The following is a 56710-nucleotide window of genomic DNA, read 5'->3' as shown; positions in this document are numbered from 1 at the left end:
TGTCGGGCGCCGGATGCCGGAAGCCCTCGATCGGGACGCCGAAGCGCGTCAGCTCATCGCGCTGCGTCACCACTGACGGCATGCCGTCGCGTGCGACGACCAGTCCGACCAGTCGTGATCCGCTCGGGCGGGCGTGCCACCAGTCGTGGTTCTGCTGCAGCTCGGTGAAGCACTTCGGGCACTCGGCCGCCGCGTGCGGCAGGTGGACCGGACTCGTCAGCGCGCCGCCGATGTGCATGGCACCCGTCGTCAGGTCTGTCAGATCGCTCATCGATGCACCTCCGGCTTCCATTCTGCCCTGCCCGCAGGCCGCATCACACCAGACCGAGCGCGCGGACCGCCTCCCGCTCGTCGAAGAGCTCGGCGACGGATGCGTCGATGCGGGCCTGCGCCCAGGCATCCGGCTCCAGCCCTTCCACGATCTGCCACTCGCCGTCGACGGAGCGCACCGGGAACGAGCAGATCAGCCCCTCGGGGACCCCGTATTCGCCGTGCGAGACGACGCCGGCGCTGGTCCAGTCCTCGGTGCCCCGCACCCAGTCCCGTACGTGGTCGATGGTCGCGTTGGCCGCAGAGGCCACGGACGACGACCCACGCACCTCGATGATCTCCGCCCCGCGCTTGGCGACCCGCGGGATGAAACTCGACTCGAGCCACCCGGTCACGTCGTCGAACCGTTCCGTCAGCGCCTCGGATGCCGGTCGGCCGTCGACCGTGGCGTACGAGACGTCGGGGAACTGCGTGGCGGAATGGTTGCCCCAGATCGGCACGCGCCGCACGTCCGAGACGGGGGATCCGAGGGCGAGCGCGAGCTGCGCCCTGGCGCGGTTCTCATCCAGCCGGGTCAGCGCCGTGAAGCGTTCGGCCGGCACGCCATCGGCGGAGGCCGCGGCGATCAGCGCGTTCGTGTTCGCCGGGTTGCCGACCACCGTGACCCGCACGCCCTGCGACGCGTTCTCGGCGATCGCGGCCCCCTGCGGGCCGAAGATCCCGGCGTTCGCCGCGAGCAGGTCGCCGCGCTCCATGCCAGGTCCGCGGGGTCGTGCGCCGACCAGCAGTGCGAGGTCGCATCCCGCGAAGGCGACGTTCGCGGCATCCGTCACCTCGACATCCTCGAGCAGCCCGAACGCACCGTCCTGCAGCTCCAGCGCCGCGCCCTCGGCGGACTTCAACCCCTGCGGGATCTCCAGCAGCCGCAGCCGCACCTTCTCCTCGGGGCCGAGCAGGTCTCCGGCGGCGATGCGGAACAGCAGGGCGTAGCCGATCTGGCCTCCGGCACCCGTGATGGTGATCGTGGTGGTCATGTCCCGAGACTACGCCGCGCGCTACCCTCGTTTCCATGACGTTCAACCCGGATGCCGACATCTCGGGCCACCGCACCAGGCGCCGTGGCCGAACAGCCGCCGTCGCCGGCGGAGGAGTGGTGGGACTCGGCGCGATCGCCGTGCTCGTCGTGAGCCTGCTCTCCGGCGGCGAGATCGACCTGTCACCGTTCCTCGGCGGCGGCACCGGCGACCAGGGGTCGTCGACGTCGGACGGCGCCCTGCTCGAATGCGACTCGGGTGCGGATGCCAACGCGAAGGTCGAGTGCCGGATCGCCGGGTCGCAGGTCGCGCTGGACGAGTACTGGACGGAGAACGTGAGCGGCTACTCCGAGCCGGGCATGATCGTCGTGGACGGTCAGACTTCCACGGCGTGCGGCACGGCATCCAACGCCGTCGGTCCGTTCTACTGCCCGGCGGACGCCACCGTGTACATCGACCCCGCCTTCTTCGCTGTGATGGAGCAGCAGTTCGGCGCCTCGGCGAACGAGCTGGCCCAGCTCTACATCGTCGGGCACGAGTGGGGCCACCATATCCAGAACATCACCGGCACCATGGCGGCGTACCCGAACAACGGCACGGGCCCCGCCAGCAACGGTGTCCGCATGGAACTGCAGGCGGACTGCTACGCCGGCGCGTGGATCGGGGACATGACGGAGGCGACGGATGCCGACGGCGACCCGTACCTGTTGGCGCCGACGGAGACGCAGCTGGAGGATGCCCTCAACGCGGCACTCGTCGTCGGCGACGACCACATCCAGGAGATGTCCGGTTTCTCGAACCCCGAGTCGTTCACGCACGGCTCCAGCGCGCAGCGCCAGTTCTGGTTCGCGAACGGGTACCAGAACGGTCTCGGCGTCTGCGACACGTTCTCCGTGCCGGACAGCCAGCTCGAAGCGGGATAGCGCAGACGGTAGCGTGAAACGCACGGGAAGTTCGAAGACCGGGGGGTCGAAGACGATGAACCTGGATGCGCTGTATCCGCCCATCGAGCCGCACGACAGCGGCATGCTGATCGTCGGCGACGGCCAGCGGATCGCGTGGGAGGTCAGCGGCGACCCCGAGGGCAAGCCGGTCGTCTTCCTGCACGGCGGCCCAGGAGGCGGCACCTCGGACTGGCATCGTCGCTTCTTCGATCCCGAGAAGTACCGCATCGTGCTGTTCGACCAGCGCGGCTGCGGGCGCAGCACGCCGCACGCGAGCACGCCGGACGTCGACATGCGGTTCAACACCACCGCGCATCTCATCGCCGACATCGAACTGCTGCGCAGGAACCTCGGCATCGACCGGTGGCAGGTGTTCGGCGGATCGTGGGGCAGCGCGCTCGCGCTCGCCTACGCACAGGCGCATCCGGATGTCGTGACCGAGCTGATCCTCCGCGGCATCTTCACGCTGCGTCGTGTCGAACTCGAATGGTTCTACGAGGGGGGAGCGGCCGCGCTGTTCCCCGACCTCTGGGAGGACTTCATCGCGCCGATCCCTGTGCTCGAGCGCAACCGCATGATCGAGGCGTACCACCGCAGGCTCGCCGACCCCGATCCGGCGGTGCACGTCCCGGCCGCCGTGGCGTGGAGCACGTGGGAATCCTCGACGATCACCCTGCGCCCGGATGCCGACACCGTCGCGCGCATGACCGAACCGGATGCTGCGGTGGCCTTCGCGCGGATCGAGAACCACTTCTTCGTGAATCGAGGATGGTTCACCGAGGGGCAGTTGATCGACGGCATCGACGCGATCCGGCACATCCCCGCAGTGATCGTGCAGGGACGATACGACGTGTGCACGCCGATGATGACCGCGTGGGATCTGCACAGGGCATGGCCGGAAGCGGAATTCATGATCGTCGAGGACGCCGGGCACGCGGCATCCGAACCGGGCATCCAACAGGCGCTCCGCGACGCGACAGACCTGTTCGCCGACGACTAGGCGCGCAGCGCCTGGAGCAGAGTCTTCACCAGGGAGGCGACCGACCCGGTCGCACGGAAGCGCGTCAGGCCCTCGGAAACGGCAGCTCCGGTGCGCGCCGTGACGAACCACGGCGGCTTCGGCAGGATGGTGAACCGGCCGCCGCCGTTGACCCATGGCAGCGATCGTGGGAACGGGCGGAACGGGCCGCGGACGATCGAGCGCTCCACCCCGTCCAGCAGCAGCGCGTTATGGACGACGCCGATGCCGCTGCCGACGTTCTGGACGGTGCCGCCGGGGAACGGGCCCCAGGTGAGCGTCGGGGTGATGAATCCGAAGGCGGTCCAGGCGTTGACGGCGATCGAGCCGTAGCGCAGGGCCGTGATCGCGCGCTCGAACCCGGAGCCGAGCGCGCGTTCGGTCGCCGGATCGATCAGGAGGTTGGCTCCGAGCCTGCCCTGCAGCTTCTCGTTGGCGTGCTGCACCGCGGCATCCACGAACTCCTGTCCACGGCCGTCGACCTCGACGACTCCGAGGACGGGGGCGAAGTACTCCGTGGTCTCGAGCGCTTCGGCGTGCTCGGCCGAGCCGATCTCCACGAGGAGTCGGTCGCCGAGGGCGAAAGCGTCGGGGTAATCCCGGCCGGCCTGCTCCATCCGGGAACTCGACCCGGGATACCAGGTCGGACGCTCCGGGGCCTTCGCGTACGCATGCCGGAGAGCGGTCAGGAACTGCTCGCGCTGCGCCCAGTCGCGCGACAGGATCACCACCTGGCCGGCGATGCAGTTGTGTCCGCTGTTCTGCAGACGCATGGTGGCGACGTGCTCCGCGTGGAACGTGATGTCGGCATCCGTCCACTCGCCGGGAACGACGATGATGGGGGAGACCCCGCCGAGCTCTGCGGTGATGGGCTTCTTGAGCAGCGGTCGGTTTTCGCGCCGGCGTCGCTTGGCCGCGGCATCCCGACCCCACACGATCGCGTCGAAGGTCGCAGCCGAACCGGTGATGTGGACGTGCTCCAGGCTCTTGTGCGCGGTGAGGTAGGCGCCGACGGCAGGTCCGCCGCGGACGATCCGGAGGAAGCCGGGCTCGATGAGCGCGGCCAGCGCGTGCTCGAGAACAGGCACGAGGGCGTCCTGCGTCGGGTTCACCTTGAGCAGTGAGACGCGGTTGTGGGCGAGCAGCTCGTAGAGCACGTCCAGCACGGGGATCGACGTGATGTTCCCCGCGCCGAGCACGAGGCCGACGCCGCCCGTCTCGTGCGGCGTGCGCTGCGCCAGGCCGGCGCCCGCGCGCACCTGTCGCGGGGTGATCCCCGGCTCGAGCCAGACCTCTCCGGTGAATCCGGAGAGCAGCAGCTTGTCGGTGGCGGTCAGCGGGAACGCGTGCACGCGGGTCCGACCGCCCGGCGCGCGATCGACGCGGACATCCTGGAGCGCGTTGCGCCCGTCGGCGATGCGGGTGAGCGTCTCGGTGTAGGCATCCAGAGCGCCGAGCGTGCTGTACGGACCGCTCAGCCACTCCTCGCCGCGCAGTGGATGGCCGCCGGGGAGGCCCTTGGAATCGGCCGCGGTGTTCGCCCACTCGTCGGCGGATGCTGCGACGGCGGCCCGCACCGCGCGCAGCAGGGTGACGCGCTGCGCGACCGCCAGATGCGACCAGGTGCGCGCTCCTTCGGAGAGCTCATCGATCGCGGCATCGAGCGCGGTGCGCTCGTCGTCATCGATCTCGGTCGCGGTCGCCTGCGTCGCTGAAGTCATCGTCGCCTCCCTGTCGCGGTGGTCTCAGCCTATGCCGCGCGGGTGCTGCTGCCGGCCGTCAGATCAGTGACAGCTCGCGCAGCTTCGATTCGACGTCCGCGTTCGACGGCTCGACGTGGTGCGACGCATCCGGGTAGACGACGACCGGGATGTTCGTGCGTCCCGAGATCTCCTTGGCGACGTCGGCGGCGGACGGGTCCGCCACGAGATCGATGTAGGTGTAGCCGATGCCGAGTTCGTCGAGCTGCCTCTTGGTGCGGATGCAGTCGCGGCACCAGTCGGCGCCGAACAGGGTGATCGAGTCAGTCGCGGGGGTGGTCATGTATCCAGGATATGGCGCTCCGGCTGAGTGGGCTCCGGAGGCCGCCGCGCTATCGTTGCGCGGCCAGCGCTGGCACGGCACCGGCGGTGAGCGCATCCAGTGCTCGGCGCAGTGCGGTGCTGGACGTATGCGCCGTGTAGGGGAAGTACACGACTTCCACGCCGACGGCGTCGAACTCGCGCTCCAGCCGGAGGCCCTTCTCGGTGCCGCGCCAATCGTCGCCCTTGAAGAAGTGCGTGAACCCGACGTCGCGCCAGGCATCCATCTTCGACGGCGTCGTCTCGACGTGCACGTCGTCGACGAAGGCGATGTGCCGCACGATCTCCGCGCGTTCCGCGGTCGGGATCAGTGCTTCGATGCCCTTCACCTCGCGGAGCATCTCATCGCTCACCACTCCGGCGACGAGCACGTCGCAGTGCTGTTTCGCATGGCGGAGCAGATTCAGATGTCCCACATGGAACAGGTCGAAAGCCCCGGCGGCATAGCCGATACGCGTCCCCATGATCTCCCCAGATCAGATTCCCCAGAAGGACGGCCCCCACGGCCGTCAACGACTCCCATAGCCGTATCCGCTCAGTGTAGCCATCGGGGAGCGAACGCGCACCACTTTTCCGACGCGGCGCGAAGCCGCAGCGGGACGTGAAACGATGGATGCCGACATCCGGAGTGCGGGGAGGGGGACACGTGGCACTCGACGTCACCGTGATCGTCCCGACCTTCAACGAGCGGGACAACATCGTCGAACTCGTCGCGCGCGTCAGCGCCGCGCTCGAGGGGCGTCGAGCCGAGATCCTCGTCGTCGATGACAGCACGGACTCCACCGCCGCCGAGGTCGAGCGGGTCGCGGCATCCGCATCTCTCCCGGTTCGGGTGATCCATCGCGAGCACAACACCGGAGGCCTCGGCGGGGCCGTGGTGCTCGGCCTGGCCGAGGCCGACGCGGACATCTGCGTCGTCATGGACGGCGACCTGCAGCATCCGCCCGAACTCATCCCCGCGATGCTCGACCGGCACGCGCACGGGGATGCCGACGTCGTGGCGGCGTCCCGGTACATCGGCGGCGGGGACTCGCAGGGCCTCGGCACGGCCATGCGCTTCGGCGTCTCGCGCGCGGCGACCTGGCTGACGAAGGCGATGTTCCCGAGGCGGCTCTCGCGCAGCACCGACCCGATGACCGGTTACTTCCTGGTGGACCGTCGGCGGATCGATGTCGCCGAGCTCAAACCGCAGGGATTCAAGATCCTGCTGGAGATCCTCGCCCGCTCCGACGTGCGCATCGCCGAGGTGCCGATGGAGTTCGCCGAGCGCCGTCACGGCGCTTCGAAGGCGAGCCTGCGCCAGGGGGCGACGTTCGTCGCGCACCTGACCCGTCTGCGATTCGGCAAGATGTCGCTGTTCGCCCTGATCGGCCTGTTCGGTGCGGTCGCGAACCTGGCGATCATGTGGCTGCTGACCTCGGCCGGCATGCCGTACGTCTGGGCGGCGATCATCGGCGCCGAGGCGACCATCGTCGGCAATTTCCTGCTGCAGGAGCGCTTCGTCTTCGCCGACATGCGTTCGGATGCCCGCGGGCTGGGTGCGCGGTTCGCCGCGTCGTTCGCCTTCAACAACGTCGAGGCCGCGCTGCGGATCCCGGTGATGGCGCTCATGGTGGAGTCCTGGCACATCTCCAGCGTGCTCGCGACCGCGATCTCTCTCGTCGTGGCGTTCTTCGCCCGGTTCCTGTTCCACTCGCTGGTCGTCTACGCGCCCCGACGCGCGCGTGCGGGTCGTGAGGAAGCCGAGTCGGCGGGTGCCGAGCCGAAGCCGGACACCGCCGCACTGCGGATCATCCGGGCGATCGACGCCGAGGCGATGAAGCCGGGGGAGCTCTAGGAGGCCTGAGCGGCGCGCTCAGGACACGACGTCGCTGATCACGTACTTCACCTTGCCGCCGGTGTACGGAAGTGCATCGACGTACGCGATCGACACGGGCACTTCGTGGCGGATCCGCTCGCGCAGGGCCGCCACGGCGGCTTCCACGTGGATCATGGCATCCGTCTGCGCCCCTAGAACGACGCGGATGACGATGGAATGGTCGGACAGCTGATGGATCTGGAACAGCCGGACCGCTTCCGGGTGCGCGCCGAACATCCCCATCAGGCGGTGCGCGAGCACAGCTCCGCTCGGCAGTCGGATCAGGTCGGTCGTGCGGCCCTGGGGCTGCTCCATCATCGGCAGCGATCGGCCGCACGCGCACCGGGGGTTGTCGCGCAGAATGCCGCGGTCCCCGGTGCGGTACCGGATCATCGGGAACACCCTGTTGCGCAGATCCGTGATGACGAGGTCTCCGACCTCACCAGGGGGAACCGGCAGTCCATCGTCGCCGATCGCCTCGATCCGTCGCACATCGGAGAACACATGCAGGCCGTCGCGGAGCTCGCACTCGCCGGCCATCCATCCGAACTCGGAGCCGCGGTACTCGTCGTACACGGGCGCTCCGAAAGCCTGCTCGAGGCGAGCGCGGGCGGGGCCGGTCAAGGGTGCGGCCGTCGTCGCGACGGCGAGCGGTGCCGGCACGGACAGGCCCCGGCGCTCCAGGAAGTCCGCAAACTCGAGCATGGCGCCCACGTAGCCCTCGATGAGCCGTGGGCGGGTGCGCTGCAGGTCGCGATGGAACGCCACCATCGTCTCGTCCGAGATGAGACCGGCATCCAAGTACACCTGCCGGGTGGGCCACCACGCGATGTCGTTCTTGAGCGTCGCGAGCCTACTGAAATTCCATCGCCCGATCCGTGCCAGGTCGTCATGGGCGTCGATGCCCCACCACGCGTACATGCGCCAGCTCAATGCCAGCGCAGGCACGCGTGCGTCGTGCATCGTACGCAGCGGCTCACCCGTGCTGCCGCCCGTGAGAGCGGGGCGCACGTTCGCGCCGGTGGCCTCCGGCGTCGGGAAACGCTCCGCGTGCTCTTTGATCGTCGCGCGATCGAGGATCGGAAGGCGGGTCCATGCCTCCGGATCCCGCAGAGTGTTCGGATCGACTCCCAAGGCGCCGTAGGTCGCTGCGTAATAGGGCGACGACCGCATCGCGAACGCCACGACCTCGGTCGCCAACCGATCCTGCTCCTGCTGGAGCTGCTCGGGGTCGAGACGTTCGTTGCGCAGCAGTTCTGCGTGGAACGCTCCGGTCCTCCTGCGAACGGTCGCGGCCTTCGCACGGAACAGTGCTCGCTTCAGTGACATGTCCTGCCTCAGCTCGTCTCGGCGCCGTCGCGGGCGTATTCCGGCGTGATGCGTCCTATGGCGCCGAGGATACGCCCCTGGGCGAACCAGGTGCGCCGGCGCAGCGTCGCATTGCGGGGAAGATCGGAGAGCGCGCGCGCCACGAGGGCGGCCGTGCCGAAGAGGAGGAACCGAGCGACGCCGCCGGCGAGGTGCACAGCGCGGCCGACGATTCGCCGCGGCAGCGACCCGCCTCTGGTGAGCAGCAGCACCCGCGCCTGCCCCTGAGAGATCGTGCGGCGACGGACGAACGGCCTGGTCGTCCGCTCGACAGGCACGTCGTCACGGGCGACGGACTTGGCGGCGGCGACGATGAGGCCGCCCTGCGCGCGCAATTCCCTGCCGAAGAGCAGATCCTCCCCGCCCATCAATCCCAGCGAGACATCGAAGCGCACCCCGAGGTCCCGCACCTGGGCGACATCGAACAGGACATTGCCGGTGGAGATGCTCTGCAGCACTGTGCCCGTCGGCGGGTGATCGCGGCGCATAAACCCGCCAGCGCGGATCCATGGGTCGGTGCCGTCGGGCCAGACGTACCGGACATACCCGACCACGACCGCCGCGTGCGTGTCCGACCAGGTGCCGACCAGCGCGTCCAGCCAGCCCGGTTCGGGGACGACATCGTCGTCGATCATGATCAGCAGCTCATCGGAAGCCGCGGCATCCAACGCATGTTGCCGCACGGCGGCGATCCCCGGGGTCGCCTCGTGGAGGTAGCCGACGCCGGATCGTGCCGCTTCCTCCTCCGCCGAGCGTTCGGGATCGTTGTCGATCACCACGACCCGCGTGGGTGCCTCGGAGCCCGCGCACTGGGCGAGAATTTCCGCGATCAACGGCGCGAGCAGAGCGGTGCGCCGGTACGTCGGCACCACGATCAGGACCGACGGCCAGGTCTGCGTCGGCGTCATCGCCCGGCACCCCGGCGGTGCATCACACCGCGCCGGAACGCTTCCAGATGAGCGGTCCCCGCACGATCCCAGTCTCGCGCCGACAGATCCGGTGGCGTGGAGGGGGAGGAGCGGATGCCGTCGGCGAAGCCGCGCAGATCTGTGGCGTCGAGATCGTCGTCGAACATCGTGATCCAACCAGGGCCGACCTCGACGGCCAACGCCTCGTTGACAGGAGTGCGCGGCACGAGAACCGGTCGCCCCAGGGAGAGCACGGCCAGAACCGTGCCCGAGTTGTGCATGAAACGGTAGGGCAGCACGATGCCCCCACTGCGCATGACGGCCCGTGCGAAGTCGTCCTCCGAGAGGTAGCGCAGGTCCAGCCGGATACGTGTGTCGGCCGCCGCATCCGTCCGGATCTCGTCGGCCAGCTCCGAGCTCGTCGGGTTCCCGGCGATATGCAGCCGCAGGTGCGGCGCATCCGAGGCCGTCAGGCGGAAGACCCGGACGAGGTCTTCGACGCCCTTGTACCGTCGGATCAGACCGACGAAACCAAATGTGTCGGGTGACGCGTGCTCCAGCGCGACACTCGCGAACCAGTCGCGGTAGTGGCCGTGCGGGATGAGCGTTGCCTCGGTGCGCGGTGGAAGCTCGGTCTGCTCGTTGAGAACGATGCGGTGATCCGTGCGCCGCTCGATCCACTCGAGGTATCGGCGCTGCCAGGGCGTCACGTCCTTGGGCAATTCGACATTGTGCACAGTGCGGATGATCGCGATGCGACTCGTCGACAGGCGCAGGCGCAGGGCGACGGCGTACAGGCGACGGGCCAGACCGCGCGCACCGCGTCCGGTTCCGAACAGCGTCTCCGGCCAGTGGAACTGCAGTGCGTCCAGCCTGCCGAACAGGGCGGCGCGACGGTCGAATCGCCGGTGCTCGAGCCCGTCTGTCCCCTCGAGTGCGGCATCCAGCATGTGGATGTACGGATTCGACGTCGACCGTGGTGCGCCGAACGATTGCATCACCCGCAGCGGTCGTGTTCCCCCAGAACTGGTCCCCATGGCGTCAAGTGTGCCAGCAAGCGCCGCATCCCGTCGCCCCCGGACGCGTGATGGCAGTGCGCGCGAGCTGTCGACCCTCTACACTGTTCGCATACGGCGGCCGGGGTTCTGGGGAGAGCCCGCTGTCTTCGACTTGTGGGGAGTCAATCATGTCAACATCCTTTGCGGGTGCCTATCGCCAGCTTGCCGACGCGCAGAAAGGACATGCGCGCGGCGCACCTGCGTACTCGGTCTACGTCAACCGACGGATCGGTCGCACGCTCGCGGCCTGGGCATACCGTGCGGGGCTGACACCCAATCAGGTCACGGCGATCAGCGCCGTGAACACCTTCGCGGCCCTTGCGCTTCTCATGCTGCTGCCAGCACACGGGTGGACCGGAGTGCTGGTTGCCGTCCTGCTCACCCTCGGCTATGCCTGGGACTCGGCTGACGGGCAGCTCGCACGTCTGCGCGGCGCCGGGAGCCTCGCCGGCGAATGGCTGGACCACTTCGTCGACGCCGTGAAGATCGCCTCGCTGCACCTTGCCGTTCTCGTCGCGCTGCAGCTGCACACGCCCCTCGCGGGCACGCCCTGGCTGCTCGTGCCGCTGGGCTTCTCCGTCGTCGCGGTGGTGACCTTCTTCGGGATGCTGCTGAACGACCTGCTCAAGAGCAAGAAGGGCGTCTCATCGACGCACGCCCGCGGCGGAGGGACCCTCCTACGATCGGCAGTCCTGCTTCCCACGGACTTCGGGATGGTGTGCCTGGTGTTCGTGCTCTGGGGATGGACTGCGGGTTTCCTCGTCGCCTACACGGCGCTCGCGATCGCCGGCGCAGCGTTCCTCGCCCTCGCGGCCGTACGGTGGTTCCACGAGATCGCCGCGCTCGACCGGGAAGAGGCCTGAGGATGCGGATACTGCTCAACTTTCCGTATGCGCTGGGCCGGGTGGGAGTCGGGCGCACCGCGCTCGAGCAGGTCGAGGGGCTCAGGGACCGAGGGCATGATGTCCTCGTATCGGCTCCTCTGCTCGCTCCAGGGCTCCCGTCGCCTGTGGGCGTCAAGATCCTCGAAACGCGCCGCGTCGCAGGTTCCCTCATCCCGTCGAGGATGCTGCGGACGGCCGCTCTGCGACTCGCACTGCATGACCGCCGGACGATGGCGTGGCTGCGGCGGGAGAACCGCAGTGCGCCGATCGATGTGCTCCACAGTTGGCCGCTCTCTGGTGTACGCACCATGCGCGAGGCCCGCTCGCTCGGTGTGACCGTGCTGCGCGAGGCTCCGAACACGCATACGGCGCATGCCTATGACGTCGTGGAGCGCGAGGCTGCGTCGCTCGGGCTGCACATCCCCGTCGGGAATTCGCACCACCGCGATCCTGCGCATCTGCGCGCAGAGGAATTGGAATGGGCGCTGGCGAACGTGATACTCGCCCCGTCGGACGCCGTAGCCGAGTCCTTCCGCGAACAGGGTTTCTCTGCCGACCGAGTTCTGCGGCATCGCTACGGCTGCACGCTCGGAGAGCAGGTGGCAGAACGTGCGGATGGGCCGTTGCGCGTCCTTTTCCTGGGGGCCGCGGAACCGCGCAAGGGACTGCATCACGGACTCGAGGCCTGGAGACGGTCGATCGCGTCTCGGGAGGGGACGCTGCAGATCGCCGGAACCTTCATGCCCGGCTACCGGGAGGCCATCCACGACCTGCTGGATTCCCCGTCCGTGTGCGTGCTCGGTTTCGTGGCGGAGCCGGCGGCTCTGCTGGCGCGGGCCGACGTGCTGCTGCTGCCATCCGTCGAGGAGGGGAGCGCGATCGTCACATACGAAGCGCAGGCGGCCGGCTGCATCCCGCTGGTGTCGCGTGCTGCAGGCGCGCACCTCGAACCGGGCGTGCACGGATTCGTGCACGAGACCGGAGACGTCGCGGAACTGACACGACAGTTGGACCGCCTGGCGACGGATCCAGGACAGCGTCGGCGCATGCGGGAGGCATGCACCGCTGACCGTTCTCGACTGGGCTGGGACGCGGCGGCGCTCGCGCTCGAACAGGCCTACCTGACCGCGGCGGGCCGCAACAGGGTGCACGCATGACTCCCTTCGCGATCATCACGGTCAACTTCGGGTCGAGCGCACTCATCGAACGAAACGCGGGAACCTTGAGCCTGCCGGACGGCGGTCGGCTCGTGATCGTCGACTGCTTCGCGGGGGACGACGAGCGGACGCGCATCATCGCGGTTGCCGAACGCCTGGGCGCCGAATGCGTTCTTCTCGACGACAATCGTGGCTACGGCGGCGGTACGAACGCCGGGGCGCGCCGCGCACTTGAACTCGGTGCTCAGGTGCTGGTGCCGCTGAATCCGGACGCGCGCATCAGCGAGGACGATCTGATGCTGCTCGTCCAGAACGCGAGTGATTCGCGCGCGCTGATCTCGCCGCGCATCGTGACCGGCACCGGTCGGCCGTGGTTCGCCGGAGCGGATCTGTACCTCGACGACGGCACCACGGCAGGACGCCAGGTACGTCGCAACCGTGAGGGGCGTCCGCGGCGCGAATGGGCGACCGGGGCCTGCTTCGCGATCTCAGCAGCGCTGTGGGAGGCGGTCGGGGGCTTCGACGAGGACTACTTCCTGTACTGGGAGGACATCGATCTGTCGCACCGAGTGCTCGACGCGGGCGGAGTGCTCACGTCATCGGAGGCGCTGGTGATCCACGACGAAGGCGGCACGCACGCCTCCCAGCGCGCCGGGCGCGGCAAATCCGAGACTTACTACTATTACAACATCCGCAATCGGATGCTGTACGCGCAGAAGCACCTCGATGCGGACGCCGTACGGCATTGGTCGGTCAGTGCTCCGCGGGTCGGCTATCAGGTCCTTCTGCAAGGAGGAAGGCGGCAGCTGCTGTCTCCGAAACCGTGGCGAGCTCTTCTTCGCGGCCTGCGCGACGCACGGCGCATCGCCCGCCATCGTCCGGGCGCGGTGGCCCGATGAGTTCGAGCGGAGTTCTCATCGTATGCGAAGCGAATGTCTGCCGCTCCGTCGTCGCACAGCTCGTGATCATCGAGCAACTGCGCGCCCATCGGGGCTTCGAGAGCGTGGCGGTGCGCAGCCGCGGTGTGAATGCCGAGCCCGGACTCGCAGCCTGCCGCCTGGCCGAGCGACTGCGCTCGACGGAGGACTGGGAGCAGCAGGCGGCATCGCATCGCGCGACGCGGCTCGAAGAAGCGGATGTCCGTGACGCGTCACTCGTGCTTACGGCATCCGGCAGCGTACGCGCCGCCGTGACGGCGCTCGTGCCGGAGGCTCGACGACGGGTGTTCACGCTGCGTGAGGCGGTGTGGTTGAGCGACGGATACGCCTCATCCGACTGCCTGGCGGGGGAGGCGGCGCTGGACTCGTACGTCGCCCATCTGGATGATCGGCGTGGACTGCAGCCGATGCCTGCTCAGCGCCGCCGGCTCTGGCACCGCACGACCGATCCGCTCGATGTCCTTGACGGACACCTGATCGGCACGCGCGCCCACGCGACGACCATCCGAGATGTCGAGAGCTTGTCGCGGCAGATCGTGACCGGGATGACGCGCAGCGGCGTGACCTGAAAATCATGGACAAGCTCGCCCGTCGGCGAGTAGGATGCACGCTGTACGGCTTAGGGGAGCCGTGCACTGGGGAAACTGGGGAATAATCGTGAACCGTTATCGGTGCACGCGTCGGACGGGGAGTTCGACGCTGTCAAAGTTCATCGCGAGCACGGCTGCCGTGGGAGCACTGCTTCTCATGGCCGCCTGCGCGCCAACGCCGCCTCAAGCCGAGGTTTCGCCTTCGCCGCGACCATCGCAGGTTCTGCCGCCGGGGGTGGATGAAGCGGACACCACCACGGCGGTCGACGGTCCGACCGAGCCCGTTCCGCTCCCGACGCAGGAGGCGAGCCTCGACGAGGCCGTCGCCTTCGATACCGGCATCACGGTCGAGATCACCTCGGTCGACGCGACGGAGGTCGAGGCCTCGACACCCGGTGAGGTCTCCGGCACTGCGGTGACCGTGACCGTCACCGCGACCAACGCAGGCCCGGAGCCTCAGGAACTGGCCTCCGCCGTCGTCACGCTCGTCGCCGGCGACGGCGAACTCGGCATCGGTACGACCGCCGGCGCTCCGGATCCGTTCGGAGAAGTCGTCGAGCCAGGAGAGACCCGGGAGGGCACGTACGTGTTCATGCTCGCCGAGCCACAAGGGCGCGATGTCACCGTGTCAGTCAACTACGCCGCAGGCGAGCCCGTGGCCGTCTTCACCGGAAAGGTTGTCTGACATGACGAACTCCAGCTCGATTCGCAGCATCCGCTGGCGCGGTTCCGTCGCACTCCTGCTCGCCGGCGTCCTGGGCATCGCGGGTGTGCTCGTCGCGCCTGTGGGCGCGGCGACGGCCGCAGTGCCGACGACGAAGGCGCCGTTCCTCCAGCGCACTGATGACGTCGTCACAGCAGATCCGTTGCCGACTGTGCAGATCGATTCGGGTTACGTCTGGGCCCAGACGACCATCGGCAACACCGTGTACGCCGCCGGCTCGTTCTCGAATGCGCGCGCCGCGCTCGCCGAGCCAGGAACGAACCTGACGCCGCGGACGAACATCCTCGCCTTCGACATCACGACGGGCAACCTGTTGCCCTTCGCCCCTCAGGTGAACGGCGTGATCAAGGCTGTCGCTGCTTCGCCGGACGGATCCCGGATCTACATCGGCGGATCGTTCAACCAGGTCAACGGCCAGACACGATGGGGCATCGCGGCGCTCGATGCTCAGACCGGCGCGCTGGTGCCCGGATTCACGCCGTCGATCGGCGGCAGCGGCGTGTACGGTCTGGCGGTGACGGCCGACACCATCTACGTCGCCGGTTCGTTCACGCAGGCCAACGGGACGGCGCGGGCCAACCTCGCGGCGTTCGCGACGGCGAACGGCGCACTGCGTCCCTGGGCGCCGACCACCGATCAGCAGGCCGACGCGATCGTCGTGGACCCGGGCGGCCAGCACATCATCGCCGCAGGACGGTTCTACCTCGTCAACGGCGTGGTTCAGCGCGGCATGGCGGCTCTCGACCCGTCATCGGGCGCGATCGACACCGGCTGGGCGGCCTCGGACACCGTCGTCAACGGATGGAACACCGGCGCCAGCGCCGGTAAAGCGGGCATCTTCACGCTCGCGACGGATGCGTCGGGCGTGTACGGCACCGGCTGGGTGTTCGCGGACGCGACCGTCGGCAATCTCGAGGGGACCTTCGCCGCCGAGGCCGGGACCGGCGATATCCGCTGGGTCACCGACTGTCATGGCGATCACTACGGGGTCTACTCGACGGGCGAGACCGTCTATTCGACCAGCCACACCCATGCCTGTGAGACGGTCAACCTCTGGCCAGAGCAGAGCCCGCGCGCGTATCGATACATCGAGGCCTTCACGGCGACGGCAGAGGGAACGCTCACGCGCAGTCAGACCGCCGGCGGCCTCTACGCCGACTGGAGCGGCACGCCCTCACCATCGGCTTACGCCTGGTATCCGGACTTCACCGTCGGCACGGCCTCGGGCCTCGGTCAGGCGGGTCTGTCGATCACCGGGACAGGCGACTTCATCGCGGTCGCGGGTGAATTCGGCAGTGTCAACAATCAGCGCTACCAGGGCATCGTCCGTTTCTCCACGAATCCGCCGAGCGGCGCCAAGCAGGGGCCGCGACTCAACTCGACCACATGGGCGGCTCCGACCGCCTCCATTGCTGCGCCGGGGCGCATTCGCGTGTCGATCCCGACCAACTGGGATCGCGACGACCGGGACCTGACGTATCAGCTCCTCCGCTCCGGGACGCAGCAGCCGGTGGACCAGATCACCCTGCCCAGCGGGTGGTGGACGCGTTCCACAGCGGTCCTGAGCGACAGCGGTCTACAGGCCGGCGCCACGCACACGTATACGGTGCGAGCCGTCGACGCGGATGGGAACGCGGTGGTCAGTCGGGCGGTCACCGCGACAGTGGGGAACGGCACGTCGTCGCCCTACGCCGACCTCGTTCTGGATGACCGTGCGCAGGTCTATTACCCGCTCGGCACGATCACCTCGAACTGGGGTGCCGGAGGGGCGCCGGTCATCGGCGGGTCGGTGAGCAGCACCACGCCTGGCGCGGTGGCGGGCAGCACCGGCCTGTCCGCTTCCGCCTTCGCTGGAGGCTCGGGCGGCCGAGTCTCATCGTCGCCGTCGAGTGCCCCCATCGACGACTTCGCCGTCGAGACATGGTTCAAGACCAGCACCAATCGGGGCGGAAAGATCTTCGGCTGGGGAAATCAGCAGACGGGTTCCTCAGGGTCCTATGACCGGCATGTGTACATGCAGAACAACGGGCGACTTACATTCGGCGTGCACCCGGGCAGCGTGAAGACGATCTCTTCGACGGCCGCGTACAACGATGCGAAGTGGCACCATGTCGTCGCCACACTCGGCGACGGCGGGATGGCTCTGTACGTCGATGGGCAGGCCGTCGCGAGTGATCCGGCCGTCACGACCGCTGAGACATACAACGGCTATTGGCGGGTCGGCGGTGACAACCTCGGTGGATGGCCGAATCAGCCGACCAACACCTACTTCGTCGGCAGCATCGACGAATTCGCGGTGTATCCGGCCGCGCTCACCGCGGGTCAGATCATGGACCATTACGCAGCGGGCAAGAACCTGCAGGCGCCGACGGCGGCCTTCACCTCGACCGCCCAGCATCTCGCGGTCGCCTTCGACGCGTCGGCCTCATCAGCGGCCGCCGGTGAGTCGATCGTCGCCTACGCCTGGAACTGGGGCGATGGCACGTCCGCCAGCGGGATCTCGCCGACGCACACCTACGACGAGCCGGGAACCTACGACGTCACGCTGACGGTGACGGACGGCCAGGGGCTGTCCGGCGCCACCACGGAGCAGGTGACCGTACTGGCCGCCAACCAGGCGCCGACCGCCGCGCTCGTGGCGACGACCGATGGGCTGACCGCATCCGTCAGCGGGCTCGGATCGCAGGACCCGGACGGCACGATCGACTCGTACTCCTGGGACTGGGGCGACGGCACGCCAGCCGGTGCCGGTGCCACGAGCGCGCATGCGTACGCGGCAGCGGGCACCTACACGATCACGCTCACCGTCACGGACGATCGCGGTGCGACGGCGACGAGCTCCCAGCCGGTCACGGTCACGCACGAATCACCCACGCCGGCCTTCGAGGCCAGCGCTTCGGTGCTCGACGTCACAGTGGATGCAGGCGCGAGCGCGGCCTCGGACGGCGCGACGATGAGCTATGCGTGGGACTGGGGAGATGGGACGCCGGACGGATCCGGTCTCACCGCGGGCCACGCGTATGCCCAAGCGGGGGAGTACACGATCACGCTCACAGTGACTGACAGCTTCGGCGCGCACGCGACCAAGACGCGTACCGTAGCCGTGGCCGACGTCGACTTCGCGGTGCGCGATGACTTCGAACGGTCCGTGACATCCGGCTGGGGCGCTGCCGAGACCGGTGGCACCTATACGGCGACGTCGGGATCGGCTGCGGCAGGATCCGTCAGCACGGGAACCGGATTGCTGACGCTGGCCCCCGGGCACACGCGCAATATGGCGCTGCCGTCGACGACGCTCCTCGACAGCGTGGCCTCGGTGAAGTACTCGATCGATCAGGCACCCTCCACCGGGGGGTCCTATGTCGGTCTTGCCGCACGGCAGTCCGCCTCCGGCGAGTACCTCACGCGGGTCTGGCTGCGGTCGGACGGCGGAATGTGGCTCGTCGTTCAGCGAGGCAGCACGGTCGTGGCCAGCAAGGCGCTGACGTCGAAATGGGTCGCCACGGACGTCTTCAATCTCGAGGTCGAGGTGACTGGCGCCTCGCCGACCACGATTCGTGCCAAGACGTGGAAGGACGGAACCGCCGAACCCTCCGCGTGGCAGATCTCGACGACCGATTCCACGGCCGCCCAGCAGGTCGCCGGCTGGACCGGCGTGCATGCCGCGCGCGGCGGATCGACGACGTCGACCGCGGCCTTCCGCTTCGATGCGCTGCGTGTCTCCGACCTGAGCGCGCCGCAGAACGCGGCTCCGGTCGCCGCGTTCGCATCGGCGGCGGTGGATCTGGCGGTGACGGTGGATGCCGCCGGTTCCACGGACGAGGATGGCACGATCGCGTCGTACGCGTGGGACTGGGGTGACGGTACTGCGGCGGGGTCCGGTGCGGAGGCTTCGCACACGTACGCGGCAGCGGGGGCGTACACGGTGACGTTGACCGTGACCGACGACAAGGGCGCGACCGCGACGACGACGGGTGAGGTGACGGTGACCGCACCGGTGGATCCGCCGGATCCTGCGGCGACCGCATCTGACGACTTCGAGCGCACCGTGACAGGAGGCTGGGGCAACGCGGACGTCGGGGGCACATGGTCCGTCCTCTACGGCAGCGCCGCGGCCGCGTCGGTCTCGGACGGCGCCGGTCGGCTTGCGCTCGCCGCAGGCAGCACGCGCAACCTGATGCTCAACTCAGCCGCTATCCGTGACGTGGAGCTCTCCGTGGACTTCTCGCTGGACGCCGCACCGGCCGCCGGCTCGACGTATGTCGGCGTCGTGGCGAGGAGCGGGGCCACCGAGAGCTATATCGTGCGTTCGTGGCTGCACGCCAACGGCAGTGTGTGGATCGTCATCCAGCGCGGCAACACGGTGCTCAAGTCCTACCCGGTGCCCGGCATCACACGGGCGGGTGGTGACGCCTTCTCGTTGAAGGTGCGGGTCGCGGGTGCCGATGCCACCACGATCGAGGCCAAGCTCTGGCGAGCAGGGACACCGGAGCCCGCGACGTGGCAGACGACGGCGAGCGATCCGGCCGGTCTCGCAGCCGGCGCTGTCGGTGTGCATGCCAACCGGTCGTCTGCCGCCACGAGCACAGCTCTCGTGACGGTCGACCGCTTCCGCGTCGCAGACCTGGAGTGACCGCGCGGAGGTGCCGTAGGCTCGATCCGATGTCCGAGTCGGCCGGTCGACGATCGCCATGAACGCCAGCATGCTGGTGCTCATGGCGATCGCGGCCTGCGCCGGGGGCATCGCGTTCCTGCTCTTCAAAGCGAGCCCCCGGCTCACGGTCGTCGTGTGGACTGTCGTGCTGTTCTTCGTTCCGGTCTGGATCGGAGGCTCCGCCGGGTTCTTCTGGGCGGCGATCACACTGGTGACGCTGCTCGCGGTCGTGGCCGGCGCCGAGGACATCCGCTTCACGCACGTCGACCTGATCGTCCTCGTGTTCATCGCCATGACGGTCACGATGTTCGGCCTGCGAATGACGACGCTGTCCGCGACGGTGATCGCCCTGCTCGAGTGGGTCCTGCCGTATGCGTGGGGGCGGATCGTCCTCGCGAAGGTCTCGGCATCGTTTCTGACGAAGCTGATCGCGGGAGTGGCGACCGCTGCCGCCGTGATGGCGCTCATCGAGTTCACGTCTGGAACGAACTTCTTCGTCGAGTATCTGCCAGCGCTCAACGGCGGCCTGTTCGCGGAGTGGGGAAGACTGCAGATTCGAGCCGGAAACACGCGGGCCGAGGGCGCCTGGGGGCACTCCATCGCGCTGGGCGCGGCGATGGCGATGTCCTCGGCGTTCGTGATCGCCGCGAAGTGGCCGGTCGTGGTCCGGTTGCTCTGCCTCGCCGCGATCACGGCAGCCACTGTGGTGACGTTCAGCCGCATCGGGTTGCTCACGCTCGTGCTCACGGCGGTGCTGTCGCTCGCACTGCTGCGCGATGTTCCACGGGCTCTGAAGGTGAGCGTTGCGGTGGCAGGCGTCGCTGCGGCGGCCGTCCTCGTTCCGGTGATCGGCGGCGTGTTCCTCGAAGCCGGGGACGAGGCGGGCGGAAGCGCTGACTATCGGGGCGGCCTGTTCGCCCTGGTCTCCCAGGTGCAGTTGTTCGGCGGCGCCGGTGACTGGACCGGACTCACCGTCGGCGGGGAATATCTCGGATCGTACGCGCGGTCCGTCGACAACGCGTTCCTCGTCTTCGCCCTTCGTTTCGGCTGGATTCCGGCGATCCTCCTCCTCCTCGCGATCGTGCTGGCGGCGGCGGCCATATTCCGCCGGCGAGGTGCCTCACCGGCAGCGATCGCGGTCGCCGCACAGTTGCCGGCGCTGTTCGCTGTCGCACTAATCACCCAGTTCGGAATGATGCTGTGGTTCCTGGTCGGACTCGCGGTGGCCTGGGCCGATCAGAACGACGTGTTCCGCGGCGATCTGACCAGCATGAGCCGGATGAACGCCCAGAGGGCGCCGGCATCCCTTCGATAGGCGGGGGCCAGGAGCGCGGCGGATGCGGCGATGAGCCCCAGGACGAACCCGAGCCCGGTCTGCGCCCAGACACCTGCGCCGGAGATCAGCTCTCCGCCGGCCCAGGCGGCGAGGCCGGCAGCCAGCGCGACGACGATGATACGACCCGCTCCCAGGTAGAGCCGGCGTTGGGGCATCGGGGTCACGCGCGAGAGCCATGCGAGCGAGATCGGCCAGGCGATCGCCGGATGCACCGCGAAGGCCACGGCGACTCCGACGAGGCCGAAGAACGAACCTACGGTGATGCACACGATCTTGATAAGCGCGGTGACGATCGTGTAGCGGAACAGTTCCCGTCCCAGCCCGCGCGCGAGATAGACCCAGTAGCCCACGAACGAGACCGTGGTCAGCAGACCGGCGATCGCGAACATGCGCATGATGGGCGCGGCGTCGCTCCAGGCATCGCCGAGCATGATCGACACGATCGGCTCGGCGAGCCCGGCGAGGATGGCGAGCGGGATGCCGATCAGATATCCGAGCGCGAGTTGCGCAGACGTGACGTACGTCTCGAACCGTGGCTGGTCCTGCTGAACGCGGGAGAGCACGGGAAGGGCCACAGCCTGCAGCGGTGAGCGCACCTGGCCGAGCGGAGTCATGACGAGTTGGAAGGACCTGTTGTACAGGCCGAGTGAGGACGTCCCGAAACGGAAGCTGATCAGCACGGTGTCGATCTGCTTGGCTGCGTACCCGATGAGATTGGCGGCCACGATGTTCCACCCGAAAGAAACCATCGCTCGCACGGAGTACCGTCGCGAGTACCAGCCGGGCAGCCATCGGCCGGCGACGACGACGCCGACGAGGATCACCGTACCGGTCACGAGTTGCTGGACGACGAGCGCCCAGTATCCTGCGCCCAGCGACGCTGCGACGATGGCGGCCGCGAGAGCGATCGCGGACGAAGCGACGTCCACGATGGCGAGCGAGCGCAGTTTCATCTCGCGCATGAGGTTCGCGCGGTACTGGGTGGCGAGTCCGCTGAGGATGAAGGTGAGCGCTAGCCATTGCGTAATGCCGAGCACTTCCTCCTGACCTGTCACCGCCGCCATCGGCCACGACGCTGCGAACATGAGGACCGCCAGGGCGGCGCCGATCAGGGCATTGATCCAGAACAGGTTGTCGCGCTGTCCGTCCGAAAACTCCGGCGCCTGGATGGATGCCGAGGTGAGACCGAAGTCCCTGAAGATCTCACCGAGTCCGACTGCCACGAGGACCATGGCGAGCAGGCCGTAGTCGTGCGGAGTCAGAAGTCGGGCGAGGACGACCACCGAGAGCAGTTGCAGCAGGATCCGCGCACCCTGGGCGGACAGCGTGAAGAACGCGCCGCGTGCGGCGGACTGCGCCAATGCGGAAGCCATCATCGCCCCTCGCCCGCGATGCGGCGCTGTTCGCGGACTCGGCGGTACGCACCCATGAGTACCCGCACGGCTGTGCGCGGTGCGCGCGCCGTCAGGCCGAACAGCCCGAATCCGCGATACCGCGGGGTCCCCCGGCCGGCGAGTCGCGCACCGGCCAGGCGTGCGAAGAGGAAACGGCGGCGCGTGACCTGGAGTGGCTGGGCAGAGGCGAGCTGTTCGATGTCAAGTGGGCGGGCGGCGATGACCCCCGCCGCGAGCGCGTCCTGTACGACGGCGAGTCCCCGTGGCGTGCGTGCGATGAGCGCACTGACGCCGTCGCCTTCGACGAACGTGGGATAGCCGCGCTCGTCCGTCGCCCAGGAATCGGCGCAGACGATGTCGGCGGACTCACCCACTCCGTCCGGACAGATCTTGCAGCGCCACTGCGTCGTCGGTCCCAGTGTGCGCCCCCACGACTCGTCGTAGTCCGCAGAGACAGTCCGGCCGGGCGCCGATGCGCTGAAGCGCCCCGGCCATCCGTTTCCCCGATAACGCAACGCGGAGACCGGCTCATCGGCGGCCACGCCGAGATCTTCCAGCAGGCGGTCGGTCGCATGCTGACTCGGGGTGCCGGCGCAGAAAAAAGACAGCAGCAGCGGGGGCTCGCCGTCGATCAGATCAGGGGCGGCGCGGCGTAGCGCGGCGATCTCGCACGGTTTGCCCGTCACGATGCCACCTGCGCGCAGCGCGTCGGAGTTGTCCAACGACCCCACGGGGGCGTAGCGCGAACCAGCGGCAGCCAGCGCGTCTGCTCTGGTCGTGATGGTCACAGGGACGGTGCGTCGAGGGCCGGTCGGGTCGCCAGCCGCGCCCGTCACTGTCGCGGCACGTCCTTGCGAGACCAGCCAGGCGTGGATCGCGGTGAGAACGCCACCGCTGCTGCCAGCCGCGCGGATGTCGTCGTTGGTCGCCCATGCCTGCCAGATCCCCAGGTGCGCGCCCAGAAGACGGTGCGGTGTCGCGTCCTCCGGGCGCTGCGGGGCATCGACTGTGCGTCCGGGGCAGGAACGTTCGAAGATCTGCTCCGCGCCGGCAATCGGAGTGGAGGCGCCCTCGACACGCGGTCGGAGGTACCCCCGGTCATCGAGCTCCATGCGCACGCCGGGGTCGAGGCGCGCGCAGAGGCCGCATCCGGTGCAGGCGTCCTGACGGAGGACGTCGCGGATCTGCGTCTCGAGAGCAGTCACAGCATCTCGGAAAGCCGAGACGTGACCGGGTCGAGCATCGCGCGTCCCCTGTGCTTCGCGGCGATGGCCTGCTCGGCCAGCCCGCCGGCGCGGGTGTGCGTCAGGACGTCACCCGCGACGTCTTCGCTTCCCGAGAGCGAGACGACGCGGTGCCAGCCGACGGACTCCATCAGTGGGGCGAATTTGCGAGAATAGGCCATCGCTACCGCGGGCGTTCCGGTGGACAGGGCGTTCAGACAGGCGTGCATGCGGGCCCCGATCACCAGTTGCGCGGTCGAGATCGCCGAGCGCGCGTCATCCAGGTCTCGGGGGACGTGGATGTCGATGCGCCCCGCATACTCGTGGACGAGGCGATGCGACACCGGCACGTCGTTGTCCGGCCCCGGTGAGTCGAGCAGGTGCGGAAGGAGCGTGACCTCGCGCCCGTCCGCCAGCAACCCGTCGATCACGCGGCGGACGTTTTCGCGATACGTTTCGGCGTCGACATGCGGATTCGGTTCCCACAGCAGACCGGAGATGTTGAGCAGCACGTCACGCGGCAGCCCCGGCTCGGGCTGCGCGATGCCGAAGACGAGATCGCTCGTGGTCGCGTCGACGGGGCGGCCGAGACGTTCAGCTGCTTCTGCGCTGAGGGGGTCCCTGGCGAAGGCGAGGGCGCTGCGACGCAGACTGCGGCGCGCGACGGCGCTGCCCCGGACCGTGCCGAACGGTCCGATCGTCTGCGGAGCGAGGACGATGGGGACATCGGCCTGGGCAGCGAATTCGTGCACCATAGACATGATCGTGTGCCGCGGAAGGCCGTAGATGTCGGCGAAGCTGTCGCCGGAGCGCGTGTCCCACACGAGATCGAAGTCGCGGAACCAGCGCATCATGCCGAGGCGCCCGGTCACGCGCTCGCGCAGCAGTGATCGTGGTCGTCCCCACGGCACCTCCGCGGGACGCTGGCCGTAGTTCATGAAGACGAACTCGGCGTCTGGCCAGAGCGTGCGCAGCAGATCCTCGGACCCCTGTCCGAGGGCGCGCACGCCCAGATTCATCGTGACGTCGTTCGCCCACGCGACGAGAACGCGCATCGTCCCCCCTTCCGCTCATCACGACTTTCCCGAGTCGTGCGAGCGCCCCAGCCGCGTTCGCCGGATCGATGCGGCGGCGTTCGCGGAGACTTCCCCAGTGTGGATGCCATCCATTGGAAAGATGTTCATCCAGAGTAAACAGTACCACCGGCTCCGTTACGATGTACACGACGGCGGGTGTCGCCGCCCTGGGGGGAGGACAAGGCATGTCGCAGCACGGCACGGGGGCCGGTTCGTGAAGGCCGAGGGGTCCGGCTGGACGCTCGCCGCCGCATGGGCGGCCATCCGAAAGTCCTGGTATCTCATCGTCGGGCTGACGATCCTGGGCGGAGTGGTCGGCTACGGGATCTCCGCGACGACCACGCCGTTGTACCAGTCGACCGCGACGCTGTATTTCGCGATGAACCAGGGCACGACCGGCTCGGACCTCAACCAGGGCTCGTCGTACACCCAGAGCCAGATGCTGTCGTTCGCGCAACTGGCGACGTCGTCGAGAGTGCTGTCCGAGGTGATCGACGATCTCGAACTCGATGTCACACCACGGGAGCTCTCGCGCTCCATCTCGATCGCGATCCCGCAGGACACGGCGATCCTCGACGTCCAGGTGACCTGGCCGGATCCGGAACTCGCCGCGGACATCGCCAACGGGGTCTCGGTGGAGCTCACAGAGGTGCTGCAGGACGTCGTGGCGAAGGGGCCGGACGGTGCAGCGACCATCACCGCGGATGTCATCGATGAGGCCGTCGTGCCGCAGTTCCAGGCGTTGCCGAACAAGACCAGGGATGCCGGGCTCGCGGCGATCCTCGGCTTCGTCGTAGGTGTGCTCGCCGCTTTCGTCGTGAGCCTCGCCGACACTCGGATCCGCAACGAGGCCTCGCTGGCGCGAGTCACCGATCTGCCGTACCTGGGATCTATCACGCGGGTGAAATCCGACGGCCCCGCCGGGCTCGTCGTCGCCCGCGATCCGCACAGTCACATCGCTGAGGATTTCCGACGCGTGCAATCCGCGTTGGCCTTCGCCAATGTCGATGGCACCGCTCGACGACTGCTCGTGACGTCCGCCTCCCCGGGAGACGGAAAGTCCACGTTCGCGGCGAATCTCGCCGTGACGCTGGCGGAACTCGGAGAGAACACGCTCCTGATCGATGCGGACCTGCGTCGTCCGCGAGCTGGGGAGCTCTTCGGCCTCGATTCCTCGGTCGGGTTGACCTCGGCAGTCTCCGGCTCGGTCGCCCTGGAGGATGCCGTGATCCGGTGGCGCGAGTCAGGACCCGATCTGCTGCTGTCGGGATCGGTGCCCCCGAACTCGGCGTCCATCCTCACGTCGCGCGCGTTCCAGGAACTCCTCGACAAGGCGACGGACGGATATGGCGTGGTGGTCATCGATTCGCCGCCGGTTCTGACCGTCGCCGACACCAATCTCATCGCGCCGCTGGTGGACGGCGTCCTCATCGTCGTCGACGCGGCGAAGACGAGCCGAGCACAGCTCGCCGCGACGATCCGTACTCTGGAAGGCGCCGGCGCTCGCATCACCGGCATCGTGCTCAACAGGGTGCGTCTGGGCCGCGACCGACAGAGCTATTACACGGAGCCGAGCAAGAAGAAGAACTGACCTTCGCTCACGCGGGTGATGCGTTCATGCTCCGCCGTGCTGCTGGCCGCAGCGGGTCCGGTGCCCCAGGCAGTCCCCATGCGTCCTCCACCGAGACCGAACCCTCTGTAGGTTTCTCGGTCGGAACGCGCAGATCCGAGAGGAACTGGGCCATCTCCACGAAGCTCGAGCCGTGCGGTCCGAGCATCGCCGAGGACGAGGCCAGAAGGTACAGATCGACGATGGCCGCGCGGACGGCGGCCGTCGAGTTGTACACGGCGTCCGCCCGATGCGCCACGGCGGTCGGGAACCGGGCGAGCAGACCGTTCTTCACCTCGGGGACGTCGCAGGAGATGTAGAAGCGCCGATCGGGATCACGATTCAGCACCGCCCGCATGCGATCTGTGAACCAGGTGACGGGCGACGACTGCTTCGTCGCCGCGTGCGACACATGATGTGCGCGTATCTGCACGCCGACGTAGGGCTGCGCGCCGAACTCCGCGGTGTGGATCGCCGTGATCGTCCGGGCGATCTCCTCCACGGGCGCCAGCGCGCGCAGATCATCCGTCCAGTTCCCGGCCGGCGGCGGGAGCAGCAGTTCGGCTCCGGTTCGGACCTGGATGATCGGACGCGGCTGGACGGCCCGCAGATCACTGCCGAGGTATCCCGTCACGACCCCCGCAGTGCGCGAGAGCAACCGAGGGATGCGCACGCCATCGTGCCATTCCCAGAGTTCGGTGAACGCCGGCTGGAATGCTGAGGTCGTCGGCCAGACGTACAGAAAGCGCGCGTCGCGCCATCGGGCGTAGCGGGCTGCGCCGAGGGTCACCCTGAGACGATTGCCGAGTCCGGCGTCCGCGCCGTTGTACGCCACTACCAGTCCGTCGGTCACTGTCCGGCCCTGCCTTCTCAATGTCGCACGTGCTGTGCCACGGCAGCACGATAGATCTTCGGTGCGTGGCGCCGCAGCGCCTCGGCGCGCGATGACATCGCCGCCGAGCTGGCCGTTGCCCAGTCGGCACGCACGCGCTCCAGCGCGTCCGCGATCGCATCCGCCTCGCCAGGGGGCACGAGCTGCGCGGTGGCGTAGCCGTCGACCGCTTCGCGAAGTCCGCTGCTGTCGCTGGCGATCACGGGACGCAATGCCAGGATCCCTTCCACCGCGGTGTTGCCGAACGGTTCGTCGAGCCTCGAGGGGACCACCAGAACGTCGGCACGGGCCAGAAACGGCCACACGTCCGAATGGAACCCTGCGAACTCGACGTCGGCGCCCGAAGCATCCGCCCGTTCGCGCAGTTCCGCTTCGTACCATTCGTAGCCGTCGAACGCCGCACCCAGCAGCGTGACCTCGACGACTTGCCCGCGATCCTGCAGCCGCGACGCAGCCTCGATCACGAGATCCGGACCCTTCCGCGGCGAGAGCCGACCGATGTAGAGCACGCGCAGTGGTTCATCGATCTGCCGCGGTGGAGGCGGGGGAGCGGTCGGCGAATCGACACCGTTGTAGACCACGACGGCGCGGGATGCGAGACGCGGCAGTGCTGTGCGAAGAGTCTCGAGACTGAACCTGCTGTTGACGAGGACCCGGTGCGAGGCCAGATGCGGCAGGTACAGCATCACGTTGACGAGGCGGCTCCCGGAGGCCTCGGCCTCGTGCACGTGGCTCACGGCTTGCACGCCGCGCAGCCGCGCGATGACCGGCCACTGCGGAATGATGATGGTCGACACGTAGACGACGTCCGGGCGCAGGCGACCCATCAGACGCCACGCGGCTCCGAGCCCGCGGAGCATGTCGCGGAACAGGACAGGCAGACCCCGTGCGGTGAGCAGCGTCTTCCGTAGCACGAGCATCGGCACGACGACGACTTCCGCGCCCGCCGCACGCAGTGCGACATCGAGCATCCCCCTGCCGGGCAATGCCACGATGACGCGCGCGCCCGTCTCGATGATCCCGATCGCGCTCTCGAGCAGCATGCGGTCGGAGCCGAACATCTCAGCGCCGGGGTGCACGAGGAGAACAATGCGTCGACTCACGTCCGCACCTCCCCCCTCGGCTCCCACTCCGTCGCGCTTCGCTGCGCGCGCCGCGACGATCCATGGATCGTCGCGCCGGCGGCGAGCCGGTGCGCGAGGTCCTCGTACGCGTCGGCCACGTCTTCCCAGCGGAACGCGTCGCGGGCCCGCTCGCGCAGCATCGAACCGAGTTCGGCCAGCGTCCCGGCATCCGCTTCCGCCGCCAGGAGGTGAGCGGTCACACCGGAAGCGTCCTCGAAGAACCAGCCGCGGTCGTCGAGCACTTCGCGGTTGAAGGCGATGTCGTAGGCGATCACCGCAGTGCCGGCACCCATCGCCCGCAGCAGCGACGGGTTCGTCCCGCCGACGGAGTGTCCGTGCAGGTACGTGGCCGCGTTCGCGTACAGAGCGTCCAGCAGTTGCTGATCGTAGACGCCTCCGACCAGTCGGATCCGCTCGTCGCCGTCGGCTGCACGGTCGATCGCTCGCGTGTATTCGGCGCTGTACGGCGCCGATCCCACCACGACCAGCGGAAGCGTCGCCGCGCTGCGCCGATACCCCTCGACGATCTCGAGCACGTGGTTCTCCGGCTCGAAGCGCGCCACGACGAGGTGGTACCCGCCCGCCTCCAGCTTCAGCTCGGACACCCCGCGAGCAGGCAGCGCATCGAGGATCGGCGCGCCGTAGCGGATCATCTCGGTCGGCACGTCGAACTGATCGCGGTAGTAGTCGGCGATCCCCGGGGCGTCGGCGATCAGAGCATCCGCCGTTCGCACGCCGAACCGCTCCGCCCAGCGGTAGTAGACCCGCCCGCGCGGCCCCCACTTCGACCGACGCCACTCCAGTCCGTCCATGTGCAGCGCCACGGGCGCACCCCGCAGGCGCAGCAGAGGCAGGAACGGCGAGTTCGCCGCGTTGAAGACGAACGTCGCATCCGGACGTGGACGGAACATCAGGTGCAGCGTCGACAGTCCGGTGTGGCTGAGCGTCTCGAGCTGCTTGATCGGCACAGACGGCAGGTGCACGATCCGCATGCCCAGGTACTCGCGTTCGCGACGGTCGGAGCCGCGCGTATAGACGACGACGCGATGTCCGCGTTCCGTGAGCCGCCGGCCGACTTCCTCGACCGCCGTCTCGAACCCGCCGTATGCGGCCGGTATCCCCCTCGTCCCCACCATCGCGATGGTGAGGCCCTCCCCGTCGCCCATGTGCTCAGTACGCTCCGCTCGGCTGCGCCATGACCTTGGCCGTGCGCCACATGATCTGCAGGTCGTTCATGACCGACCAGTTCTCGACGTAGCGCAGATCGAGTCGCACGCTCTCATCCCACGTGAGGTCGCTGCGGCCGGACACCTGCCACAGGCCGGTGATCCCCGGCTTGATGTACAGGCGCCGGTACACGGTGCCGTCGTAGGCGGTGACCTCGCTGGGCAGCGGAGGCCGCGGACCGACGACGCTCATGTCGCCGACCAGCACGTTCCAGAACTGCGGCAGCTCGTCCAGCGACAGCTTGCGCAGCACCCGGCCCACGCGGGTGACGCGCGGATCGTCCTTCATCTTGAACAGCAGTCCCGCTCCCTCGTTCTGCTGCTTCAGGGCGGCGAGGTGCTGCTCGGCATCCGTCCTCATGGAGCGGAACTTCACGATCCGGAAGGTCCTTCCGTCCCTGCCCACCCGCTCCTGACGGAAGAATACCGGCCCGGGGGAGTCCGCCTTGATGATGAGAGCGAGCGCCGGTGCGAGCAGAGCGATCGGGACGAGAGCCACGACCGCGACGGCGATGTCCAGCGCGCGCTTGAGCAGATGGACCCCGCCCTCGTACGTCGGGATCTTCACCTGGATCAGCGGCAGGCCCTCCACCTGCCGCAAGGACACCCGCGGGCCGGCCACGTCCGTGAGCCGGCTCGACAGGATCAGCTCGGATGCCGTGCCCTCCAACTGCCATCCGAGCTGTTTGACGAAGTCCGGATCCCCATCCGGACGACTCGCCACGATGATCGTGTCCGCGCCGAGCTGCATGGCCACCGCAGCGACGGTGTTCACGTTGCCCAGCACCGGATAGCGATCCCCGCCGACCTCCAGTTCCACGGCGTTGCCGTCGAACAGCGTGGCCCCGACCACGTGGTAGGCGGTCTCCCCACCGCGGCGCAGCGAATCGATGACGTACCTGACGTCCTCGGCATCGCCTGCCACGACGGTGCGCGACGAATACTGCCCGTCGCGCCGGCGCTGCAGGAGCCACTTGCGCCACATCCACCGCGCGAGGAGAAGCCCCAGCATCCCCACGGGCAGAGCGATCAGCAGCAGCGGTCGGAGTCCCTCCCACTCCCACAGCACGCCGACGATCGCGAGGAACCCGAATGCGAGCCCGCTGGCATGCGCGACGCGCGTGTATTCGGCAGCCCCAGAGCCGAACACCGCTGCGGCACGCGTGCTCAACGCGCTCAGTATCGGGAACCAGACGGCGACCAGTACCGCCCCGTCGCGCACCACGGCATCGATCGGGGTGCCGAGGACGAGAAGCTGCGCCCCGGCGGTGACCGCGACCGCGAGCACGATGATCGCCGCGTCGGTGGTGCGCAGGCGCATCCGATATCGCCGCTCCCACAGCTGCCGGCGCTCGAGCGTCGGCGTCACGCGCGGCGCGACGACGGTGCGCGAAGCGACCTTGGCGGTGCGCGACGCGGCCACCGGCGCGAAGGCCGGTGCGATGCGCGTGAGCCCGACGGCGTCCTCGACGGACGTCATGCCCGGACTCCCCGAGCGCAGAATGAACGCAGAATTCCCCAGTGCGCCATGACTTCCCCAGTGTTTCCCCAGTACGCGGGCGTTGTGCTCGCGCCGTCGCCTGCTTCCCGACCCTTCGGGATCCTGCTGCTCGTCAAGACCCCACGTCTTGACGGGTGAGAAGTCGTTCCCAGGCGACTTCCGGATGCAGCAGGCACTGCAGACTGCGCTCACTCTAGCGGATGGCGCGCGCGAGCGGAAGATATTTCATCCGACTGGACGAATCCGTTTTCGCGGACCTGCGCCGCACTGCTCTACTCTTCTCCCGTGACCGATCAGAACACCCTCGGCAGACTCCGACTGGGCCGCATGCAGCCCCGCGACCCGCATGAGCCGCACCGCACGGCCAGCACGCTCGAGCTGTTCTTCGATCTCGTCTTCGTCGTCGCGATCAGCGTCGCATCCGCACAGCTGCACCATGCCCTCGCCGAGGGGGACTTCGTGCACGGCCTCACGTCGTACGCGATGATCTTCTTCGCGATCTGGTGGGCGTGGATGAACTTCACCTGGTTCGCCACCTCGTTCGCCACGGACGACTGGCTGTACCGCGTGCTGACGTTCGTGCAGATGGGCGGTGTGCTCACGCTCGCCGCCGGGATCCCCGGTGCGTTCGAGCACGGCGACTTCACGATCCCGGTCCTGGGATACATCGTCATGCGGATCGCCATGATCGCGCAGTGGCTTCGCGCCTCGCGCGGTGACGAAACGCTGCGGTCCGTCACCCGGCGCTACGCGGCGGGCATCGCCGTCGTGCAGCTGCTGTGGGTGGGCTTCCTCTTCATCCCCGCACCTTTCCAGATCGCCGCCTTCGTGCTCTTCGCGCTCGCCGAGATGTCGGTGCCGGTGGTCGCCGAGCGCAGGCATCAGACGCCCTGGCATCCGCACCACATCACTGAGCGCTACGGACTGTTCACCCTGATCGTGCTGGGTGAGAGCCTGCTCGCCTCGGCCAACGCCATCGTCGGCGCGCTGGAGGAGGTCGAGACCCTCGGTCCGCTGATCGCGATCGCCGTGCTGACCCTCGTCGTGACCGCATCGCTGTGGTGGATCTACTTCTGGCCGCCGCACCACCGCGCCATCACGTCGTTCGGCCGGTCGCTGCGCTACGGCTACACGCATTACTTCGTCTTCGCCGCGGCCGCGGCGTTCTCCGCCGGTATCGAAGTCGAGATCGACCTGCTCACGCACCACAGCGAACTGTCGAACATGGCGGCGTCGTTCACCGTGACCGTGCCGATCGCGATCTTCCTGCTCGGAATCTGGTGGATCGCCATCCGCGAGAACGCCGACCGTGTCGTGAACGTCGTCGTGCCCGCTGGCGCGCTGCTCGTGCTGCTGGATCCGGTGCTGCCGATCCCGGTGACGCTGACCGCACTGGTCCTCGTCGCCATCGTCACCGTGCTCGTGATCCGGCCACCCCTGTCGAAGGCATGACCGCCGGTCCCAGCCCGTGTCGGATGCCGCCTGGTAGACTGTTCCTGCAACGTGAGTGACATCGCCGCAGATTCGGCCATCACGTCGCCACTGATCAGGGCCATCACGGACCACGCACACCGACGCGCGCGGCATCCGCTCTGATCGGACGAGAAGCGAGGTGCGCATGCGCGCGCCCGCCACAGAGCAGAGCTATGAGCAGTAACACCATGAGCATCATCCACGAGTCCCTCGACTGGAAGCAGGCCGACGACGACGTGCACGTCGCCACGCGCGACGGCGAATTCGCCGGCTTCGTCGAGTTCGACGGCACCGCGCATCTCGTGCGCGACAACCACGGCACCGAGCTCGGCGCCTTCCCGACCCTGGCCGACGCCCGTCGCGCTCTCGAAGGCGGCGACCGCCCCAACGCCCACCCGCTGCGGCTCAGGCTGCGCCGTCGGATCCGTCGTGCGCGGGCCTGAAAAGCCTCGATGAACCGCCTCGGCGTATTCCCGCTGCCGTATACGGACCGGGTTACGCTGAGGAGAAGTCATCGGCACCCGCTTTGGCTTCCGCAGCTCTAAGGGCTCCCGATCGGCAGGAGAGCATCATCTCCAGTACTCAGCTCGACTCGACCACTTCGACCCTCGGACCAGTGCGCCAGACGTACGCCGGCAACGCCGAGATCCCGCCGATGGCCAGCGCGTACCGCGAGGTCCAGCAGGTGGTCCGCGAGACGGGGTTGATGCAGCGCACTCCGATCTTCTACTCGCTCGTCGCCGGCGCGCTCGCGCTCCTGTTCGGCGGGGCGATCACCGGCTTCATCCTCCTCGGCGACAGCTGGTTCCAGCTGCTGATCGCGGGCGCCCTCGGCATCCTGTTCACGCAGGTCGCCTTCCTGGCGCATGAGGCGGCGCACCGGCAGATCCTGACCTCCGGTCCGGCGAACTTCCGCCTCGCGCGCATCCTCGCCGCCGGCGTCGTCGGGATCAGCTATGCGTGGTGGGACTCCAAGCACACCCGTCACCACGGCAACCCGAACCAGGTCGGCAAGGACCCCGACATCGATGTCGACACGATCTCCTTCCTGGAAGAGGATGCCGCGAAGTCGCGCGGCTTCATCCGCATGATCACCCGCAAGCAGGGGTGGCTGTTCTTCCCGCTGCTGACCCTCGAGGGTCTCAACCTGCACTACCTCGGACTCAAGCACCTGATCACGCGCAAGGGCGTCAAGGGCCGCTGGACCGAGCTCAGCCTGATTGCGGTCCGTTTCTCGATCGTTCTCATCCCGGTGTTCCTGATGCTTCCTCTGGGCATGGCGTTCGCCTTCATGGGCGTGCAGCTCGCGGTCTTCGGCGTCTACATGGGCGCCTCGTTCGCCCCGAACCACAAGGGCATGCCGATCATCGCCCCCAACGCCCGCCTGGACTTCTTCTCCAAGCAGGTGCGCACTTCGCGCAACGTCAACGGCGGCTGGTGGGCCACCTGGTTCATGGGCGGTCTCAACCACCAGGTCGAGCACCACCTCTTCCCGAACATGTCGCGTCTGCACCTGTCGAAGGCCCGCGGCATCGTCCGCGACTACTGCTCGGCCAACGGCGTCCCGTACACCGAGACGAGCCTTCTGCGGTCCTACGCGATCGTCATCGAGTACCTGAACCGGGTCGGCCTCGCGGCGAGCGACCCGTTCGACTGCCCCGCGGCTTCGCAGATGCGGCGCGCCTGACGCGCCGCCCCCACCCGGCTCAGAGGATTCCGAGCTCCAGCGCCAGGGTGACGGCCCTGGTGCGATCGGAGACTCCGAGCTTCTCGAACACGTGCAGCAGGTGGGTCTTCACCGTCGCCTCGCCGATGAACAGTTCGCGCGCGATCGCCGGGTTGCTGCGTCCTGCCGCCACGAGCCGCAGGACCTCGAGCTCACGCGGGCTGAGCTGCGGTCGCTCTGAGGCGTCCTGACGCATCCGCGTCACGAGCGTCGACGCGATCGCAGGGGCCAGCACCGTGTGCCCCTCGGCGACGGCCCTGATGCCCGCGAGGATCTCCTCGTGCGGTGCCGCCTTGAGCAGATAGCCGCTCGCACCGGCCTCGATCGCCCCGAGGATGTCGTCGTCCGACTCGTACGTCGTGAGGACGAGCACGCGGACCTCCGGCATCGCCTGGATGATGCGGGCGGTCGCCTCGGCGCCGGAGAGTCGCGGCATCCGCAGATCCATCAGGACGAGGTCCGGCTTCGTCGTCGAAGCGAGTTCGACGGCCTCGGCTCCATCCGAGGCTTCCGCGACGACCTCGATGCCCTCGTCCAGCGCGATGAGACCCACGATGCCCGCGCGCACCACGGGGTGATCGTCGGCGACGACGACTCGGATCATGACGACTCCTCCTGTGCTCCCCGCGGAATGCGGACGGTCAGCACCGTCCCTGAGGGCTCGGCATCCCGCACATCCAGCATGCCGCCCACGAGCGCGACCCTGTCGCGCATCCCTGCCAGCCCGAAGCCGGTTCCGGCGTCGATCCTCGCCCCGCCTCGTCCGTCGTCGCGGACGCTGAGCGCCGCATCCCTGCCGACCTCCAGCGCCAGCCAGGCGGTGGTCGCCGACGAGTGCTTGCGGACATTCGCCAGTCCCTCCTGCGCGCAGCGCAGCAGCACCACCTGCGCGTCGCGCGGAACGGTGCACTCGGATGCCTCGACGTGCACCGTCATCCCCGTCTCCTGCTCGAAGCGCTCGCCCAGGCGCTGCAGCGCCTGGGCGAGCGAACCGGAGGGGTCGGTCGCCGCGGACTCCACGACCACGAGGGCGCGCGCCTCGCGCAGCGCATCGCGGGCGGCGTCCTCGATCAGCGCGATCGTCTCGGCCGAGCCGTCGCGTCCGGCGCGCTCGGCGAGCATGACGATGCTCGTCAGACTCTGCGCGATCGTGTCGTGCACGTCGCGGGCGAGGCGTTCCCGCTCTGCGGTCGCACCGGCCTCACGGCTCGCGGACTCGAGGCTCGCCTGCGCGGCGGTCAGCTGCGTCAGCAGGCGGTGGCGTTCGACGCCCCAGTCGGCGATGCGGCTGATCCACAGCCCGATCGCGATGGAGAACGCCGCCGAGAGACCCGCCGTGAGAAAGCCGGCGATCGTCGCCTCCGGGGCGAACATCCCCCAGAACGCGTACGCGAGGGCGAGGACGACCGCGTTGATCAGGGTGACGATCACGGACTGCTTCGTCGATCGGGATGTCATCCAGATCAGCGGCAGCGCGATCGTCTGCAGGATGAGCATGTTCGGCTCGATCGCCGTGCCGACGGCGAGCAGAGCGATCAGCGAGATCTGCAGCAGCCCGGAGGCGACGGGAGACGGCTCCGAGTTCTCCTGGATGCTGACGTACCGGCGCGCCCCGAACGCGTAGACCGCGAGGATGCCGGCGGCGACGATGATCAGCATCCAGCGCGATCCGGGGAACTGCTCCGGAAGGATGAACGCGAGCAGCACGATCACCAGGAACAGCGCCCCGGTGGCGATGTCCCAGCCCAGTTGCTCGTTGCGGATCGTTCTCATCGGGACCACTCTGGCAGTTCCGCCCGCCGCGTGCGGCTCATCCGTCTCGACGGATCCATCGGAACGTGACGCGGCTCAGCACGAGGCCGATCACGATCCAGACGACGAGCATGAGGGCGATCATGCCGAGCTCCCACGATCCGGTGACCTCGGCGTTCTTGAACTCGTCGGGGAGGAAGACCGACCGCATGCCCTGTGCGATCCACTTCACCGGCAGGATCCCCGCGGCGTTCTGCAGCCATTCGGGCAGCGCCGCGAAGGCGATGTAGACGCCGGAGACGAACTGGATCAGCAGCACCACGGGGATGACGACGGCGCTCGCGGTCTTCCCCGAGCGCGGGACCGATGACAGGGCGATGCCGAGCAGCGTGCAGGCGATGAGCCCGAGCACGAAGACCCACGCGAACCGGAGCCAGGCCGCAGGGTCCGTCGGCAGGTCGGCGCCGTAGACCCCGGCGGCCACGGCGATGAGCAGCGCGATCTGCAGGATGGCGGTGACGAAGACCTCGCCGGTCTTGCCGAGGAAGTACGTCACCGGTGAGATCGGCGTTCCGCCGAGGCGCTTGAGCGTGCCGTCGCTCTTCTCCGTCGCGATCTCGAGCGCAGGGCCCTGCACGCCGGAGAGCAGGATGCCGCCGGCGACGAGACCGGGGAGGTAGTACGTCGCCATGCTCACCGCGTCCGGACCCTCACCGATGTCACCGGTGAAGATGGTGGCGAAGAGCACGTACATCAGGGTCGGGAACAGGAACGTGAAGAACACCTGATCACCGGCACGGAAGTACTGGCGCAGTTCGAATCCGATGCGGCGGATGCCGAGGCGAACGGTGCGGGGCAGCCCGAAGGACGATGCCGGTGCGGTGATGGTCATGCGCGCTCCTCCACGAGAAGTTCTTCGGTGGTCCCGGCCTGCGCGCTGATCAGGCCCAGGTAGATGTCTTCGAGCGTCGGACGGACGATCTCGAGCCCGTGCGGTTCTCCGCCATCGCGGTACAGCTCGGCGACCACGGCGCCGGGCTCCGGCGTACGCTGCTCGCGGACGGTGCCCGCGGCATCCGTCCAGCGCACCACCGGGATCCGTGCGTCAGCGCCGCCGATCTCGTCGATGTCGCCGATCGCGGCGATCCGGCCCGCCGCGATGACCGCGGCACGGTCGCCGAGCTGCGCGGCCTCGTCGAGGTAGTGGGTCGTCAGCAGGATGCTGGTGCCCTCGGCCTTGAGCGAGCGGATGAGCTCCCAGAACTGTCGCCGTGCCTGCGGGTCGAATCCCGTCGTCGGTTCGTCCAGGAACAGCAGCTCAGGGCGTCCGACGATGCCGAGGGCCACGTCGAGCCGCCGCCGCTGACCGCCGGAGAGCTTCCCGACCCTGACCTTCTGCTTCGCCACGAGGCCGACGGCGCCGATGACCTCGTCGACCGAACGCGGGTGCGGGTAGTAGCCGGCGAACTCGGTCAGCAGTTCGCGGACGGTGACGTTGCCCGTCTCGCCGCTGGACTGCAGCACGATGCCGAGGCGGGCCTTCCAGTCCAGTCCGCCGCGGTGCGGATCCACACCGAGCACGCGAACGTCGCCGGACGTGCGGTGCCGGTACCCCTCCAGGATCTCGATCGTCGTGGACTTGCCGGCGCCGTTCGGGCCGAGCAGGGCGAAGGTCTCGCCGCGGCGGATGTCGAAGCTGATGCCGTCGACGGCGGTGAACGCGCCGTACGTCTTGCGCAGGTCACGCACCTGGATCACAGTGTCGGTCATGGTTCCAGCGTGGCCGCCGGGTACCGATCGCGGTAGCCGTGGACGGATGGATTCCGGCATCCACCGGTCGATGGATGCCGCCAGGGCGGCGGGATGTCCCTAGGCTCGAGCCATGGCCGAGTTGCATGACCTCACCGCGATCGAACAGCTCGCGGCGCTGCGCACCAAGGAGATCGCCCCGGCGGACCTCGTCACGCACTACCTCGAGCGGATCGAGCGGCTCGACGCCGGCATCGGCGCCTTCGTCGAGGTGACGGCGGAGTCCGCGCGCGAACGTGCGGCGGCGCTCGCCGGCGCACGCATCGACGGCGCACTGTGGGGGCTGCCGTTCGCCGACAAGGACCTGGTGGCCCGCGCCGGAGTCCCGACGCGCTTCGGATCGCGCCTGCACGACGGCTTCGTGCCTGACGACACCGCCGACCAGGCCGCGGTCCTCGACGAGGCCGGCGGCATCAGCCTCGGCAAGACCGCGACGCCGGAGTTCGGGATGACCGGGTACACCGAGACGCGGATCGGCCCGCCGACCAGGGACCCGTGGAATCCGGCGAACGGGGCCGGCGGTTCCAGCGGGGGAGCGGCCGCCGCTGTCGCCGCCGGGTTGCTGCCGCTCGCGCCGGGGTCGGATGCCGGCGGATCGATCCGGATCCCGGCGGCCACCGTCGGGCTGGTCGGCATCAAGCCGTCGCGGGGGCGCGTGCCGTTCGCATCCGGACTCGACAACCCCGGGGGGCTGGCGGTCGCGGGTCCGATCGCACGGACGGTCGCGGATGCCGCGCTGCTGCTGGACGTCCAGGCCACCGGCCGCCCCTACACGTATGCGACCGCCGCGCCGGGCGACGGCCCGTTCCGCGAGGCGACCGAGCGGGTGGCCGGCCGCACGCGCATCGGCGTCACGACCGTGTCGCCGTGGGACGACGACGAGGACATCCGCCTGGATGCCGACGCCGCGCGCGCCGTCGAGGTCGCCACCGCACTGCTCGGCGACGGGCACGACGTGGATGCGTTCGACTGGCGCCCGCGCGGATACGCGACGATGTTCACGGCCCTGTGGCGCACGAGCGCGGCACGCATGGCACTGTCGGATGCCGACCTCGATCGCGTCGAACCCATCACGGCGTGGTTGGCACGCGAGGGGCGCCGCCTGTCCGGTCGCGAGGTTCTCGACGCGCTCGCCGCGGCCACCGTGTTCGAGCGCGAGACGATCACGGCGTTCGCGCCGTTCGATGCCGTCCTCACGCCGGCGCTCGCGCAGCCGGCGCGTCCGGTGGGGTGGTTCGACGCCGAGGATGCGAGCGAGAACTTCGCCCAGCAGGTGCGCTACGCCCCGTACTCGAGCTTCGTGAACGTCGCAGGAGTGCCGGCGATCGTCGTGCCGGTGACGACCGATGCCTCCGGCCACCCTGTCTGCATCCAGTTGATCGGGCGTCCGGGTGGTGAGACGACGATCATCGCGATCGCGGCCGAACTCGAGCGTCGGGTCGGGGCCATGCCCCGACCGCCGATCTGGTGAGAGACGGCCGGCTCAGTGCCTGACGCGGGCGCGTGATTTCGCCACCCCGGCGAGCGTCGCGCGCAGCGGAGTGCCCAGGTACAGCCCCAGCGACGCCCCGGCGGCGAGACCGACCCCGATCGACGCGGCCAGCACGAGTGGCGCGATGCTGATGAGCATCGCCTCGGGGGTGCCATCGGAATCGGCCAGCCCCAGCAGCCCGCGGAACACCGTGAGTCCGGGGACGAGCGGCACGATCGCCGCGGTGGTGACCGCGACCGAGGGCACGTGCAGACCGCGCGCGATCAGGATCCCGAGGAAGCTGGCCAGCAGCGCGCCGAACGCGCTGGCGGCACCCTCCTGGACGCCGAGCAGGATCGCGGAGCCGTACCCGAGGATCGCGATCACGCTCAGCACTGCGCTGACGACGATGATCGGCAGACCCGCGCCGTTGAACAGCGCGACGGCCACCGCGATGATGATGGCACCGGCGATCTGAGCGGGCAGCGATCCGAACGGCACGGCGTCGTCAGGCAGCGCCATGCCGAAACCGAGCAGCTGGGCGAGCCCGAGGCCGATCAGGATGCCCAGCACGACGCCGACGGTCTGCATGATCAGGTCGAGGATGCGGCCGCCCGCGGTGAGCGCGAACCCGTCGATCGCGTCCTGCGCGGCGGCGACGACGGACAGCCCCGAGAGCATCAGCACGATCCCGGCCGCGACCATGATCGAGGGGCGCACGTCGTCGAACGGAGGGATCCCCGCCGAGCCCAGCGCGGAGACGATCGTCGCGAAGACGGTGATGACGAATGCCCCGGCGATCTGACCGAAGAAGGACGGTACCTGCAGACGCGCGAGTCCGGCCTGCGCGAAGGCCGCGCTCAGCGCCGCGATGAATGCGAGCGCGATGAGCGCCGGTGTCGCGTCGAACAGGATGGCGACCCCGACCGTGAGCAGCGCGCGGGCGAAGATCACGACCACGGGCCGGTACAGGAACGGCATGCGGCGGATCGCGCGGAAGGTGCTGCGCGCCTCGCCGAGATCCATCCCGTCGCTGATGTCGGCGAGGAGCGCCTGCAGCCGCTGCAGCTTCGCGTGGTCCGGCGAGGACGCGTGCACCACCCGCAGCAGGGTGGTGGGGGCGTCGTCCTCGCCGCGGTGGTACGAGACGGTGATCGAGGTGAACGTCACGTCCACCTGAACGCCCTTGAGGCCGTAGACCTGCGCGACCCTCGTGATCGCGAACGTGACGTCATGGGCCGAGGCGCCGACGGCGAACATCGATGCGCCGAGGTGCAGTGCCAGATCGAGGATCTTCGACACGATCGTCGCGCTCAGCACCGGATGCACTTCGGTGAGCGCGACGCGGGAGGGGTCGCTGCTGATGGCCTTGCGAACGGAGGTCAGGAATCGCCACTGACGTTCAGAGGACATGCTCCCATTCTCGGTCAGTCCCGTACGCTGCGGCGCCCTATGCCTCCGGGATCCGATCGCCGATCAGTGCGAGGTTCTGGATCGCGGCCAGACCGTACTGCGCGACGTCGTTTGTGCCGACGCTGGGCGCCTCGTCCACCGGGTTGAGGACCGCCGGACCATCGATGCGACGCAGCACGAAGTCCCGGCGGTGCACGAGCCATTCGCCGATGCCCTCGAAAGCCTGCCACGCGGCATCCGCCAGTTCGTCGTCGCCCGTCGCCGCCGCGACGTACGCCGTCAGCCGGCTGTGCGCCTGCTCGAGGTGGATGCCGGTGAGCCGTTGTCCCACCGCCTCCTCCTGTGCCTCCGGGGAGGCGAGGTAGAGGCGGCAGTACTGCAGCCAGGCGTCCCGGAAACCGGGCACGTCGACGAGGGAGATGAGCTCGCTGGCCACCTCGACCAGCCCGAACACGGCGCTGAGGTGCGAGACCGAGATGCGGTCCCGCGAGGTGTCGAAGCGGCCGGCCTCGATGTCGTACAGCGCCTCGCCGGTGAGGAATCCATGCGGCAGGGCCCCGATATCGGCCATCGTGCCGAGCAGGCGATCACGGGAGCGCTCGTTCCCGGTGCGCTCCCAATCGGCGAGCCAGGTCGCCGCGAGTGCGCCCCAGTCGGTGCCGAGCCCGACGGCCAGCGCCGCCCGATCGGGGCGATAGGTCGCAGCATCCGGACGCACCTTGCGCGTGGGATCGGTGTCGACGAAGCGCTCGTCGCTGTCGCGCAGTTCGGTGAGCAGGTCGCCGACCCGCTCGTCAGCGGTGAGGTAGTGGAAGATGCGCCGGTAGATCGGGCTCGAGATGCGCAGCTGCTTGGCGCTGCACCCCCAGTGCTGGACGTTGTGCCGGGAGCCGAGACCCTGCCAGCGACCCAGGTGGTAGACGTCGACCTCGCCGGTGTGGCGGGTCATCGCCTCGGCGAGGCGGAAGACATCGGCGCGTCCGCTGCGCAGATACGAGTACCACAGCCAGAGGTCGGGCGAGAGCTCGCTGTTGTCCCACGCGTACCCGCCGACGTCGTAGCGCCACACGTGGCGGTCGAGGTCGTAGGCGTGCATGACGTCGCCGTAGTTCCAGAACCCGTACCAGCGCCGCTGATCGATCTGGCCGAGGTAGAAGTCGAGCAGGAAGTCGTTGCTGTCCTCGATCTCGGTGCGTGCCGGCGTGGAACGGTCGACGGGCGCCCAGTCCCCGAAGACTCCGACGGCGTGCAGATGCTCCGGTGTCGGCTGCAGCAGCGGTGGACGCTGCATCGCCTCGACGGACGCGGCGACCTGCTCGATCGGCGGCGTCGCGTCGTACGCGAACAGGGTCACCTCGTGCGTGCGGGCCACGCCGTGCGCATCGCCGAAGCCGGGCTCGTAGTCCTCGTACGTGATCTCCAGGCCCTCGAGCTGGCTGGCGAAATCGTCCTGTCCGAGTCCGTCGTGGTAGAACCGGACGTCCATCGGCTGCGCCTCGGGCGCATACAGCCATGCGGTCAGCTCGGCGCGCTCCCCGGCGGCTCCCCGCAGGTCCAGCTGGCCGGGGTGCGACTGCCAGAACGAGCGGATGCCGAGGCCGAAGCCGCCGGTCGGATCGCTGATCGCCACGTATCCCTCCGCCCTCGTGCCGGCGCCCGCGTCGATCCAGGCGTGTCCGGGGGCGGTGCGCTTGCGGATGCCGAAGCCATCGGCGCTCAACTGCGTCAGCGTGACGTCGTTCCAGGCGGGGATGAGGTCCAGCCGCTTGGACACTTCGGGGTTCCAGGTCTCCGGCGGCGGCGTCTGCTCGCCGCGGATCTGCGCGGCGCGGACCTCGGCTCCCGGGTCGCGGCGCAGGCCGGTGAGACCGCGGACGGCTTCCGAGAAGAACCCGCCGTCTGCGCCGGAGACGCGGACGTGACGGTCGTGCAGAGCCGCGCGAAGCGGAACATCGGCGCGGATGCCGAGACCCGCGAGGAAATCGTGCTCGGCGTCGCCGTCCCAGATGACCGTGTGAACGAGGCGCACCTCGGCGGACCCGGTGACGACGATGAAGCGGACGGTGAACGGCAACCATTCGCGGTCGCCCTCGTCGTCGCGGTGGACGCCGTCGACGCGGACGACCGCACGGACAGGTCCGTCCTGTTCGACCTCGACCGTGCGCACGCGCGAGCGGAACCGGCGCCGCGGCGAGGACCCGCCGTCCTCGGGGATCTCATCCTGCAGAAGGCTCACCAGTCGCAGGTCCTCGGCGATCACGGTGCCGTTGCGAGTGACCCGTCGGGCGAGCACGTCGTCCGGTGCGCTGGGGAACGCGACCTCCAGGATGCCGTTGCGCACGACGATCTCGTCGTCGGTGCGGTCCACGTGCACGGACGAAGCGGCGGCAGGTGCGGCATCCGCACCCGCGACGATCTCGTACGCACCCGGCTCGTCCAGAGCGCCGACCGCGCAGCCGGCCCACTTCACCGAGCCATCGGGCCATGTCGCGAGACGCCAGAACTGCGCGGGGACGGCATCGCCCCCGACCCCGCGCAGACGCAGGTGCGCCGGGTCATCGACGGTGCCGCGGGGCAGCGGTACGCCCCACGTCGCGCCGCCGCTGAGGCGGGAGGGCGGGGCGTCATCGAGCCAGCGGAGCGGGATGGTGAGGGATGAGTCGGTCACAGCGAGTGAACCTCCAGGTTGCGGTAGCAGGCGACGAGCGGCGACATCTGGCGGAAGCCGATGCGGCCGGCGCGGATACGAGGGCCGGTGCGCTCGTCATCGGTCCAGTCGAACAGGGGCAGATCATCGATCGAGAATGCGACCCGTGGGCCGTCCTTGACGACCTCGATGCGGTAGAAGGCCTCGCGGGCGTCGACGACCGGAGGCAGCGGATCCGCTCCCTGGGACACGAGGTGGAACCCGGGGGATTTGCGCAGGTTGCAGGTGTGGAAAGCGCGCTCGTCCTCCCATCGGCGCCGGAAGTACGACACGTGCAGGGTGCGGATGTCGCCCGAGTGGTACTGCGGGTACGCGCCGTCGCGAGGTGCCAGGGCGTCGTCGAAGATGCCGTCGGCGTCCGGTGCCTGCTCGGCATCCGCGGCGGCGCCGAAGAACAGCATCGCCAGCCCCGGTTCCGACCGCGGCGAGAACTCCCACGAGATCCGGATGCGGTCGCCGAACGCCTCGCGGCACCAGAACGTGAAGTGGTCGTCGACTCCGCCGGCGCTCGCGAGCAGCATCCCGTCGTCCGTCGGCTGCGCCGAGACGGGGCCCTCGGCGACCCAGCCGTCCAGATCGGATGCCGCGGCCAGCGGGTTGCGGTGCAGCAGGGTCATCCCTTCACCGATCCGATCAGCATCCCCTTGGCGAAGTGCTTCTGCAGGAACGGATAGAAGAGGATGATCGGCAGCGTCGCGACGATGATCACCGCGAACTTGATGCCCTGAGCGGGTGGCAGCTGGGTCGGATCCTGCTCGACCACCGACAGATCGGTGGCGACGGTCACCTGGCGCAGGAACATCTGCAGCGTCCACATCGAGTTGTCGTTGAGGTACAGCAGCGGGGACATGAAGTCGTTCCAGATGCCGACCGCGTAGAACAGGGCGAAGGTGGCGAGCACGGGCTTGGACAGCGGCAGGATGATGCTCCACAGGGTCTGCAGTTCGTTCGCGCCGTCGATCTTCGCGGACTCCTCCAGCTCTGCGGGCAGCTGCTGGAAGAAGTTCTTGATGATGATGAGGCTGAACGGGTTGATCGCCATCGGCAGGATCAGTGCCCAGTAGTTGTTGAGGAGCCCGAGGTCCTTCACCACGAGGAACGTCGGGATCATGCCGCCGCCGAACACCATCGTGAAGACGATGAGCGACAGGATGAGGCGCCCGCCCGGGAGGTTCGCCTTGCTGAGCGGGTAGGCCATGGATGCGGTCAACGCGAGCTGCACGACGGTGCCGACCGCGGTGACGGCGATCGTGGTGATGAGGGCTCTGACGAACGCGGGGCTGGTGAAGATCGCCTCGTACGCCTTGAGGGAGAACGTCTCAGGCCAGAGGAAGAACGAGCGTGTCGCGAGCTCGGCCTCTGTTGCGAAGGACCCTGCCAGCACGAAGGCGAAGGGCACCAGCGCGAGGATCGCCACGGCGACCATCAGCGCGATGTTGAACACGTCGAACACGCGCCCCGCTGGGGTGTTGAACCGATACTTCTCGCGAGCCATCAGAAGATTCCTGCCTGGGTGAAGCGCTTGGCGAGCCAGTTCGCGCCGAAGATGAGGACGACGCCGACGACCGCCTTGAACAGACCGACCGCGGTGCTGTAGCTGTAGGAGCCCTGCGTGATGCCCATGAAGTACACGTAGGTGTCGAACACGTCGGCGACCGAGCGGTTGAGCGAGTTGGTCATGAGGTAGATCTGCTCGAAGCCGGTGTTGAGGACCTGACCCATCTGCAGAACGAGCATGACGACGACGGTGGGCGCGATCGATGGCAGGGTGATGTGCCAGACGCGCTGGAACCGGCCGGCGCCGTCGATGATCGCGGCCTCGTACTGCGCCTGGTCGACGCCGGCGAGGGCGGCGAGGAAGATGATCGTGCCCCAACCGGTGTTCTTCCAGATGTCCTGCAGCACGATGATCGGGCGGAACCACGCCGGGTCGGCGAGGAAGTTGACATCCGTGCCCAGGAGGCCGTTGATGAGCTGGAACAGCGGTCCGATGTCGAGGGCGAACAGCAGGTACGTCAGCGATGCGACGACCGTCCAGGACAGGAAGTGCGGGATGTAGATGAGGGTCTGCACCGTGCGCTTGAGGACGATGAGGCGCATCTCGTTGAGCAGCAGCGCCACGATGATCGTCAGCGGGAAGGCGATCACCAGGCTCAGCAGCGCGAGGATCAGCGTGTTCGCGAGCAGCCGCGGGAAGTCGGGGCTCGAGAAGAAGTCCTCGAAGTGCGCCAAGCCCACCCAGGGGCTGTCCTGGATGCCGAGGAACGGCACGTAGTCCTTGAACGCGATGATCGCGCCGTACATCGGCCAGTAGCGGAACAGGACGAAGTAGATGATGCCGGGGAGCAGCAGCAGGTAGAGCCACTTGAACTGCGTGAAGTGCACGCGGACGCCGCGGCGGCGTCGGGACTTCTTCTCGACGGTCAGCGTCTCGGTCGCCGTCACAGCGTTGTCGAGCATGGTCATGGATGCAACCTCTCGGGAGGCCGGGGCGGCACCGGATGCCGCCCCGGCGATCCGGATCAGGAGTCGGCGTCCGCCAGCTCGTTGATCTCGGCGATCACGTCATCGCCGCCGCTCGAGCGCCAGAGGTCGATCGCATCCTGCAGGCCGTCCAGGTCCAGCTGGCCGGCGATGTACTGGATGCGGGCGTCGGCGACGATGGTGTCCAACTGCGCGCCCTTGGACACGTAGGTCTTCGAGACGTAGGCCGCGGAGGGGTCGTAGACCGCGGACTCGAGGTCCGACGCCTCGATCTCCTTGCGCTTGTCGTACATCTCCTGCTCGTACTCGGATGCCTGCTTGGGCAGGTATCCCTGGAAGCCGGTGACGTTCGTGCCGAGCTGCGCGTATGCCGCCGACGTGTCCTTGTCGACCTGCGATGCGCTGTCGATTCCGACGGCGAGGTCGCCCTCGAGCTCGTAGGTGACGCCCTCGATGCCGTTGTTCAGCAGCGGGCCGACCTCCTCCGAGTTCAGCTGGTTCAGCACCTCGAGCACGCTGCGCAGCTGCTCCTTGGTCTTGACCTGCGCTTTCGGGATGGCGAGGAACCCGCTGTAGCCGGCGGTCGGGAGCGCGTTGAGCTCGCCGTCGGGGCCTTCGAGGTTTCCGGTGACGTCGACGTAGTTCTGGAAGCCCTCCGGGTCCTGCTCCTTGAGCAGGCTCATGAGCTGCCCGGCGCGCGAGTGCACGTCGATGATGATGCCGCCCTTGCCGGTGAGGAACGGCTCGTTCCACTTCGCGGAGTCGAAGGTCGCGTAGTCGGCGTTCACGACGCCGTCCTCGACGAGCTGGCGTTCGAACTGGACGGCCTCGAGCCACTCGTCGGTGGTGAAGTTCGGGACGAGTTCGCCGTCGCGCTCGGTCCAGCGGTTGCCGGCGCCGTACCAGGTCTCGATGGCATCCCACGGGCTGTTGGTGCCGATCGTGCCGGGCCACTTGGGGATGATGAGGCCGTAGGTGTCGGCGGCGCCGTTGCCATCGGGATCGTTCTCGGTGAAGGCCTTGGCGACCTCGTAGAGCTCATCGGTGGTGGTCGGCATCTCGAGGCCGAGGTTGGCCAGCCAGTCCTTGCGGATGATGACGGCCTCGCGCATGACGTCGCGCGAGCGGAAGATGCCGTAGACCTTGCCGTTGATGCTCGAGGAATGCTGCACCTGCGGGAACGTGGTCTTGAGGTTCTCGTAGTCCTCGAGGTACTCGGTGAGGTCCCAGAACGCGCCGGCTTCGGCGTTGCGGACGAAACCGGGGTCCTTGCCCTGGATGACCATGACCTGCGGCAGGTCGTCGCCGGCGAGGGTGATGTTGACCTTGTCGCCGTAGGACGAGTTCGGCACCCACGTGATGTCGAGGTCGACGCCGATCTCGTCCTCGATCGCGGTCTCGAACTGGTTGCCGTCCTCGGGGGCGTTGGTGGAGAGGTAGGGCGCCATGATCGTCAGCGTTTCCAGCTCGGCGGCGTCTGCTCCGGCATCCGGGCCGGCGGAACAGCTGGTGAGGGCGAGCGCGGCGACGGCGGCGATGCCGATGCCGGCGGCGATCTTGCGGTGCTTCATGGGGAACTCCTTCGTTCGGTGGGGGATGTTCGGCGGAGGGTCAGGTCGGGGTGTCGGCTTCGGCCAGTCGGCGGTCGTTGGCCGTGAAGAAGCCGATGCAGAGTGCGGTGCTCAGCGTGAGCCAGGCGCCGAGCGAGAGGAACGGGATGATCCCGGGGAGGATGAGGCTCGCGGTCACGACCACGACGGCCGCGAGCAGCAGCAGGACGGCATGGGGAAGGTTGCGCAGCACCCAGCGGAAGGAGGTGAGGACGTAGCCGCGCAGCGGGAGGTCGTAGTGCGCGTACAACGGCACGGCGACGGCGGTGACGGCGAAGGCCAGGGCGAGAGCAGCGCTCGTCAGGATGCCGAGGGGAGTGCCGAGTGCGCCGGCTTCGTACTGACCGATGGTGCTGGCGCCGAGGAGCGCAGTGACGGCGAGGGAGGGGCCGAGAGCGACGTTCGCACGCCAGAACTCGCGTCGCCACACCTCGGCGAACGAGCGCGCGGCCGCGAAGCCGTCTCCGCGCAGACGCCGGCGGGTCAGCTCGGCGGAGGCGACGGATGCCGGTGCGACTCCGAGCACGATGCCGCCGGCGAGCGTGAAGACGCACCAGAGCAGATTGACGGTGGCGACCCACAGGACCCAGTCGAAGGCGGCGTGCACGCGCAGAGCCCAGACGGGCGAAGCGGCGTTCGTCGACATCAGCTCTCCAACGTTGCAGGGCAGGGTGGCACTTGCCTGGGAATGCGTTTTCCCAAACCGGCTCCGTGAACGCTAACGCTCGCTCGGGGTGCTCGTCAAGACGAAACCGTCTCTGTGATAAAAACGTTTCACACGGGAACGCCGTGTGGCGCGGAATCCGCCGCACGGGGGATGCGCGACCTCTCGCGTCGACGTAGCGTCGCGGTATGACCGATTCGGAAGAGGAATCCCGGAGGAACTCCGGCAGCGGCGTCGCCGTCGGTATCGCGCTCGGTCTGCCGATCGGGGCAGCACTCGGGATGCTGGTTTTCGACAATCTCGCGCTGGGAGCGGGTATCGGGCTCGTGGTCGGAATCGCGATCGGCGCCGGGCTCGAGATGTCCCAAAAGGGCGAGGACCCGGAGTAGTTCAGCTGTCGCTCGCGCGTCGCATTGGTAGCGTGGGGCGATGTTCGTTTTCGGTGTGGTGGTCGCGGTGACCGGCGTGGTGGTGTTCCATCTCGCGCTGGCGAGCACGTTGCGCGCGAACGCCGGCATCCGAGTTCCGTTCTTCCGCAGCGCCGAGGTCGTGCCGCGTGGATCCGCCGTGTTGCGGGCGATCGGCGCCGGGCTCATCGTGTTCGGAGCCGCGACGCTCGGCATGACCGCGTGGTACCTGCCGTTCCTCGTCATCCTGGTGGGGCCGGTTGCCGCCTTGGTGGCGATCGTGATGCACAACGCCGCAGCGCAGCGTCACGCGAGGGTCTGAACGGTGTCGCCTGGTCACGTCCCTCTTCCTCAGCCGGAGTCCGCGAGGCCGCTGCCGCCGGAGGAGTTCGCGCGGTGGTACGGACCATGGGATCCGCTGACGCCGGCGTCGATCGCCGCCTTCCTCGACGGCTTCGATCGGCCGTGGTGGATCATCGGGGGATGGGCACTCGAGAAGGCGACCGGCGTATCGCGCCGTCACGAGGACATGGACGTCTCGATCGCGCATCACGATGCCGAGGCGCTGCGCGTGTTCCTCGCGGAGCGCGGGTGGACGACGTGGAACGCCGACAGCGGCTGGTTGCGTCCGTTCGACGAGCGGTTTCGGGAGATCCGCAGCAGCAGCGGGATCTGGGTGCGCGCGGACGCGCTCTCACCGTGGGTGCTGGACGTTCCGCTGACACCGTTCAACGGCGCACGATGGATCAACAAACGCCTGCTCTCGCAGGAGCGCGATCTCGATGAGGTCACCTGGATCGCGGACGACGGCCTGCGCTATCTCAACCCCGAGGTGGTGCTGTTCATGAAGTCTGCTCAGGTGCGCGAGAAGGACATCGTGGATGCCGAGGCGACGCTCGGATTGCTCGATGAACATCAGCGGGCGTGGCTGCGGGACTCGATCGCGCAGCTCGACCCGGCGCATCCGTGGGCGGCCTAGCGACGACGTGTCACGCCGACGGGGACGGCTTCAGACGAAGCCGTCCGCGGAGGAATGGAAGGGCCGGGGCGCGGTAGCTCAGCATCCCTTTCTCATCCGGTTTGAGCGTGATCACCGCCTGTCCGAAGCGCCACATCCTGTTGAAGAGGAACACGCCGAGGATCACGTCGTCCTCCGACGAGACCTGCCAGGTTCCGAGGCCCCACTGCGTCGGCTGGCCGCGGCCCCCGATCACCAGGGTCGGACGGATGCCGACGTACAGCGCGAACCAGGGCTTGTGGAGGTTCAGCTCGATGCGGCGGGTCCCAGACGTCATGCTGTTCACGCTACCGGGCGGCGCGCTTGGGGTTGCGCCCTGGCGGGTCATCCGCCGTACGGTGCGAGCGCGAACCGGCCCCACGCCACGAAGACGAAGGCGAGCAGGTACGCCACGTCGCCGGCCATCATCCCCCATTCGCTGCGGCGGAATCTGGTCGTGGCCGCGCCCGCCATGACCAGTGCGAGGCCGCATGCGGCGATGGGCGACAGCGCGGGAAGCACGCCGGTGAGCGGAGGCAGGATCAGCCCGGCCGCGCCGATCACCTTGATCGTTCCGATGGCCTTGATCTTTCCTGCGCTGAAGTCGTCGACCCAGTGCTGGCTGGCGCCGAAGCTGCGGTACTTTTCCTTGGTCAGCAGGAGCTGACTCGCGCCGCCCGCGCCGAACGCGACGGCCAGTGCTCCGGTGATGATCCACAGCGTGATGTCCATGTGCATGCCTCTCTCGTTACCTTCGCCCGATCGGGCTCGTCATAGTGATGACGGATGAGGCAGGCAGGAGGTAACAGAGATGGATGACGATGCGCTCGCCGCGGCGTTCGAGGAGCACCGGCCGCGCCTGACGGCGGTCGCCGCTCGTGCGCTCGCTTCATGGGTCGACGCCGAGGATGCTGTGCAGGAGACCTGGCTGCGACTGGCCGGGTACCAGGGCGCCCCGATCGAGAACCTCGGCGGGTGGCTGACCCGAGTGATCGGGCGCATCTGCATGGACCTGCTGCGTCGGCGCCAGACCCGACGTGAGTCACCGCTTGACGATTGGTCGAGCGTCGAGCCCGTCGTGACCGAGGACATCGAGCGTCCGGACGAGGCGGCCGAACGGGCCGACTCGCTCGGGCTGGCCCTGCTCGTGGTGCTCGAGTCGCTGCGTCCCGAGGAGCGGCTGGCATTCGTGCTGCACGACATGTTCGCCGTTCCGTTCGCCGAGGTGGCGACGATCGTGGGGAGCTCTGCGGACGCCGCGAAGATGCTCGCGAGCCGCGCCAGGCGCAAGGTGCAGGGCGTGCGGCGCCCCGAGGGCGGGATTCGGGAGCGACGGGCGGTCGTCGACGCGTTCCTCGCCGCGACGCGCATTGGGGACTTCGATGCGCTGTTGGCGCTGCTCGACCCTGACGTCACGTGGCATCGGCACACGCCCCGTGGTCACTCCGTTCGCATCGGAGCCAACGAGGTGATGGCGGCGCTGCGACGCGGCGATCCGGAGCGCGTCGAAGCCCGCCGTGTGAGTGTGAACGGCGAGCCGGGAATCCTGGTCTGGGCCGCGAACGGACGGCCGGTGTCGCTCATGTCGTGCACGGTCGCCGATGGCCGACTCATCGACATCGTGTCGATTCTGGATCCCGCGCGGCTTGCCGGGATGGATCTGCCGCCGCGCGAGGTGGCGGGAGGTGCTGAGAAGCGTCAGGAGAATGAAAGAAACCCCCGTGCGTAGAAGCCACACGAGGGTTTCAGTGGCTCCGACGGGCGTCGATCCCGTGACCTCACGATTTTCAGTTAGATTCCGTGGGTCAGTAGGCGCTCGTAAGTCGCCGTTCGCCGCGTGATTCCGCGGAAGTCTTCATGGTTGGTCGCGGCTGGTTGAGGGTGGGTTCAGCCGAGCTACCGGCACAGAACCGGCACGGAACCTCAGTTGCCAATCTGCTTCGGTCCGGGAGCCTTCGTCCTTCTCATCATCGAGTACGTGAACCAATCGATGTCGGGCTCCTTCGCCCGCTTTGCAAGTCCACTGACGAACCCCTTCTCTCGCTCATTAATATCGTCGCGGCTGAGCGTCAAGGGGGCGAAAGGGTCCTGGCTTGCTCCCCACATCGGGTGGGGTTGGAGCAGGTGGTCATATGTCAAAACCATTCGGTTGTGCGTGCCGTCGGCGTTTCTGACTGGGAGCTCGTCGATCGAACGATCTGCGTCCGTTGCATACTGACAGGCAACGACCCCGCTCCACGGAGATCGCAGCGCCTCCGCAAGTGTTGCCAGTTTCTGGATCTCGCGGTCAGTGAGGCCGGTTGCAGTGCGCTTGACCTCAATCGGTATGAACTCACCCCAACGCGTTAGCATCAGCACATCGGCCTCTCCGATCTCGCTCGCGGACTCGGGGCGCCGAACGCTGGTCCCGAGTTGCAGGCCGATAAGTCGGCTCTGTGAACCAAAGCCGAATATGGATGCGAAGAAACTCCCAGCGAGGATGTGCCCCATTGCATCGATCTCATAGACTCGACGCGTCTGTTCACTTAGGCGATATTTGAAGTCAACTACCGGTCGATCACTGAACGGAAAATCAATGGTCTTTGCGCACCCTCGACATGCGATCGGGGGTGCGAAGCTCCCGATGGGTATCCATTGCTTCGCGCCGCACTGAGGGCATTGTATTGGGAATCCTTTGATGATGATATGGGAGCGCTCGGCCCACGCCAGCCAATACTTAGTTGCAGCGTCGTTGTTCCCGAGAACCTTCTTGAAATCGTGGAAGGACATTTCGGGCAACTCGTCGATCGATGCGCCAACCGCTTCAGAGGCATGCGCATCAAGCCCGGCCTGTCTTAGTCGTTTCTTGTACCAGTTGAATCCCTGGCGGGCCGACATGGACTCAAGCAAGGTAAGCAGCGGTGCGTGATGAAGCATGTATGCACCGTCGAGATCGCCGAGCATCTCGACAAGAATCCGCGCGGCGATACCGGGCGCGGACTCTGTGAGGTGGAGATCGCGACGTGCGGCGAGACTGTTCGCGATGGTTGCACGAGACGGCCATTCGAGCGTGTGAGCTTCTATCCCCTTTCGAGGGGAAGACCAAACGCTGTGTGCGCCATTATAGAAAGCGCCATTCATCGGATCGATGCGGTAGTCGTCGCTAAGCGGTAAGGGCGCATCTTGGACATAGACGTCGTACTGCATGATCAGCAGATCATTCACATTGTGATTGGCCAGGACATCGTTGTGGCTCGCAGGGTCGAGTGGCTTGTATGAAGCACGGCCGTCGTTCCACACCAATATCTCGTCTCGCTCGAGACCAAGGATCGATCCAAACATCAGCAAGTCTGAGGCTGCTCGTGCAGAGACATGAGGAACTTCGGCGGTGATCTCCTCCAATGTGTCGAGCGGTACGGAAACGCTGGTCACATAGAGCGAGGAGGTGGAGAAGCCATGCCGTGCAAGTCCCATCTCCATCGTCAACTGGCGCAAGGTGTCTGCCGAGAACTCCTCCAGGGGGACACCAATTGGCGTCGCGTAGAAGTCGCCGTGGGCGGCGCGAAGGTTCCAGAGGAGTGCGAGATCGTCCATTGAGTCAGGGGAGCAAACCACAAGAACGTTGGGCCCAGCGTCGTACCTGGCAAATCTTGGATCCGGAAGGACCGGACGGTCACTACGGATGGAAGTGCTGGCCGTGCTCGCGTAAGAAAGCTTCACCAAGGACAGTTGGCGGGGTGTGAGCATGGGCTCCCGTGGCCAGGTGCGACTGATCAGGTCGGACAGAGATCCTGTCGTGGTTGATCGTCGCACTTCGACCCAGTCGGAGAACTGAAGCTCAGGAAGCCAGTTGCCCGATCGAAGAATCTCAGGATCGATCGTCTCCGGCAGTGAGCCGAGGCAGGCTGTGTAGATCCCCGACCAAGCGTCCGTCGTCTCCAAGCTGACGACCTCGGCGGGCGCCATCTTCTTGGGCTTCTTGTAAGTGAGTAGACCCACTGCCAACTGTGCACGAGCGACGTCTCGCCTATTAGTCAGCTCTAGTGGTCCCTCACATGACATCTCCGGATCGTAGCCAGCGCCGTGCACATCATCGATTTGGGAGCCCGGAAGGATTGTCCGGTACATGGCTGGGATTGATCCGCTGGAGTCAATCGGTAGAAGGACGTTTGCTCCGCCTCCCCAGAGTTGGCACTCGAGTTCAATCGCCTCGCGGAATCCTGAAGGCGTACCAATGTCGAAAGGCACAGCAACTCGTCTTGGGCGCGCGCTGATCCGTGCAACGTGTGGCCCGTCGAGTCGCTCACCGTCAAAGAAGAGAGTCATGACGGCATGATCCCACGGGTCGGCGTGAGGGCTGTCGCGTCGCCGAGGAGCGCCCGGACCGCAGCGGAGCGAGGACTGGACGCACCGCAGGCGGCGCAGCCGGCCGCTAGGCCGGCCTTGAACGAGTAAAGAAAGTTCTCACAGCTCAGCCTCGCACGGGGTTCGGCGAGGCGATCTGACGCGACCTTGTCCACAGGGCTGCGGAGCTCGCCGAGCTCGATGGGCGACAGCAACGGGATCCCCTGCGGGATCGCATCGCTGTCGGATGCGGCAGAGAGTTGTGGAACGTGTGATTGTGCGCGGACAGCACAACTCGAAGGTCGGTTCGAGCTTTGGCGACTACGTCGATCAGCGCTCGCGATCAAACCGGCTCAGACTGCGGCAGTGCAGGCAGGACGCAGTCGCCGTCGAGGCGACGCTAGGCCGTGAGTTTCTGTGAGTGACGTTCGGGGTGGTGGGCGTATTTTCCTCCCTCAGGGATTATGCTCAGAGGATAAATCGGAAACGAGAATAATTTGGAGGGGTGATGGAAGGCGACCTGATCGACGCGTTACGAAACCACGCGGACCGGTACGGCGTCGTGCTTTCCGGACTTCATCCGCTTGAGCACGGCGAGAACATGACACTCACCGAGGTCCGTAGGGGGCGTCAGGCCCAAGAGTATCTCGCGCTGCTCAGCCCGCACATGAGCATGCCTGCCACCTACCCGAACGAAACCTGGACAGGGCACCCGTTGCTCGTTCTTGGGGCAAAGGTCACACCGCGCAACGCCGATCGCCTGCGCGAGCTTGGCGTCAACTACCTAGACGCCAATGGGAACGCGTACCTCAGATTCGGAGATGTGCTCATCGATGTCCGCGGACGAAGCGGAGATCCCGTCGCTGCGCTACATCAGGACAAATCAGTCACATCGAATCTCTTCAGCCCGAAGCGTGCCCAGGTCATCTTCGCCTTAATTTCCTGGCCTGATAGCGTCAACGCGAAGCTCCGCGAGATCGCGAGCATCGCGAGGGTATCCGTTGGCTTTGCCCAGAAGACCCTCGTTGACCTGGAGGCTGCCAACTACCTCCAGACCCTCGGGGCAGGGCGGCAGGGGCGTCAGTTGAACAACGTTGATGCACTGATAGACGGGTGGGTTGCGTCGTTTCCTGGAGGGTTGGGGTCACCGGATAATACGCGCGCGTTTCGCGGAACGTTCGACCCAGACGTACTTTCGAATGACGGCCCGGAGATCTACCTGAGTGGGGAGGCGGCGGCCGATTGGTTGCCTCGCAACGCCACGTGGAGCCTCTACTGCGATGAAATCCCCAGTCGTGCGGCAGCCGCCGGAAGATGGACCGCGCGGTCGAGTAGTCCCAACATCTTCGTGCGCCCGATCTTTTGGACCACACCGGCAGTTCACACCACAGGGCGCATCCAGGTAGCTCCGCCCCTACTTGTCTACGCCGACCTTGTTTCATCAGGTGAGTCTCGCCAGCGTGAGGCTGCGGAACGCTATCGTTCGGAGCATGTTGGACTTCACGCGGATCGACCCGCGACTATTTGATGATGTCAGGCTCGTCATAGAAGCACTTGCGGAGGCGGCAACTGTTGAATCGGAATGCATCATGCTTGTCGGAGCCCAGTGTCGGGACATCTTGCACCGGGCGCTCGGACACACCAGCATCAACCGTGCCACTGGTGATCTTGACTTCGGGCTTGCTCTCTCTGACTGGGAAGCGTTCGAGCGTGTTGATCGCGCTTTCGAGCGTGCAGGTGACAGCGGAATCCGGTATAGAATCTGCGACGTTCTGGTCGATGTGATGCCCTTCGGGGCAGCCATCGAAGACCCAACCGGCATCGCGACCCCAAGCCCACGAGGCGAGGAACTTGTGGTCTTCGGATTCGAGGACGTCTTTGAACGCGCATTCCAACTCGACTTGCCCGGCGCTGAGCATCACATCAGGATTCCGTCGCCCGCTGGATACGCGGCCTTGAAATTGCGGGCGTGGGTAGATCGATCGATCTACGGAGAGTACAAGGACGCCGAGGACCTAGCCACGGTGCTGAGTTGGTATGAGAGTTCGGGCACCGTACAGGATCGAATCTACGGTGAATCGATCCAGGTTGCTGACCGGTACGAGTACGACATTCCACTGGCTTGTGCACACCTTCTGGGGCAAGACGTGCGGAGCCAGCTCAAGGCAGTTGACGCTGACGACTTGGCCCGACGGCTGGCGCAGTCGGACACCCGAAGACTCGCATCCGCACTGAATGGCGAATCGTGGAACCCGGTACGAGGGTTCGACTTATCTCTTGCGCTTCAGGCTGGTCTAGCTAGCGGGACGTCCACCACGGCCTAGCGGACGTCGCGTCAGTATCCGGTAGGCCTCGACCGGTACAAAACCGGCACAAGTTTCATTGCGAGGGCGTTCCGTCTGGCGCCGCTCGCTCAACGTCCGGAAGGTCCACTCGCCCAATGGCTTGGTCGGAAACGGCGAGGAGGCGGCCGGAGCTCATCCCTCACCAGGGCAAAGCAAAACCCCCGCCATGTAGAAGCTAGGCGAGGGTTTCTAAGGTGATTGTAATGATCACCCTGTGGCTCCGACGGGCGTCGATCCCGTGACCTCACGATTTTCAGTTGGATTCTGTGGGGTAGCGGGTACCCGTTGGTCACCCTTTGCCGCGTAATTCCGCGGAAGTCGTTACGGTTGGTCGCGGCTGGTTGAGGGTGGTTCCAACGGAGCTACCGGCACAGAACCGGCACGGCTGTGGCGCCAAGGATCATTTCTAGGAGGAACTGGCGGGCTGGATAGCGGCCGACACATAAGTCGACACAGCAGCGGTGTACTCGCCACCTTGGAGGACGCTATCGATCAACCTCCAGAGCATGGACTTCGTGGTGTCATCTGTGGCTGCCTGAAACCGCGCGACCAGATTCGCCGCATTTTCGATCGCCCGCATTCTAGCTTCGATGCGCGGGATGTCGTTCAGGCCAAGTTCCACGATGGTGTACATTCCGCGGTTAGTTCGTTCGTAGACCGCA

At 67.6% G+C, this 56710-nt stretch carries 51 protein-coding genes (2 of these 51 cut by a window edge); 21 read left to right on the top strand and 30 right to left on the bottom strand.

The window, feature by feature from the left end:
- Both ACFCYE_RS11865 and ACFCYE_RS11860 read right to left on the bottom strand, forming a co-directional pair.
- Positions 1-271: the 5' portion of a recombinase family protein gene (locus ACFCYE_RS11865; RefSeq protein WP_376178945.1), read on the bottom strand. The gene continues 200 nt to the left of window position 1, outside the view; only the first 271 of its 471 coding nucleotides appear in the window; its start codon is at positions 269-271; the stop codon falls past the left edge of the window.
- 43 nt (positions 272-314) lie between these two features.
- Positions 315-1304 (bottom strand): malate dehydrogenase, encoded by a 990-nt coding sequence (locus tag ACFCYE_RS11860; RefSeq protein WP_376178943.1) that lies wholly within the window; start codon positions 1302-1304, stop codon positions 315-317.
- Positions 1305-1339: 35 nt separating this feature from the next.
- Here ACFCYE_RS11860 and ACFCYE_RS11855 point away from each other — a divergent pair, with 35 nt between their 5' ends.
- Both ACFCYE_RS11855 and pip read left to right on the top strand, forming a co-directional pair.
- Positions 1340-2227, top strand: a complete 888-nt coding sequence (locus tag ACFCYE_RS11855; protein ID WP_376178942.1) for a neutral zinc metallopeptidase — start codon at positions 1340-1342, stop codon at positions 2225-2227.
- Positions 2228-2282: 55 nt separating this feature from the next.
- Positions 2283-3248, top strand: coding sequence for a prolyl aminopeptidase (gene pip / locus ACFCYE_RS11850; protein ID WP_376178940.1), 966 nt, complete (start codon positions 2283-2285; stop codon positions 3246-3248).
- Here the strand turns inward: pip and ACFCYE_RS11845 are convergent.
- From ACFCYE_RS11845 to ACFCYE_RS11835, 3 genes are read right to left on the bottom strand one after another with little or no spacing between them, the layout of a single operon-like run.
- Positions 3245-4987, bottom strand: coding sequence for an aldehyde dehydrogenase family protein (locus tag ACFCYE_RS11845; protein WP_376178938.1), 1743 nt, complete (start codon positions 4985-4987; stop codon positions 3245-3247). The genes pip and ACFCYE_RS11845 overlap by 4 nt on opposite strands.
- A gap of 58 nt (positions 4988-5045) precedes the next feature.
- Positions 5046-5309, bottom strand: a complete 264-nt coding sequence (locus tag ACFCYE_RS11840; RefSeq protein WP_376178936.1) for a glutaredoxin family protein — start codon at positions 5307-5309, stop codon at positions 5046-5048.
- Positions 5310-5358: 49 nt separating this feature from the next.
- Positions 5359-5811 (bottom strand): adenylyltransferase/cytidyltransferase family protein, encoded by a 453-nt coding sequence (locus ACFCYE_RS11835; protein WP_376178934.1) that lies wholly within the window; start codon positions 5809-5811, stop codon positions 5359-5361.
- Between the two features lie 149 nt (positions 5812-5960).
- Here ACFCYE_RS11835 and ACFCYE_RS11830 point away from each other — a divergent pair, with 149 nt between their 5' ends.
- On the top strand, positions 5961-7184 hold the full coding sequence (locus ACFCYE_RS11830; RefSeq protein WP_376178932.1) for a glycosyltransferase: 1224 nt from the start codon (positions 5961-5963) through the stop codon (positions 7182-7184).
- Positions 7185-7202: 18 nt separating this feature from the next.
- On the opposite strand, the gene ACFCYE_RS11825 is transcribed toward ACFCYE_RS11830, so the two are convergent.
- Genes ACFCYE_RS11825 through ACFCYE_RS11815 form a run of 3 tightly spaced genes read right to left on the bottom strand, consistent with a single transcriptional unit; the run spans position 7203 to position 10518 of the window.
- A complete protein-coding gene (locus ACFCYE_RS11825) occupies positions 7203-8534 on the bottom strand; it encodes a phenylacetate--CoA ligase family protein (protein WP_376178930.1) in 1332 nt (443 codons plus the stop codon).
- Positions 8535-8542: 8 nt separating this feature from the next.
- On the bottom strand, positions 8543-9481 hold the full coding sequence (locus ACFCYE_RS11820) for a glycosyltransferase family 2 protein (protein ID WP_376178929.1): 939 nt from the start codon (positions 9479-9481) through the stop codon (positions 8543-8545).
- Positions 9478-10518, bottom strand: coding sequence for a glycosyl transferase (locus ACFCYE_RS11815; protein ID WP_376178928.1), 1041 nt, complete (start codon positions 10516-10518; stop codon positions 9478-9480). Before ACFCYE_RS11815 ends, ACFCYE_RS11820 begins: the two co-directional genes overlap by 4 nt.
- Positions 10519-10667: 149 nt before the next feature.
- Between ACFCYE_RS11815 and ACFCYE_RS11810 the strand changes: the two genes are divergently transcribed.
- The 7 genes from ACFCYE_RS11810 (at position 10668) to ACFCYE_RS11780 (ending at position 20801) form a co-directional block, all read left to right on the top strand.
- A complete protein-coding gene (locus tag ACFCYE_RS11810; RefSeq protein ID WP_376178926.1) occupies positions 10668-11402 on the top strand; it encodes a CDP-alcohol phosphatidyltransferase family protein in 735 nt (244 codons plus the stop codon).
- Between the two features lie 2 nt (positions 11403-11404).
- A complete protein-coding gene (locus tag ACFCYE_RS11805; protein ID WP_376178925.1) occupies positions 11405-12580 on the top strand; it encodes a glycosyltransferase family 4 protein in 1176 nt (391 codons plus the stop codon).
- Entirely contained in the window at positions 12577-13479 is a 903-nt protein-coding gene (locus ACFCYE_RS11800) for a glycosyltransferase family 2 protein (RefSeq protein WP_376178922.1), read from the top strand. Before ACFCYE_RS11805 ends, ACFCYE_RS11800 begins: the two co-directional genes overlap by 4 nt.
- Positions 13476-14087 (top strand): hypothetical protein, encoded by a 612-nt coding sequence (locus ACFCYE_RS11795; protein WP_376178921.1) that lies wholly within the window; start codon positions 13476-13478, stop codon positions 14085-14087. Before ACFCYE_RS11800 ends, ACFCYE_RS11795 begins: the two co-directional genes overlap by 4 nt.
- A gap of 256 nt (positions 14088-14343) precedes the next feature.
- Complete coding sequence (locus tag ACFCYE_RS11790) at positions 14344-14793, top strand: hypothetical protein (protein WP_376178919.1); 450 nt, start codon at positions 14344-14346, stop codon at positions 14791-14793.
- Between the two features lies 1 nt (position 14794).
- Positions 14795-19465, top strand: a complete 4671-nt coding sequence (locus ACFCYE_RS11785) for a PKD domain-containing protein (RefSeq protein WP_376178917.1) — start codon at positions 14795-14797, stop codon at positions 19463-19465.
- 58 nt (positions 19466-19523) lie between these two features.
- Complete coding sequence (locus tag ACFCYE_RS11780) at positions 19524-20801, top strand: hypothetical protein (RefSeq protein WP_376178915.1); 1278 nt, start codon at positions 19524-19526, stop codon at positions 20799-20801.
- Here ACFCYE_RS11780 and ACFCYE_RS11775 read toward each other — a convergent pair.
- From ACFCYE_RS11775 to ACFCYE_RS11765, 3 genes are read right to left on the bottom strand one after another with little or no spacing between them, the layout of a single operon-like run.
- Entirely contained in the window at positions 20723-22198 is a 1476-nt protein-coding gene (locus tag ACFCYE_RS11775) for a lipopolysaccharide biosynthesis protein (RefSeq protein ID WP_376178913.1), read from the bottom strand. The genes ACFCYE_RS11780 and ACFCYE_RS11775 overlap by 79 nt on opposite strands.
- Positions 22195-23421, bottom strand: a complete 1227-nt coding sequence (locus ACFCYE_RS11770; RefSeq protein ID WP_376178911.1) for a Coenzyme F420 hydrogenase/dehydrogenase, beta subunit C-terminal domain — start codon at positions 23419-23421, stop codon at positions 22195-22197. Before ACFCYE_RS11770 ends, ACFCYE_RS11775 begins: the two co-directional genes overlap by 4 nt.
- A complete protein-coding gene (locus ACFCYE_RS11765; protein WP_376178910.1) occupies positions 23418-24494 on the bottom strand; it encodes a polysaccharide pyruvyl transferase family protein in 1077 nt (358 codons plus the stop codon). The genes ACFCYE_RS11770 and ACFCYE_RS11765 overlap by 4 nt, the downstream gene beginning before the upstream one ends.
- 235 nt (positions 24495-24729) lie before the next feature.
- Between ACFCYE_RS11765 and ACFCYE_RS11760 the strand changes: the two genes are divergently transcribed.
- Positions 24730-26106, top strand: a complete 1377-nt coding sequence (locus tag ACFCYE_RS11760; RefSeq protein WP_376178908.1) for a polysaccharide biosynthesis tyrosine autokinase — start codon at positions 24730-24732, stop codon at positions 26104-26106.
- 7 nt (positions 26107-26113) lie between these two features.
- Here ACFCYE_RS11760 and ACFCYE_RS11755 read toward each other — a convergent pair whose 3' ends face one another.
- The 4 genes from ACFCYE_RS11755 to ACFCYE_RS11740 are packed head-to-tail and all read right to left on the bottom strand — an operon-like array spanning position 26114 to position 30846.
- Entirely contained in the window at positions 26114-26977 is an 864-nt protein-coding gene (locus tag ACFCYE_RS11755; protein WP_376178907.1) for a hypothetical protein, read from the bottom strand.
- Between the two features lie 17 nt (positions 26978-26994).
- Positions 26995-28119 (bottom strand): glycosyltransferase, encoded by a 1125-nt coding sequence (locus tag ACFCYE_RS11750; protein WP_376178905.1) that lies wholly within the window; start codon positions 28117-28119, stop codon positions 26995-26997.
- On the bottom strand, positions 28116-29306 hold the full coding sequence (locus ACFCYE_RS11745) for a glycosyltransferase (protein ID WP_376178903.1): 1191 nt from the start codon (positions 29304-29306) through the stop codon (positions 28116-28118). The genes ACFCYE_RS11750 and ACFCYE_RS11745 overlap by 4 nt, the downstream gene beginning before the upstream one ends.
- A 4-nt stretch (positions 29307-29310) precedes the next feature.
- The gene (locus ACFCYE_RS11740; RefSeq protein WP_376178901.1) at positions 29311-30846 is read right to left on the bottom strand and encodes a sugar transferase; all 1536 of its coding nucleotides are present in this window, start codon (positions 30844-30846) and stop codon (positions 29311-29313) included.
- A gap of 348 nt (positions 30847-31194) precedes the next feature.
- Here ACFCYE_RS11740 and ACFCYE_RS11735 point away from each other — a divergent pair, with 348 nt between their 5' ends.
- The 3 genes from ACFCYE_RS11735 to ACFCYE_RS11725 all read left to right on the top strand — a co-directional run bounded on the left by ACFCYE_RS11735 (position 31195) and on the right by ACFCYE_RS11725 (position 34027).
- A complete protein-coding gene (locus ACFCYE_RS11735) occupies positions 31195-32319 on the top strand; it encodes a low temperature requirement protein A (protein ID WP_376179000.1) in 1125 nt (374 codons plus the stop codon).
- A gap of 194 nt (positions 32320-32513) precedes the next feature.
- Entirely contained in the window at positions 32514-32783 is a 270-nt protein-coding gene (locus tag ACFCYE_RS11730) for a hypothetical protein (protein ID WP_376178899.1), read from the top strand.
- 173 nt (positions 32784-32956) lie between these two features.
- Positions 32957-34027 carry a fatty acid desaturase family protein gene (locus tag ACFCYE_RS11725; protein WP_376178897.1) on the top strand — a complete coding sequence of 357 codons (1071 nt, stop codon included), beginning with the start codon at positions 32957-32959 and terminating at the stop codon, positions 34025-34027.
- 19 nt (positions 34028-34046) lie between these two features.
- Here the strand turns inward: ACFCYE_RS11725 and ACFCYE_RS11720 are convergent, their stop codons facing one another.
- From ACFCYE_RS11720 to ACFCYE_RS11705, 4 genes are read right to left on the bottom strand one after another with little or no spacing between them, the layout of a single operon-like run.
- Positions 34047-34670, bottom strand: a complete 624-nt coding sequence (locus tag ACFCYE_RS11720; protein WP_376178895.1) for a response regulator — start codon at positions 34668-34670, stop codon at positions 34047-34049.
- Positions 34667-35839, bottom strand: a complete 1173-nt coding sequence (locus ACFCYE_RS11715) for a sensor histidine kinase (RefSeq protein ID WP_376178893.1) — start codon at positions 35837-35839, stop codon at positions 34667-34669. Before ACFCYE_RS11715 ends, ACFCYE_RS11720 begins: the two co-directional genes overlap by 4 nt.
- A gap of 37 nt (positions 35840-35876) precedes the next feature.
- Positions 35877-36710: an ABC transporter permease gene (locus ACFCYE_RS11710; protein WP_376178891.1), complete on the bottom strand. Its 834-nt coding sequence runs from the start codon at positions 36708-36710 to the stop codon at positions 35877-35879.
- On the bottom strand, positions 36707-37588 hold the full coding sequence (locus ACFCYE_RS11705) for an ABC transporter ATP-binding protein (protein ID WP_376178889.1): 882 nt from the start codon (positions 37586-37588) through the stop codon (positions 36707-36709). The genes ACFCYE_RS11710 and ACFCYE_RS11705 overlap by 4 nt, the downstream gene beginning before the upstream one ends.
- Positions 37589-37700: 112 nt before the next feature.
- Here ACFCYE_RS11705 and ACFCYE_RS11700 point away from each other — a divergent pair, with 112 nt between their 5' ends.
- Positions 37701-39098 carry an amidase gene (locus ACFCYE_RS11700; RefSeq protein WP_376178887.1) on the top strand — a complete coding sequence of 466 codons (1398 nt, stop codon included), beginning with the start codon at positions 37701-37703 and terminating at the stop codon, positions 39096-39098.
- 12 nt (positions 39099-39110) lie between these two features.
- On the opposite strand, the gene ACFCYE_RS11695 is transcribed toward ACFCYE_RS11700, so the two are convergent.
- The 7 genes from ACFCYE_RS11695 to ACFCYE_RS11665 are packed head-to-tail and all read right to left on the bottom strand — an operon-like array spanning position 39111 to position 47958.
- Entirely contained in the window at positions 39111-40511 is a 1401-nt protein-coding gene (locus ACFCYE_RS11695; protein WP_376178886.1) for a threonine/serine exporter ThrE family protein, read from the bottom strand.
- 37 nt (positions 40512-40548) lie between these two features.
- Positions 40549-43179, bottom strand: a complete 2631-nt coding sequence (locus tag ACFCYE_RS11690) for a Tat pathway signal sequence domain protein (protein ID WP_376178884.1) — start codon at positions 43177-43179, stop codon at positions 40549-40551.
- Positions 43176-43835, bottom strand: coding sequence for a DUF1961 family protein (locus ACFCYE_RS11685; RefSeq protein ID WP_376178882.1), 660 nt, complete (start codon positions 43833-43835; stop codon positions 43176-43178). The genes ACFCYE_RS11690 and ACFCYE_RS11685 overlap by 4 nt, the downstream gene beginning before the upstream one ends.
- Positions 43832-44713, bottom strand: a complete 882-nt coding sequence (locus ACFCYE_RS11680) for a carbohydrate ABC transporter permease (protein WP_376178881.1) — start codon at positions 44711-44713, stop codon at positions 43832-43834. Before ACFCYE_RS11680 ends, ACFCYE_RS11685 begins: the two co-directional genes overlap by 4 nt.
- Positions 44713-45684 (bottom strand): ABC transporter permease, encoded by a 972-nt coding sequence (locus ACFCYE_RS11675; protein ID WP_376178879.1) that lies wholly within the window; start codon positions 45682-45684, stop codon positions 44713-44715. The genes ACFCYE_RS11680 and ACFCYE_RS11675 overlap by 1 nt, the downstream gene beginning before the upstream one ends.
- Positions 45685-45740: 56 nt before the next feature.
- On the bottom strand, positions 45741-47273 hold the full coding sequence (locus tag ACFCYE_RS11670; RefSeq protein WP_376178877.1) for an extracellular solute-binding protein: 1533 nt from the start codon (positions 47271-47273) through the stop codon (positions 45741-45743).
- 40 nt (positions 47274-47313) lie between these two features.
- Complete coding sequence (locus ACFCYE_RS11665) at positions 47314-47958, bottom strand: YesL family protein (protein ID WP_376178875.1); 645 nt, start codon at positions 47956-47958, stop codon at positions 47314-47316.
- Between the two features lie 206 nt (positions 47959-48164).
- On the opposite strand from ACFCYE_RS11665, the gene ACFCYE_RS11660 reads away from it, so the two are divergent.
- From ACFCYE_RS11660 to ACFCYE_RS11650, 3 genes are read left to right on the top strand one after another with little or no spacing between them, the layout of a single operon-like run.
- Positions 48165-48365 (top strand): hypothetical protein, encoded by a 201-nt coding sequence (locus tag ACFCYE_RS11660; protein ID WP_376178873.1) that lies wholly within the window; start codon positions 48165-48167, stop codon positions 48363-48365.
- Between the two features lie 40 nt (positions 48366-48405).
- Entirely contained in the window at positions 48406-48705 is a 300-nt protein-coding gene (locus tag ACFCYE_RS11655; RefSeq protein WP_376178872.1) for a hypothetical protein, read from the top strand.
- Positions 48706-48708: 3 nt separating this feature from the next.
- Entirely contained in the window at positions 48709-49362 is a 654-nt protein-coding gene (locus ACFCYE_RS11650) for a nucleotidyltransferase domain-containing protein (RefSeq protein WP_376178871.1), read from the top strand.
- A gap of 10 nt (positions 49363-49372) precedes the next feature.
- Here ACFCYE_RS11650 and ACFCYE_RS11645 read toward each other — a convergent pair whose 3' ends face one another.
- Positions 49373-49678: a hypothetical protein gene (locus ACFCYE_RS11645; RefSeq protein ID WP_376178869.1), complete on the bottom strand. Its 306-nt coding sequence runs from the start codon at positions 49676-49678 to the stop codon at positions 49373-49375.
- A 47-nt stretch (positions 49679-49725) separates the two neighbouring features.
- Positions 49726-50118, bottom strand: coding sequence for a DoxX family protein (locus ACFCYE_RS11640; protein WP_376178867.1), 393 nt, complete (start codon positions 50116-50118; stop codon positions 49726-49728).
- Positions 50119-50191: 73 nt separating this feature from the next.
- Here ACFCYE_RS11640 and ACFCYE_RS11635 point away from each other — a divergent pair, with 73 nt between their 5' ends.
- Complete coding sequence (locus ACFCYE_RS11635; RefSeq protein WP_376178866.1) at positions 50192-51109, top strand: sigma-70 family RNA polymerase sigma factor; 918 nt, start codon at positions 50192-50194, stop codon at positions 51107-51109.
- 194 nt (positions 51110-51303) lie between these two features.
- Here the strand turns inward: ACFCYE_RS11635 and ACFCYE_RS11630 are convergent, their stop codons facing one another.
- Positions 51304-52953: a hypothetical protein gene (locus ACFCYE_RS11630; protein WP_376178864.1), complete on the bottom strand. Its 1650-nt coding sequence runs from the start codon at positions 52951-52953 to the stop codon at positions 51304-51306.
- Positions 52954-54211: 1258 nt separating this feature from the next.
- Between ACFCYE_RS11630 and ACFCYE_RS11625 the strand changes: the two genes are divergently transcribed.
- Together ACFCYE_RS11625 and ACFCYE_RS11620 are read left to right on the top strand one after the other, a co-directional pair.
- Positions 54212-55231 carry a type IV toxin-antitoxin system AbiEi family antitoxin gene (locus ACFCYE_RS11625; protein WP_376178863.1) on the top strand — a complete coding sequence of 340 codons (1020 nt, stop codon included), beginning with the start codon at positions 54212-54214 and terminating at the stop codon, positions 55229-55231.
- Positions 55194-56027 carry a nucleotidyl transferase AbiEii/AbiGii toxin family protein gene (locus ACFCYE_RS11620; protein WP_376178861.1) on the top strand — a complete coding sequence of 278 codons (834 nt, stop codon included), beginning with the start codon at positions 55194-55196 and terminating at the stop codon, positions 56025-56027. The genes ACFCYE_RS11625 and ACFCYE_RS11620 overlap by 38 nt, the downstream gene beginning before the upstream one ends.
- A 427-nt stretch (positions 56028-56454) precedes the next feature.
- Here ACFCYE_RS11620 and ACFCYE_RS11615 read toward each other — a convergent pair whose 3' ends face one another.
- Positions 56455-56710 carry the final stretch of an HNH endonuclease gene (locus ACFCYE_RS11615; protein ID WP_376178859.1) on the bottom strand. 311 nt of this gene lie beyond the right edge of the window, so only the last 256 of its 567 coding nucleotides appear in the window; the start codon falls outside the window, past its right edge; it ends in the stop codon at positions 56455-56457.

Origin of the sequence: Microbacterium sp. NPDC056234 (genome assembly GCF_042267585.1) — a bacterium.
Lineage (GTDB): Bacteria > Actinomycetota > Actinomycetes > Actinomycetales > Microbacteriaceae > Microbacterium.
This window is presented reverse-complemented; position numbering and strand designations above follow the sequence as displayed.

Bases quoted from the DNA above. Each gene is read 5' to 3' on its own strand.
- ACFCYE_RS11860 (WP_376178943.1), bottom strand. From the start codon at position 1,304: ATGACCACCACGATCACCATCACGGGTGCCGGAGGCCAGATCGGCTAC.
- ACFCYE_RS11855 (WP_376178942.1), top strand. From the start codon at position 1,340: ATGACGTTCAACCCGGATGCCGACATCTCGGGCCACCGCACCAGGCGC.
- pip (WP_376178940.1), top strand. From the start codon at position 2,283: ATGAACCTGGATGCGCTGTATCCGCCCATCGAGCCGCACGACAGCGGC.
- ACFCYE_RS11845 (WP_376178938.1), bottom strand. From the start codon at position 4,987: ATGACTTCAGCGACGCAGGCGACCGCGACCGAGATCGATGACGACGAG.
- ACFCYE_RS11840 (WP_376178936.1), bottom strand. From the start codon at position 5,309: ATGACCACCCCCGCGACTGACTCGATCACCCTGTTCGGCGCCGACTGG.
- ACFCYE_RS11835 (WP_376178934.1), bottom strand. From the start codon at position 5,811: ATGGGGACGCGTATCGGCTATGCCGCCGGGGCTTTCGACCTGTTCCAT.
- ACFCYE_RS11830 (WP_376178932.1), top strand. From the start codon at position 5,961: ATGCCGACATCCGGAGTGCGGGGAGGGGGACACGTGGCACTCGACGTC.
- ACFCYE_RS11825 (WP_376178930.1), bottom strand. From the start codon at position 8,534: ATGTCACTGAAGCGAGCACTGTTCCGTGCGAAGGCCGCGACCGTTCGC.
- ACFCYE_RS11820 (WP_376178929.1), bottom strand. From the start codon at position 9,481: ATGACGCCGACGCAGACCTGGCCGTCGGTCCTGATCGTGGTGCCGACG.
- ACFCYE_RS11815 (WP_376178928.1), bottom strand. From the start codon at position 10,518: ATGGGGACCAGTTCTGGGGGAACACGACCGCTGCGGGTGATGCAATCG.
- ACFCYE_RS11810 (WP_376178926.1), top strand. From the start codon at position 10,668: ATGTCAACATCCTTTGCGGGTGCCTATCGCCAGCTTGCCGACGCGCAG.
- ACFCYE_RS11805 (WP_376178925.1), top strand. From the start codon at position 11,405: ATGCGGATACTGCTCAACTTTCCGTATGCGCTGGGCCGGGTGGGAGTC.
- ACFCYE_RS11800 (WP_376178922.1), top strand. From the start codon at position 12,577: ATGACTCCCTTCGCGATCATCACGGTCAACTTCGGGTCGAGCGCACTC.
- ACFCYE_RS11795 (WP_376178921.1), top strand. From the start codon at position 13,476: ATGAGTTCGAGCGGAGTTCTCATCGTATGCGAAGCGAATGTCTGCCGC.
- ACFCYE_RS11785 (WP_376178917.1), top strand. From the start codon at position 14,795: ATGACGAACTCCAGCTCGATTCGCAGCATCCGCTGGCGCGGTTCCGTC.
- ACFCYE_RS11780 (WP_376178915.1), top strand. From the start codon at position 19,524: ATGAACGCCAGCATGCTGGTGCTCATGGCGATCGCGGCCTGCGCCGGG.
- ACFCYE_RS11775 (WP_376178913.1), bottom strand. From the start codon at position 22,198: ATGATGGCTTCCGCATTGGCGCAGTCCGCCGCACGCGGCGCGTTCTTC.
- ACFCYE_RS11765 (WP_376178910.1), bottom strand. From the start codon at position 24,494: ATGCGCGTTCTCGTCGCGTGGGCGAACGACGTCACGATGAATCTGGGC.
- ACFCYE_RS11745 (WP_376178903.1), bottom strand. From the start codon at position 29,306: ATGGGCGACGGGGAGGGCCTCACCATCGCGATGGTGGGGACGAGGGGG.
- ACFCYE_RS11740 (WP_376178901.1), bottom strand. From the start codon at position 30,846: ATGACGTCCGTCGAGGACGCCGTCGGGCTCACGCGCATCGCACCGGCC.
- ACFCYE_RS11735 (WP_376179000.1), top strand. From the start codon at position 31,195: ATGCAGCCCCGCGACCCGCATGAGCCGCACCGCACGGCCAGCACGCTC.
- ACFCYE_RS11730 (WP_376178899.1), top strand. From the start codon at position 32,514: ATGAGCAGTAACACCATGAGCATCATCCACGAGTCCCTCGACTGGAAG.
- ACFCYE_RS11720 (WP_376178895.1), bottom strand. From the start codon at position 34,670: ATGATCCGAGTCGTCGTCGCCGACGATCACCCCGTGGTGCGCGCGGGC.
- ACFCYE_RS11715 (WP_376178893.1), bottom strand. From the start codon at position 35,839: ATGAGAACGATCCGCAACGAGCAACTGGGCTGGGACATCGCCACCGGG.
- ACFCYE_RS11710 (WP_376178891.1), bottom strand. From the start codon at position 36,710: ATGACCATCACCGCACCGGCATCGTCCTTCGGGCTGCCCCGCACCGTT.
- ACFCYE_RS11705 (WP_376178889.1), bottom strand. From the start codon at position 37,588: ATGACCGACACTGTGATCCAGGTGCGTGACCTGCGCAAGACGTACGGC.
- ACFCYE_RS11700 (WP_376178887.1), top strand. From the start codon at position 37,701: ATGGCCGAGTTGCATGACCTCACCGCGATCGAACAGCTCGCGGCGCTG.
- ACFCYE_RS11695 (WP_376178886.1), bottom strand. From the start codon at position 40,511: ATGTCCTCTGAACGTCAGTGGCGATTCCTGACCTCCGTTCGCAAGGCC.
- ACFCYE_RS11685 (WP_376178882.1), bottom strand. From the start codon at position 43,835: ATGACCCTGCTGCACCGCAACCCGCTGGCCGCGGCATCCGATCTGGAC.
- ACFCYE_RS11680 (WP_376178881.1), bottom strand. From the start codon at position 44,713: ATGGCTCGCGAGAAGTATCGGTTCAACACCCCAGCGGGGCGCGTGTTC.
- ACFCYE_RS11675 (WP_376178879.1), bottom strand. From the start codon at position 45,684: ATGACCATGCTCGACAACGCTGTGACGGCGACCGAGACGCTGACCGTC.
- ACFCYE_RS11670 (WP_376178877.1), bottom strand. From the start codon at position 47,273: ATGAAGCACCGCAAGATCGCCGCCGGCATCGGCATCGCCGCCGTCGCC.
- ACFCYE_RS11665 (WP_376178875.1), bottom strand. From the start codon at position 47,958: ATGTCGACGAACGCCGCTTCGCCCGTCTGGGCTCTGCGCGTGCACGCC.
- ACFCYE_RS11660 (WP_376178873.1), top strand. From the start codon at position 48,165: ATGACCGATTCGGAAGAGGAATCCCGGAGGAACTCCGGCAGCGGCGTC.
- ACFCYE_RS11655 (WP_376178872.1), top strand. From the start codon at position 48,406: ATGTTCGTTTTCGGTGTGGTGGTCGCGGTGACCGGCGTGGTGGTGTTC.
- ACFCYE_RS11645 (WP_376178869.1), bottom strand. From the start codon at position 49,678: ATGACGTCTGGGACCCGCCGCATCGAGCTGAACCTCCACAAGCCCTGG.
- ACFCYE_RS11640 (WP_376178867.1), bottom strand. From the start codon at position 50,118: ATGCACATGGACATCACGCTGTGGATCATCACCGGAGCACTGGCCGTC.
- ACFCYE_RS11635 (WP_376178866.1), top strand. From the start codon at position 50,192: ATGGATGACGATGCGCTCGCCGCGGCGTTCGAGGAGCACCGGCCGCGC.
- ACFCYE_RS11630 (WP_376178864.1), bottom strand. From the start codon at position 52,953: ATGGACGATCTCGCACTCCTCTGGAACCTTCGCGCCGCCCACGGCGAC.
- ACFCYE_RS11625 (WP_376178863.1), top strand. From the start codon at position 54,212: ATGGAAGGCGACCTGATCGACGCGTTACGAAACCACGCGGACCGGTAC.
- ACFCYE_RS11620 (WP_376178861.1), top strand. From the start codon at position 55,194: ATGTTGGACTTCACGCGGATCGACCCGCGACTATTTGATGATGTCAGG.